The organism is Synechococcus sp. J7-Johnson (genome assembly GCF_024345795.1).
Classification (GTDB): domain Bacteria; phylum Cyanobacteriota; class Cyanobacteriia; order PCC-6307; family Cyanobiaceae; genus Regnicoccus_A.
In genome coordinates this window covers 1-49,133 of sequence record NZ_JAGQBU010000021.1, presented here as the reverse complement: position 1 = coordinate 49,133, position 49,133 = coordinate 1, and the positions used below count along the sequence as shown (strand labels likewise).

37 protein-coding genes and 1 pseudogene are annotated in these 49,133 nt (G+C 62.3%); 16 read left to right on the top strand and 22 right to left on the bottom strand.

The features are described 5' to 3' along the window. Positions 1 to 41: 41 nt before the first annotated feature. From KBY93_RS11185 to KBY93_RS11175, 3 genes are all read left to right on the top strand, one after another. Positions 42 to 1,574, top strand: coding sequence for a UvrB domain 3-containing protein (locus tag KBY93_RS11185; RefSeq protein WP_255094482.1), 1,533 nt, complete (start codon positions 42 to 44; stop codon positions 1,572 to 1,574). A gap of 477 nt (positions 1,575 to 2,051) precedes the next feature. Continuing rightward, positions 2,052 to 2,336, top strand: coding sequence for a hypothetical protein (locus KBY93_RS11180; protein ID WP_255094481.1), 285 nt, complete (start codon positions 2,052 to 2,054; stop codon positions 2,334 to 2,336). 276 nt (positions 2,337 to 2,612) lie between these two features. Then, positions 2,613 to 2,858, top strand: coding sequence for a GlsB/YeaQ/YmgE family stress response membrane protein (locus tag KBY93_RS11175; RefSeq protein WP_255094480.1), 246 nt, complete (start codon positions 2,613 to 2,615; stop codon positions 2,856 to 2,858). A 103-nt stretch (positions 2,859 to 2,961) separates the two neighbouring features. On the opposite strand, the gene KBY93_RS11170 is transcribed toward KBY93_RS11175, so the two are convergent. After that, complete coding sequence (locus KBY93_RS11170) at positions 2,962 to 3,669, bottom strand: hypothetical protein (RefSeq protein WP_255094479.1); 708 nt, start codon at positions 3,667 to 3,669, stop codon at positions 2,962 to 2,964. Positions 3,670 to 3,699: 30 nt separating this feature from the next. After that, positions 3,700 to 5,772: a DNA primase gene (dnaG, locus tag KBY93_RS11165; RefSeq protein ID WP_255094478.1), complete on the bottom strand. Its 2,073-nt coding sequence runs from the start codon at positions 5,770 to 5,772 to the stop codon at positions 3,700 to 3,702. A gap of 109 nt (positions 5,773 to 5,881) precedes the next feature. On the opposite strand from dnaG, the gene KBY93_RS11160 reads away from it, so the two are divergent. Then, on the top strand, positions 5,882 to 6,751 hold the full coding sequence (locus tag KBY93_RS11160) for a DMT family transporter (protein ID WP_255094477.1): 870 nt from the start codon (positions 5,882 to 5,884) through the stop codon (positions 6,749 to 6,751). 3 nt (positions 6,752 to 6,754) lie between these two features. Here the strand turns inward: KBY93_RS11160 and KBY93_RS11155 are convergent, their stop codons facing one another. Beyond that, positions 6,755 to 7,255 carry a hypothetical protein gene (locus KBY93_RS11155; RefSeq protein WP_255094475.1) on the bottom strand — a complete coding sequence of 167 codons (501 nt, stop codon included), beginning with the start codon at positions 7,253 to 7,255 and terminating at the stop codon, positions 6,755 to 6,757. Between the two features lie 23 nt (positions 7,256 to 7,278). Here KBY93_RS11155 and ruvA point away from each other — a divergent pair, with 23 nt between their 5' ends. The 3 genes from ruvA (at position 7,279) to KBY93_RS11140 (ending at position 8,742) form a co-directional block, all read left to right on the top strand. Further along, positions 7,279 to 7,944, top strand: coding sequence for a Holliday junction branch migration protein RuvA (gene ruvA, locus KBY93_RS11150; protein WP_255094473.1), 666 nt, complete (start codon positions 7,279 to 7,281; stop codon positions 7,942 to 7,944). Positions 7,945 to 8,008: 64 nt separating this feature from the next. Further along, on the top strand, positions 8,009 to 8,278 hold the full coding sequence (gene rpsO / locus KBY93_RS11145) for a 30S ribosomal protein S15 (protein WP_094555672.1): 270 nt from the start codon (positions 8,009 to 8,011) through the stop codon (positions 8,276 to 8,278). Positions 8,279 to 8,286: 8 nt separating this feature from the next. Continuing rightward, a complete protein-coding gene (locus KBY93_RS11140; protein WP_255094472.1) occupies positions 8,287 to 8,742 on the top strand; it encodes a PAM68 family protein in 456 nt (151 codons plus the stop codon). Positions 8,743 to 8,833: 91 nt separating this feature from the next. On the opposite strand, the gene KBY93_RS11135 is transcribed toward KBY93_RS11140, so the two are convergent. The 14 genes from KBY93_RS11135 to KBY93_RS11070 all read right to left on the bottom strand — a co-directional run bounded on the left by KBY93_RS11135 (position 8,834) and on the right by KBY93_RS11070 (position 35,260). Then, positions 8,834 to 10,963: a hypothetical protein gene (locus KBY93_RS11135; protein WP_255094471.1), complete on the bottom strand. Its 2,130-nt coding sequence runs from the start codon at positions 10,961 to 10,963 to the stop codon at positions 8,834 to 8,836. A 23-nt stretch (positions 10,964 to 10,986) separates the two neighbouring features. Next, positions 10,987 to 15,636 (bottom strand): DUF6603 domain-containing protein, encoded by a 4,650-nt coding sequence (locus KBY93_RS11130; protein ID WP_255094470.1) that lies wholly within the window; start codon positions 15,634 to 15,636, stop codon positions 10,987 to 10,989. A gap of 59 nt (positions 15,637 to 15,695) precedes the next feature. Beyond that, complete coding sequence (locus tag KBY93_RS11125; RefSeq protein ID WP_255094469.1) at positions 15,696 to 17,243, bottom strand: lipase family protein; 1,548 nt, start codon at positions 17,241 to 17,243, stop codon at positions 15,696 to 15,698. A 237-nt stretch (positions 17,244 to 17,480) separates the two neighbouring features. Continuing rightward, positions 17,481 to 20,249 (bottom strand): LamG-like jellyroll fold domain-containing protein, encoded by a 2,769-nt coding sequence (locus KBY93_RS11120; RefSeq protein ID WP_255094468.1) that lies wholly within the window; start codon positions 20,247 to 20,249, stop codon positions 17,481 to 17,483. Beyond that, positions 20,246 to 23,686 (bottom strand): hypothetical protein, encoded by a 3,441-nt coding sequence (locus KBY93_RS11115; protein WP_255094467.1) that lies wholly within the window; start codon positions 23,684 to 23,686, stop codon positions 20,246 to 20,248. The genes KBY93_RS11120 and KBY93_RS11115 overlap by 4 nt, the downstream gene beginning before the upstream one ends. 600 nt (positions 23,687 to 24,286) lie before the next feature. Next, positions 24,287 to 27,811 carry a DNA polymerase III subunit alpha gene (locus KBY93_RS11110; protein ID WP_255094466.1) on the bottom strand — a complete coding sequence of 1,175 codons (3,525 nt, stop codon included), beginning with the start codon at positions 27,809 to 27,811 and terminating at the stop codon, positions 24,287 to 24,289. Positions 27,812 to 27,888: 77 nt separating this feature from the next. Beyond that, entirely contained in the window at positions 27,889 to 29,349 is a 1,461-nt protein-coding gene (gene gatA, locus KBY93_RS11105; protein WP_255094465.1) for an Asp-tRNA(Asn)/Glu-tRNA(Gln) amidotransferase subunit GatA, read from the bottom strand. 29 nt (positions 29,350 to 29,378) lie between these two features. After that, positions 29,379 to 29,627: a DUF1816 domain-containing protein gene (locus KBY93_RS11100; protein WP_094555668.1), complete on the bottom strand. Its 249-nt coding sequence runs from the start codon at positions 29,625 to 29,627 to the stop codon at positions 29,379 to 29,381. Positions 29,628 to 29,709: 82 nt separating this feature from the next. Next, positions 29,710 to 31,593, bottom strand: a complete 1,884-nt coding sequence (rlmB, locus tag KBY93_RS11095; protein WP_255094464.1) for a 23S rRNA (guanosine(2251)-2'-O)-methyltransferase RlmB — start codon at positions 31,591 to 31,593, stop codon at positions 29,710 to 29,712. Next, the gene (locus KBY93_RS11090; protein WP_255094486.1) at positions 31,590 to 32,012 is read right to left on the bottom strand and encodes a ribonuclease III domain-containing protein; all 423 of its coding nucleotides are present in this window, start codon (positions 32,010 to 32,012) and stop codon (positions 31,590 to 31,592) included. The genes rlmB and KBY93_RS11090 overlap by 4 nt, the downstream gene beginning before the upstream one ends. A 19-nt stretch (positions 32,013 to 32,031) precedes the next feature. Then, positions 32,032 to 32,382 (bottom strand): STAS domain-containing protein, encoded by a 351-nt coding sequence (locus tag KBY93_RS11085; protein ID WP_255094463.1) that lies wholly within the window; start codon positions 32,380 to 32,382, stop codon positions 32,032 to 32,034. Between the two features lie 92 nt (positions 32,383 to 32,474). Then, positions 32,475 to 33,689 (bottom strand): glutamine-hydrolyzing carbamoyl-phosphate synthase small subunit, encoded by a 1,215-nt coding sequence (gene carA / locus KBY93_RS11080; RefSeq protein ID WP_255094462.1) that lies wholly within the window; start codon positions 33,687 to 33,689, stop codon positions 32,475 to 32,477. Between the two features lie 14 nt (positions 33,690 to 33,703). Continuing rightward, complete coding sequence (gene trpD, locus KBY93_RS11075) at positions 33,704 to 34,750, bottom strand: anthranilate phosphoribosyltransferase (RefSeq protein ID WP_255094484.1); 1,047 nt, start codon at positions 34,748 to 34,750, stop codon at positions 33,704 to 33,706. A gap of 180 nt (positions 34,751 to 34,930) precedes the next feature. Next, on the bottom strand, positions 34,931 to 35,260 hold the full coding sequence (locus tag KBY93_RS11070) for a DUF3288 family protein (protein ID WP_255094461.1): 330 nt from the start codon (positions 35,258 to 35,260) through the stop codon (positions 34,931 to 34,933). A 38-nt stretch (positions 35,261 to 35,298) separates the two neighbouring features. On the opposite strand from KBY93_RS11070, the gene KBY93_RS11065 reads away from it, so the two are divergent. The 3 genes from KBY93_RS11065 to msrA all read left to right on the top strand — a co-directional run bounded on the left by KBY93_RS11065 (position 35,299) and on the right by msrA (position 38,170). Continuing rightward, on the top strand, positions 35,299 to 37,050 hold the full coding sequence (locus KBY93_RS11065; protein WP_255094460.1) for an ABC transporter ATP-binding protein: 1,752 nt from the start codon (positions 35,299 to 35,301) through the stop codon (positions 37,048 to 37,050). A gap of 73 nt (positions 37,051 to 37,123) precedes the next feature. Continuing rightward, complete coding sequence (locus KBY93_RS11060) at positions 37,124 to 37,387, top strand: hypothetical protein (RefSeq protein WP_255094459.1); 264 nt, start codon at positions 37,124 to 37,126, stop codon at positions 37,385 to 37,387. 24 nt (positions 37,388 to 37,411) lie between these two features. Next, complete coding sequence (gene msrA, locus KBY93_RS11055; protein WP_255094457.1) at positions 37,412 to 38,170, top strand: peptide-methionine (S)-S-oxide reductase MsrA; 759 nt, start codon at positions 37,412 to 37,414, stop codon at positions 38,168 to 38,170. A 48-nt stretch (positions 38,171 to 38,218) separates the two neighbouring features. On the opposite strand, the gene KBY93_RS11050 is transcribed toward msrA, so the two are convergent. Both KBY93_RS11050 and KBY93_RS11045 read right to left on the bottom strand, forming a co-directional pair. Then, entirely contained in the window at positions 38,219 to 38,809 is a 591-nt protein-coding gene (locus KBY93_RS11050) for a hypothetical protein (protein ID WP_255094456.1), read from the bottom strand. 158 nt (positions 38,810 to 38,967) lie between these two features. Then, on the bottom strand, positions 38,968 to 40,320 hold the full coding sequence (locus tag KBY93_RS11045; protein WP_255094455.1) for a hypothetical protein: 1,353 nt from the start codon (positions 40,318 to 40,320) through the stop codon (positions 38,968 to 38,970). A gap of 39 nt (positions 40,321 to 40,359) precedes the next feature. Between KBY93_RS11045 and KBY93_RS11040 the strand changes: the two genes are divergently transcribed. Both KBY93_RS11040 and KBY93_RS11035 read left to right on the top strand, forming a co-directional pair. After that, positions 40,360 to 42,726, top strand: a complete 2,367-nt coding sequence (locus tag KBY93_RS11040) for an HAD-IC family P-type ATPase (protein WP_255094454.1) — start codon at positions 40,360 to 40,362, stop codon at positions 42,724 to 42,726. A 7-nt stretch (positions 42,727 to 42,733) separates the two neighbouring features. Then, complete coding sequence (locus KBY93_RS11035) at positions 42,734 to 43,279, top strand: cytochrome b/b6 domain-containing protein (protein WP_255094453.1); 546 nt, start codon at positions 42,734 to 42,736, stop codon at positions 43,277 to 43,279. Here the strand turns inward: KBY93_RS11035 and KBY93_RS11030 are convergent. Then, positions 43,197 to 44,252, bottom strand: a complete 1,056-nt coding sequence (locus KBY93_RS11030) for an SDR family NAD(P)-dependent oxidoreductase (protein WP_255094452.1) — start codon at positions 44,250 to 44,252, stop codon at positions 43,197 to 43,199. The two genes, KBY93_RS11035 and KBY93_RS11030, sit on opposite strands and share 83 nt — an antisense overlap. Before the next feature lie 121 nt (positions 44,253 to 44,373). On the opposite strand from KBY93_RS11030, the gene KBY93_RS11025 reads away from it, so the two are divergent. Then, a complete protein-coding gene (locus KBY93_RS11025) occupies positions 44,374 to 44,769 on the top strand; it encodes a thiol-disulfide oxidoreductase DCC family protein (RefSeq protein ID WP_255094451.1) in 396 nt (131 codons plus the stop codon). Beyond that, on the top strand, positions 44,763 to 46,328 hold the full coding sequence (locus KBY93_RS11020) for a deoxyribodipyrimidine photo-lyase (protein WP_255094450.1): 1,566 nt from the start codon (positions 44,763 to 44,765) through the stop codon (positions 46,326 to 46,328). The genes KBY93_RS11025 and KBY93_RS11020 overlap by 7 nt, the downstream gene beginning before the upstream one ends. A gap of 36 nt (positions 46,329 to 46,364) precedes the next feature. On the opposite strand, the pseudogene KBY93_RS11015 reads toward KBY93_RS11020, so the two are convergent. Then, positions 46,365 to 46,574: pseudogene (locus KBY93_RS11015) on the bottom strand (hypothetical protein); the annotation flags it as partial. A 760-nt stretch (positions 46,575 to 47,334) separates the two neighbouring features. Here KBY93_RS11015 and KBY93_RS11010 point away from each other — a divergent pair. Further along, positions 47,335 to 47,475 carry a hypothetical protein gene (locus KBY93_RS11010; RefSeq protein ID WP_255094449.1) on the top strand — a complete coding sequence of 47 codons (141 nt, stop codon included), beginning with the start codon at positions 47,335 to 47,337 and terminating at the stop codon, positions 47,473 to 47,475. A gap of 140 nt (positions 47,476 to 47,615) precedes the next feature. Beyond that, positions 47,616 to 48,464, top strand: a complete 849-nt coding sequence (locus tag KBY93_RS11005) for a DDE-type integrase/transposase/recombinase (protein ID WP_255094483.1) — start codon at positions 47,616 to 47,618, stop codon at positions 48,462 to 48,464. A 164-nt stretch (positions 48,465 to 48,628) separates the two neighbouring features. On the opposite strand, the gene KBY93_RS11000 is transcribed toward KBY93_RS11005, so the two are convergent. After that, positions 48,629 to 48,823, bottom strand: coding sequence for a helix-turn-helix domain-containing protein (locus KBY93_RS11000; RefSeq protein ID WP_255094448.1), 195 nt, complete (start codon positions 48,821 to 48,823; stop codon positions 48,629 to 48,631). Positions 48,824 to 49,133 lie beyond the last annotated feature (310 nt).

Genomic DNA, 49,133 nt, shown 5'->3' with positions numbered 1-49,133 from the left:
GGCGACGCGTTCGTTTCTTGGCGTAGATCTGTTCGTAGTCCGTGAAGCCCAGCTGGAGAGGGGCGGCCATCCGTTCCAGTCTCAGACTTGGATCTGGATTGATTTTAGCGGGTTTTTCAGGGGTTCCTCAAGAGGGCTTCATCCTCGATGTGCTGCGCCAGTACACACCGGTGGAGAGCTACTACAAGCTCATCAAGAAGGTGGAGAGTGATCCCGAGTTCGACAGCAAACGCGCGAAGAAGAAACTCCGCCGCTACGTGGAAAGCCATGAGCATGCGATCGGGCTCAAGGCGGAGATCATGGTGGACCACTTCCACGAGCAGGTACTGGCCCTGAACAAGATTGGAGGGGAAGCCCGATCCATGGTGGTCACCAATGGTATCGAACGGGCCATCCAGTATTTCCACGCCTTTCGCAGCTATCTCAGCGAACGCAAGAGCCGCTATCTGCCCATCGTCGCCTTCTCCGGTGAGCACGAATACGGCGGAACCAAGGTGACAGAAGCCTCCCTCAATGGGTTTCCATCGAGCCAGATCCCCGACAAGATCCAGGGCGATCCCTATCGCTTTCTGATCTGTGCCGACAAGTTCCAGACCGGCTACGACGAGCCGCTGCTGCACACGATGTATGTCGACAAGGTGCTCTCCGGCATCAAAGCTGTGCAAACGCTTTCACGGCTGAACCGCGCTCACCCCAAAAAACACGACGTCTTCGTGCTCGACTTCATGAACGACGTCAACACTATCCAGCAGTCCTTCGCGGATTACTACCGCACCACCATCCTCGCCGAGGAAACCGATCCCAACAAGCTCCACGATCTGAAGGCAGCCCTCGATGCCTATCAGGTCTACGACCAGCAGCAGGTTGACGAACTGGTGGACCTGTATCTCGGTGGTGCCGATCGCGATCAACTCGACCCCATCCTCGATGCCTGCGTGGCGGTGTATAAGGAGCAGCTCGATGAAGACGGCCAGGTTGACTTCAAGAGCAAGGCCAAGGCCTTCATCCGTACCTATGGGTTTCTTTCCTCGATTCTTCCCTACACCAACGCCGATTGGGAGAAGCTCTCGATCCTTCTGAACTTCCTGATCTCCAAGCTGCCAGCTCCCATTGAAGAAGACCTCTCAGCCGGCATCCTCGAAGCGATCGACATGGACAGTTACCGCGTCGAGAAGCAGGCAGCCATCAGGATTCAGCTCCCCGATGAGGACGCGGAAATCGGACCAGTTCCAACCGCCGGTGGAGGGCGCAAACCAGAGCCTGAGCTCGATCGGCTTTCTAACATCCTGAAGGTTTTCAACGACCAGTTCGGCAACATCGAGTGGACCGACGAGGATCGCGTCAACCGCTTGATCACCGAAGACATCCCCAGGCGCGTTTCAGCCGACCCTGCCTACCAGAATGCCCGCCAGAACTCCGACAAGCAGAATGCGCGAATCGAACATGACAAGGCACTGACCCGTGTGATGACGGATGTGCTCAAGGACGATATGGAACTCTTCAAGCAATTCATGGACAACGACTCGTTCCGCCACTGGATGGCGGATACGGTCTTTGGGCTCACCTATGAATAGAATTTGCAATCTTAAAGCGCCCCATCCGCTGCTCCTATCAGGATGCCAGTGTTGTGCCAGCACCTTCTGTAAATCTGACCTGCAGTGAAGGCCGGTCGGCGAACAACCAGCTACAGCGGTAGGGATTTACAGGCCCCTTTCGCAGTGAAAGATTCTCCTCCGCCGCTGATCTGGAGCGTTGGACGTCAGAAGGTGCTGTAGAGGCCTTCGCCAGGCATCGCTTGAATCAGGCAGTCATCCCTGGTCGTATGGAAAGGTACGTTCCAGAGTGCTGGTTGCACAACGACGAGAGCTTTGGGTAATGTGCGGCCATGCAACCAACCATTCCCTGTAGGCGTCGGCTCTGGCGGACCGCCACTTTGCTTCACCCTTGTGCATTGACCTGACGCTCTGACAACCACGAAAAGGAGAAGAGTAATGACTACGTTTCGTTTGTATCTTGTTGTCGTCCTTGCTTGCCTTGCTGGATAAACGCTGGTGGTCGGCATCAATCATGGGTTGAATTTTTTTCCGATCGCCATTTCCAACATTACGGAAATGACTTGGTCGGGCCAGTTCAACCTTGACTTCATGACCTTTCTCGGGCTATCGGGCATCTGGGTGGCATGGCGCCATCAGTTCACCGGAGCTGCAATCGCACTTGGTGTCGTCGCGTCCTTAGGCGGCATGATCTTCCTTGCACCCTATCTGCTCTGGGCCAGCGCCCAGGCTGGAGGTGATGTCAAGATCCTCCTGCTCGGCAAAGAGCGAGCTATGTGTTGACATGCTTCTGCGACGTTATGCACCGCCGTCCAACCAATTAGTGCAGCGGCCGGCTATCGCCGTCGCCTCTGTTGAGGAGTGTTCAATGATCGCAGTGCACTACCAGGGGCAATCGTGCTGCTGCCAGGGCAGCGGTCTTGCGTCCAGCTGAGATCAATGTGTGTGATGAAGGGTCAGGAATAACAACGAGTTTCTAAGCAGATCATGCCCTCTGAGCGCTGACACCAGCCTCACGTCTACGTTGCTTCTGATCCTCAGAACTGATGGTGAGTGCTCATGAACGTTCTCTGGTTTCTTCTGGTGGGTGTGATCGCCGGCTGGCTGGCGGGTGTCCTGGTCAAAGGGGGTGGATTCGGCCTGATCGGTGATCTGGTCGTCGGCATCATCGGGGCCCTGATCGGTGGCCAGTTCTTCGGCGGCCTGGGTGGAGCCGTCGGAGGCGGTGTGCTGGGCAGCATCCTGGTGGCCACCCTTGGCGCCGTGATCCTCCTTGTCATCCTGCGCCTGATCAAGCGCGCCTGAACTCTGGTGGTCAGCACGCCAGGTCACTCACTAGCTGTGTGGTCCCACCAGGGCTTGCAGATCCGAGACCGGTGCCCTCCCCGGCCGGCTCAGTGATGCCAGTTCATTCGCAGGGCAGGGGATGGCTGGGGCTGGCGTCGTTGTCGGTGTCGAGCATGGCCACGCCCGACACGACCCGGCGCAGGGGCTCGGCCGGGGGCGTTGAAGGGTTGCTCGGGTAGGCGCTGCCGTTGAAGGGCAGCCGGGCGTAATAGCCGTGGCCCGCATCGATCCGCACCCTGCTGATCAGGTCTCTCCAGCCGTTGTGGCGCTGGTCGCTCACCACCAGGGGCGGCTTGAACAGCGACATCCGGGACACCAGGCGCAGACCCCTGTCCTTGGGGCCGCTCTGGAAGACATAGGCGTTGCAGCCGCCGGTGCCGCAGGTGTACGGGCCGATCACGGTGGCCACCAGCTCGTCCTGCCGGTCTCCGTTCAGGTCGATGCGGTTGTAGGCGTAGTGCAAGGGGCCAGCCGCCCGGCAGGCATTGCGGCGCTGATGCATCTCAGCCTGTCGCCATTCCGCCGTGCCCGGATCAGGACCATGGCCCTGGCCGTCCACCACCGCTACGGGGAACAGGTCCTGTCGCAGTGCTGCCTCCAGGACGGGGTTCGGCGTGGCGATCGGAGCCACGGTCTGCCGGATCCGGGGAGCCGGACCGCTCGGCTGCGCGGATGCGGTCCCCAGGGAGCCCGCCAGGGTCAGCAGCCCGGCGGCGCTGCCCAAAGCCGCCGCCGTGCAGATGCGAAAGCGGAGTTTGCCTGGGGCCATGGGGTTGCGGGGCGAAGACGGGGGTGCGGCTCAGCTGGCCAGCCGCGCCGCTGCCAGGGGATCGGCGCAGCGCTGCTGATCGAGGTGGCTGATGTGGCGACGTTCGTTGTAGTACAGCTCCTGGAAGCGCAGGGCATCGCCGTTCAGTTCGGCAAACATCAGGTCGATCCGGCTTTCCATGCTCAGGGCGGCGGCAGCGCTGGCTTCCGCCTCGCTTTCCTCCAGCAACCGGGCGATGCAGCGTTCCAGCGTTTCCAGCCGCTGGGAGCCCCAGGCATCGAGCAGGTGGCGGCAGCGCTTGAGGCTGCGCTGGCGTTCCAGCACGGCCGTGGTGCCGCGCAGCTGCAGCAGGGGTTCAGCCAGGGCCATCCGCTGCAGTTCGCTTGGCTCCAGCAGCGGGGTGAGCCGATTGAGCAGGTCGCTTTCCTCCACCAGAAGGCGGTCGCTCAACAGTCGCGGCAGATCCAGATCGGCCAGGTCGTCGCCCGGATCACTGCCCCGGTTGATCGCTTCCAGCCGGCCCACGCCCAGGTTGTCCTCCTCCAGGTCGCTGATGCTCGCCCAGAGCAGGCGGTGGTGGGCGATGGCGAAATCCTCCAGCTCCCGCTGGCGCAGTTCCCGCCGGATCGCTCCCCGGTGGCGGCCTGCATGCAGGTAAAGCCGCAGCAGCTCCGCTTCGGCGCGCTCACGCAGGCCGATCTCGCCGGGTTGCTCCCAGCGGCTGGCCCTGCCATGCCAGCGCTCGCCCTTCACCTGCTGGCGCAGGTCTTCCTCCAGCTTCTGCGCCAGCCGCGCCTGCCCCCCACTGAGCCGCTCGGCCACCTGCTGCAGGTAGTGGCTGCGCACGGCGCTCTGGGGCAGTTTGCCCAGCAGTTCCACCAGCGAGGCCACCGCCTGCTGGAACTGGTCGGAGCGGGCCAGATCCTTGCCGTCCAGGGCCTGCTCGATCTGCCAGTCGAGCCAGAGGGGCGCCTGATCCAGCAGGGCTCGGTACTCGCCGGCGCCGTGCTGCCGCAGGAACTCATCAGGGTCCTTGCCGGCGGGCAGGTGCAGCACCCTCAGCTCCAGCTGGCCCTGCAGCGCCAGCTGCTCCACCTCGCCGATCGCCCGCTGGGCGGCGCGCACGCCGGCACCGTCGGTGTCGAAATTGAGCACGAGGCGGCGGCTGTCGCAGCAGCGGCACAGCTGGGTGATCTGCTGGCTGCTCAGGGCCGTTCCCAGCGACGCCACCGCATTGGTGATGCCGGCGGCATGGAGGGCGATCACATCGAAGTAGCCCTCCACCACCACAGCCCGGTCGTCCTTGCGGATGGCATTGCTGGCCCGATCCAGGCCGAACAGGTGCTTGCCCTTCTCGAACACCTCCGTTTCCGGGGAGTTGAGGTATTTCGGTTCGCCGCCATCGAGGCTGCGGCCGCCGAAGCCGATCACCCGGCCCTGGCGGTCGCGGATCGGCACCATCACCCGGTGACGAAAGCGGTCGTAGAAGCCATCTCCGCCCTTGCGCGGCACCACCAGCCCGGCCGCCTCAAGCAGTTCCGGCGCCAGGTTCTCCACCTGGCCGAGGTGGTTGAGCAGTTCATCCCAGCGCTCGGGCGCATAGCCCAGGTCGAAGGCGTCGATCGTGCCTTCGCTCAAGCCCCGCTCAGCAGTGAGGTAGGCCAGGGCGCCGGCGCCTTCGGGGCTGCGCAGCTGGCTGCGGAACCAACCCGCCGCCAGGCCCAGGGCGCGCAGCAGCGCCTCGCGGCGGGAGAGCTGCTTGCGCAGCCGCTCCTGCTGGGGCCCATCCACCGTTTCCACCGGCAGCTGGTACTTCCGCGCCAGATCCAGCACCACCTCGCTGAAGCTGGTGCGCTGCAGCTCCATCAGGAACTTGATGGCGTTGCCGCCGGCTCCGCAGGAGAAGCAGTAGTAGAACTGCTTGGCGGGTGACACCGTCATCGACGGCGATTTGTCGTCGTGGAAGGGGCAGATCCCCACGAACTCCCGCCCCTTCTTCTTGAGCACCACGTGCTCGCCCACCACATCAACGATGTCAGCGCGCTCCTTCACCGCTTCGATCGTGCGGGGATGGAGGCGGGCGTGGGGCTGGGACTGGCTCAAGGGCTGGCGCTACCACTGGGGTCGCTATGGCCACCATTCTGCCGCACCACACCAGAAGTGGTGCAACTCCGATCAGGCGCAGCCCCCGGCCTGGCGGGCGGGCCTGTGGATGGTCGCCAGCGCCCTGGCCTTCAGCCTGATGGGTGTGTGCGTCAAGGCCCTGGGCGGCCGCCTGCCTGTGGCGGAGGTCGTGCTGGCCCGGTCGGTGGTGAGCCTGCTGATCAGCTGGTGGATGCTGCGGCGTGCTGGTCTCAACCCCTGGGGTCAACGGCGGGGATTGCTGGTGGGGCGCGGCATCCTCGGCACCGCCGGTCTCTACTGCGTCTATCTGGCCCTGATCGGACTGCCGCTGGCGGTGGCCACGGTCCTGCAGTACCTCCACCCCACCTTCACGGCCCTGCTGGCCTGGCCGCTGCTGGCCGAGAGGCCGGGCTGGCGGGTCTGGGGCGCTGTGCTGCTGGGCTTTCTGGGAGTGGCGGTGCTGGCCGCTCCGGGCGGGCTCGGCGCGGCGGCTGGCGTTGGCGCCGGTCTGCCGGTCCTGCCGCTGCTGTTCGCCCTGGCCGGTGCCCTGCTCTCGGCCCTGGCCTACGTGAGTGTGCGCGCCCTGCGCAACAGCGAGCATCCCCTGGTGGTGGTGTTCTATTTCCCGCTGATGGCCCTGCCGCTCAGCCTGCCGCTGGTGCTGCTGCAGCCGGTTGTCCCCACGGCCGCTGAGTTCGGCTGGTTGCTGGGGGTGGGGGTCTTCACCCAGCTGGGGCAGATCGCCCTCACCTACGGATTGATGGGAATGGCGGCCGCCCGGGCCACGGCGATCAGCTATGTGCAGGTGCCACTGGCGGCGCTGTGGGGTGTGTGGTGGTTCGGGGAGGCCGTGCCGGCCCGGGCCGGGCTGGCGGCGCTGCTGGTGCTGCTGGCCACGCTCCTGAGCCTCCGGGCCGGCGTTGCCCCGGCCGTTGCAGGCCCCAGACCCACTCAATAACAATCAGCCGCCCTTCAGCGGCAGGGGATCCACCAGCCACTCCTGGCTGATGCTGTCGTCGGCGGTACCGATCGGGCGGGCCAGCCGCCAGCTCTCGCCCCTCTCGCCCCGCAGCAGGTACAGCTCGAAGGGGCTGTCCACCCGGTAGGGGTCCTCCGCCAGCCGCCAGTCGAACTGGCCGGTGAGGTGCAGTCCCTTTCCCAGGCCGATCGGAATCGCTTCCTGCCGATCGACACGCACCCGGCTCACCTGGGGCCGTCCGGCGCTGCTCTCCAGATCGAGGGCCTCGGCGATCGCCTGCTGGGTGAGCTCGATCTGCAGGCCCAGAGCCTGCAACAGCACGGCCCGGGGCGGTTGGCCCGCCGCCTGGCAGCCGCCCAGGCCCAGCAGGCCCAGCCCGATCGACACCACCAGCAGCATGGAGAGCAGGGGTCGCTGCCAGGAAGGTTGCGGCTGGCTGATGGCCGCAGACCGGCTGGCGGGGGTTGGCGGACCGGGCAGCATGGGTTCGATCAGTAGTGAGCTCCATGATCGGCTGGCTGCAAGGCCATGTGGCAGAGCCGTGGCAGCAGGGCACCCGTTGCGGGCTGCTGCTGGCCTGCGCCGGTGTGGGCTACGAAGTGCAGCTCACCCGTCGCCACTGGGAGCTGCTGCCCCCGGCGGGCAGCCCGCTGTGCATCTACACACACCAGTCGATCCGTGAGGACGGCTGGACCCTGTTCGGCTTCGGCGCCCGCCACGAGCGGGACCTGTTCCGCCTGCTGGTGGCTGTGAGCGGTGTGGGGCCGCAGATGGCCCTGGCCCTGCTCGGGACCATGCCCTGCGAGGAGCTGGTGCGGGCGATCGTGCAGGCCGACCTGCGCCTCCTCTGCCGCGCGCCTGGGGTGGGCAAGCGCACGGCAGAGCGGCTGGCCGTGGAGCTGCGCGGCAAGTTGGCGGAAAGTTTCGGTGCGGCCGCCAGCGGCTTCGACGACGACAGCCTCGATGGCCCGGCTGACGGCTCCAGCGGCGATCCAGGCCCGGCCGCCTCCACCCGTGAGGAGGTGCAGCTCACCCTCACCGCCCTGGGCTACGAGCCCCTGGAGATCAGCCGGGCCCTGCGTGCCCTTGGCAGTGAGGGCCTTGAGCCGAGCCTCGACGCCGAGACCTGGCTGAGTGCCTGCCTGCGCTGGCTCTCCCGTGAAGTCGCCTGAGCTTGGAGGCCAGCACCCCGAGGCGTTAGGTTGTCTGTTTGCACCGTCAGGGCCCGACGCCGGCATGCCGCTCGATACCACCAAGAAGCAGGAACTGATCAATTCCCACCAGACCCACGGCACCGACACTGGTTCGGTCGAGGTTCAGGTGGCGATGCTGAGCGAGCGGGTGACCCAGCTCACCGGCCACCTGCAGAAGAACAAGCACGATTTCTCCTCCCGCCAGGGGCTGCTGAAGATGATCGGTCGCCGCAAGCGGTTGCTCGGTTACCTGCGCGCCGAGAGCGAGGAGCGCTACGGCCAGCTGATCGCCAAGCTCGGCATCCGGGGCTGATCACAGCCATGGCGGCCAAGCGCAAGCCCCTGGCATTCGAGCCTGAGCATTCGCCCAAGGCTGGCGCCAAAGCGAAAGCAAAAGACAAGCCAAAGCCCAGCGCCAAGCCAAAGCCCGGCTCCAAGCCCAGGGGATCTCAGGTCATTCCAAGGGAGGTGGCCAACCGCATGGCCCGCCGTATCGGTGTGGCCACCGGCGTCCCTTCCGTGCTGGGCATGGGTGTGTTCATCGGCAGCTATCTGCTGGTGAGCCGCGGCATCCTCGATGTTCCCCCCGTGGTCACCCTGGCCAGTTCCGCTGGCCTGTTTCTGCTGGGCGTGCTCGGTCTGACCTACGGCGTGCTCTCCGCCAGCTGGGAGACGGCGCCAGGAAGCCTGCTGGGCACCGAGCAGATCGGCGTCAACATGGCCCGCATGAAGGCCTCGATCAGGGCGATCCGTCAGGGGGGGAAGGCCTCGGGTTGAGCTGCTAAGGCAAGCCCAGTCCTGGAGCTGTCTCAAACCGCATCCATGCTTGGCAGGCCACACCATTCATCTGGTCTTGGCAGCTGACTTTCTATTCCATTGTGACGTTTCGTTCAAAGCTCACCTTCGGGACGCCCTCAATCATCCGGAGGGCAAACTCTGCTGGGTCCAATGAAGGTGATCTCTTCAAGGTGAGTCGTCTATTGAGCAAGCCGATGCCGTGCTTCCTCAGCAGTTCGTTGTCCCGAGTTGATTCGAACGAGCCTTTGGAATTGATGTCAGCACCGAAGTGAATCGACTCTTGTGGCAGATGAAGCTCGAATCGCGATGGACTTCCCTTGAACAGGCAGAGCAGGATATCTGGGGCAAGCCGATCGAATCGAATTCGCTCGGCTCTAACTTCGGTCGACTGATTCACAGCTTCCACTGTCATGAGTGGCCACCCAGAAACCACCGCTGATCGAAGCAAAAGACCGGTCACTCGATGTTGAGATTCACCCGTGGGGGCAAGCTCTGCTGATTGCTCATGCGGCAGTTGTTGAAGCAACTCCATGTCGTGAGTGTGATCGCTCTCGAGGACCCGCCCGATGCTGAAGGCGCCATCAATCAAGCAATCGAGCCAGTGCGTGTCGATCTCGAAGAAACGTATCGACTCGACCGGCAGCATGCGCTCGTCGGGAATCAGGTATTGAAAAGGGACCGGCTCCAGCTTCCTCATGGATTCCACCCAGTCAGCCACGACCTGAGGCAACGTCCTGTTGGATTCGTTCTTGGGAGGAGGTGGTTCGTCAACTGGAAGATTGGCAAGTTTCTCCAACATCTCCTGGGTAAGATGCCGGCGCGCCCTGCGATCCTCTCGCTTCCATTGATAGAGTGCCTGTGATATACGGCTATTTGCGAGACAAAGCAACCTACCCAGTTCCCAGGCGGAAGCATAGTTGGCGTCAAACAGTCCGGACCTCTTGTCGTAAGCCAGAAGAGCGTCGGAGCTCTTGACAGGCAAAGGCAGTGATTCGATTTTAGTTGGGCCTGGAGCAAGCGGGCCGCGGTACCAGGAATAGGATTGGCTCCCGTTACGAAACTGATGGGGCAACAAGCTGAATCCCGCAGCCAACCATGTTTCAATGTCGTCCTCTGCATTGGTTGTGCCCTCTGCATGGGTACTGTTGGGAACGCGTGGAGGTGAGGGATTTTGCTTTAGCTTCGTCAGTAGACCCTTGAAGGTGTGTTCATGACTCTCGCAGGAGAAGCGCCATTGGTGGAGCGAAATGAAGCGCGTGTAGGGTTTGTCGGAAGTGATATGGTCTTCTTTGGCATCAAAGCGCTGCTCGAGCGAAATCAGATGGGCGGTGGTGGTCTTTCCTTGCTTCGGTAGGCGATTCCCGATCACAAACGCATATTCTGCATCGTCCTCATCGGTGACTTGCCATTTGATCTCCGTTTCATCCTTCCAGAGCAGAAATGATCGCTGGGCGTTCTTGTCATCGATGAACTGAAGCCTGTAGCAGCTGCTGGTCTGATCCAAAAGCGTGATCGTTGTACTCGATCCCTCCTTGAATGTGATGCCAGAGTTAGAGGACTTGCTCTTCAAGTCCGTGATCTGCTGTTCGTTTATCTGGTCGCCGTTCCTGTCGATGATGAAGAGAATGTTCCTGCGAACGTGACAGAGGAGCCTGCACTCCATCGCAGACGGCACGAAGCTGTTCAGAACATCGGTTCTGACATCAACGGACGCGACCCGGATCTCCTGGGAGACGCCATCGGGAAGGGGAAAACTCACATCGTCCGGAGCTTGCAACTCCTTCAGAGTCAGCGCGCTGCTGCCGGCAGTCGGAAGGCGGATGGCATTTGTTGCGAGGTCATCCTCATCAAAGACAAGAACCGCTAGCCACGGCATCGCCGCTTCCATCCAATTCGTGGCGTCTTCGCTTGGGCTCTTATCGCCCGCACGCTCCCAGGGAAGTGTGCTGCGGTGCAGTGCCACGTGGGGGAAGCAGGTGCTGTGATCACCCAGGCTTCCCGCCGGAGGGAACACGGAAGCAATCTCCTGAGGTGAGAGTGAAAACTGCGGCCCGGCGACGGTGAAAGTCCATGTCCCCTCGCCAAGGGCCTCAGACGGAGCCAGCGATAGATCCTGCTTAACCTTAATTGAATAATCACCAGCCTGCAGAGGAGGGCGATGAGAGTCGAGAAATTCTATGAACTTAGGAGAATCAGACATGGGGATTCAGTCGGATGTCTTGCTTAACCAGAATGCCTGGCGAAGGAACCAAGGCGTAGCTCAGCGTTGAAGATTGATCCAACAAGCCTCCCGATACGCACGTTGACAGGGTCTAGGTTCAAGGCCTTTAAATAGTGGTTGCGAGCCTTGACAACATCTTCTTGCAAGACAGTCTGCTCGATGAATTCGTGAATTCCCCCCTCCACAGGAGGGGCAGACAGATCTGGTGTGAACCGCGAGAAGATCTCTGCGGGCAGGGGTTGCGGGGAATCGTCTACGTCCCACATCACTCGTTCAGACTCCAGTGTTTTAGTTGTATGGGCTTTGGGCGGTGCCTTCGGGCTCAGACGCACACCGGTTACGCCGTCCACAAATTTCTCTTCCGCGTTGACTTCCGGCTTGGAGTTGCCATGGGCCTTTCCCCAGAGGGCTGCAGGAAGCTTCTTGATTACAGATTCTACTTGGAATTCAGTGCTGACATTCTTGATATCACGTCCATTTTTTCGATAGACGTTGACGGTGTGTGTAGATGTGACGTCCTCAACACCCACTGGAGCCATATTCACTTGTTTGCCATCAATTGATTTCAGCTCTTCAGGCAGGCCAAACTGAAGCTTACTTGATGGAACTGGAGAGTTTGTCACCAGGCGAAGTTGCTTCGGATTTATGATCCCCAAATGATTGGTTCTGGGATCTCCTGCTGCCACCATGCCATCTTCCAGCGCCAGACCTACCATATCCTTCTGTTCCGGAAGGAATCCCTTCTGAAACTCCGACCACTCGATAGGGGCCTTCTCTTTTGGGGTTTGATCTCCAAAGTGCGCGTGAACCGTTGCCACGTACAGGTCCAGCTCGGCTGTACCGGCGAATTCCGGCCCCCAGAGGTGAAGGTGGGCACCGAGGTCCACATGGATCGTTCCGAGAGCTGTGTCGTATGACCCACCGATGTTGATGTAGGCCTCGGCGTCGTAGTGATAGGGCTGCCAGGAAATCAGGAAGTCTGCACCTACTTTGAAATACGCCCGGAGCGAATCGGATTGGTAACTGGCTTCCAGATGACCACCGGCCATCAAGGCATGAGACGTGAGCGCAAAATAGGCATCGCCTTTGACGACAAGTTCCGGCGCCACCTGCCAGGTGAAGGCCAGCCGGGGCACAACTGGGTAATGGGGCGGGGCTGCGTAGGCCGGATGATAACCGCCGAGTGAGACGACGAAGTCGCCCGAGTGCTTCCCCTTGAACCAGGTGTAGAAGGAGAAACCCCCAGAGAGATGACATTTCTCGGAGAGGATGAAGGAATCGGGTGTGATCCGGGCATCGATGGCAAGCAGGCCTTCATCGGGAATGAAACGCGCCAGTAGCACGATCGTGACTTTCGCCACCGGATCGACCTTGGCTGAACCGGGGAGTGGCGCTGGGACGATGAGGGTCGATTGACCGAGTACATCGATTTCGAAGCGTTTGCCGAAGCTGACTGCCAGCAGAGCAAAGGAATTAATCTGCTTGAAGGAGTTGAACTTCACCCCAACCGCCAGGAAGTATTGACCTGGATCTGGAGGAACGTACTGCCCGAGTTTGTTCAGCTCAGCCATCACATCCTTCGGCAGCCCGGCACCTGCCGTGGCCTCGGCCACCAGAGGAAAGGTCTCAAGATCATCGATCGCCGGCATCAGAAGCGAACGGTTGTAGCCAAAGCCAGCGGCCAGTCCGGTGACAAAGAAAAACGAAGGCCCGCCCAGGGGATAGTCCAGTACCGCGTAGATGAAGAGCGAGGTGGCGCCATCAACAATGGCGTATTCACCGATGGCCGAAATCGTGAGTTGCTCTGTCTTGATCAGCGCCGTTCCGGCGAAATCATTGTCACCCAGGTGGAGGAAACTTCCGCCGATCTGCACAGGGCCGCCGTCGTAGTCGATCCCGATTCCACGGAGCTGGAAGGTTGGTTCAAACTTGTCCAGCGGTGAGGACACACCGAGACCGTCGAGGGACAGGCTCAACCCCCCGACATTGAGGGAGGCATCCATCGCGAAGGTGATGTTGCCGGCGCTAAGGCCGGCTCCGATCCGCTCGAAATGCGCCGGCCCGAAGGTCTTGTGAATCGGGAACCACTTGAGATCGCCCTGCGGCAGGGTCACCGGAGCCGAGGCCGCGCTGGGTTTCACGATCATCGAATCGGTGGCCACAACCGGCTCTGCGCCGGTGTTCTCTGGAGAGGCTCCAATCCCGTCGGTCTTGTCGATCCTGAGCGGCAGATTCAGATGAATAACCTCGCTGCCGAGATGGAGGGTCGTGGCCAGGCCGATGCCTGGAGCGATCAGCGGATCTCCTTCACTCCTTGCAGGCAGCGGGGTTGCTCCGGCGGGGAGCAACGCATTCACCCGCTCAACATCATCCTTGACAAGCTTGCTGGATGGTGATGACTGGGCAAGATAGAGCACTTGAGTCTCCAGACTCAGCGTCTGATTGGGCGGCATGATCTTGCCGATCAACGGCAGGTTCGAAAGGTTCAATCCGCCATCGATGTTGATGCCAAGAAGTGCCCAACTGGCAGCCTTGGGGTCTGCAGGCTTCCCCAACGCGAGAAGAGCTGAATTCAGCTGAATCGAGAGGTCTGGCACGTCCGAGACATCCGCTCCCAACTCAGCGAGCAGATCTTTCAGCAAGATCTTTTGACCATCACGATTCTGATAGGCTGCCACCATGGTTGTGGCAGTCGCCCCTACCGCGTCAGCAGATCTGGCAAAGAACAAATCAAACGTGTGGCCACCGAACTGAAACTCACCGGCGAACTTGCTTTCATAGGCAGTGCCATGGTGCAGGAGATCCAGGGTAAGCGTGAGCTTTATTCCTCCGCCAGCGACCTTCCCGGCAGTCCCGTTCGCGGCAAGCTCTTGCAAGGGCAGGGTGGCTTCGATGGAAAAGTGAAAGTCCTTACTGCCAGTATCGATGGATATGGACACATTTCTGACTGAGGCACCTTTCACCGACTCGGGAACGAGGAGAGGATTGTTTAGTGAAGTAGCCAGGCTGTCGATCCATTTCCCAAGCATTATTGGCTGGTCTAAGCCAGTTTGGGCAGAGAGTTTCCAGCCCATGCCATCATGTTGGCCCGCTAGCAGAAAATCAATTCCCCCCAAGCTAACGAGCGATGTGAGGTTAAAGAACGTGACAGAGTCAGCAGAATCGACCTCTACCCGTATGTCTTTAAACTCCAGATCAGGAGATTTCAATAGAGCAACAGAAGGTTGGCTTGATATCTCAAGTGCAACGTGAAAAAACTTCTCGGTGATGCTCCCAGTGATCTCTAATGCAACCACCCTAAGATTTGACTCAAGGATGACCTTGCCACCAAAGAGTTTAGATATGCTGTCAATGGCGATAGATTCCTGAGGCGCCAGGGCAACTCGAAATGTAAGCTGAGGAAAAGTTAGGGAAGCAATTATGGCGGTGCTATCTACTAGCCATTCGCCGGTCAGCGAACCTTCAACCCAGCGCCCCTCCTCAAAAGGCTGAATGATTAAGAGATCAAGAGTTGAGTTCTTGAGTTCAAGGACTCCTGGAATCAACTCAATCGCTGACTCTTCAGAAACTTTCAATGATATCTCAGATACTTCTGCACCTCTTATGTCGTACGTGATTCTTACCTCGCTCAGCCGAATATCTAGAAGGGAGCTAATCGAATTGGGGAAGTGTGAGGTAACTGCATCAAGGCGAGCATGCCCAAGGAATTCGCTTAGGGTTGGAAATCGCAGGAAATCAACGACTAGAAATTTATGATAGAGATCATACTCGACTATAACCGATAGAGAGTTGCCTCCACAGAGTACACTTCCTTCAACAAATGTTCCTGGCCATAGGGCGTTCTCATTCAGGCGCACCTTTAGCCCAAATCGTTCGCAAGACAAGCGAAATGATCCAAAGACTAATCCATCTCCCTCGTAGGAATTGCTTACACTAAAACACTGAGTGTATTCTGTTGAAGTTGGAACTGTGACTTTGATGGGCTGTAATGTGGCGTTGTCTTCGTTATCCGAAAGAGCAACGCTTGTAGTAATATCAATCAGGCCGCATAGTTGATTATCCGCTAAAAATTTACCACCAAATATTTCGCTTAACAATCCTCCATACATCTCGGAGAGGTTGCTGGAACTTTGGTAAGCCAATGGAAGGTTTACTCCAGCACAGATGAGTTCTGCTGGAAGGACATCACGAATTAAGCTTGAGAAAAATGCTTGCGGTAAGGATTCTGAGAAGGATATAGAGGATAGAATTAATGCTGGCCTTGCCAGCATTAACGTTGGGAAATAAGAATCAAGCAAATCGTCAGAAGCATTCCGGTCAGTTGGGCCTTGGAACTGTTGCACTACTTGTCTAGCAGTTAGACCAGGGTAAATATTGATCAAGAGTATTCCGTATCTGTTCGCCAGAATATCAATGAGTGTTGCTTGAATACTGAGATTGCGTAGAGAGCCGAAGCTCTTTAATGTCGCCGAGAAACTCAATATGTTTGAACTCATCTCTAGATCACGAATATCAGTTAGATCAAAAACAGAGCCTGCAAATATATTATAATGGATACGCTGGAAATCTAACCCAGCTGCGTTGATATCAAGAAGGACAGGTGGATTCCCTGCCAACTGTCTCGCAACTTCGTCTAGTTGTGGTATTGACATGGAGACGTTTAGTCCTTTGAAATGAAAGTAGCGAGGAAATCTGTAAGCCCTAAATGACCTCAACCTGGTCCAAGAAACACTTTCTGTTTTTTGGCAAGATCATCCAGTGCTTGTCGTTTCGGCCCAGCCTGCTGATTTTGGGAATACCTTAACAAAAGATAGCACGTTAACATGAATCTCTCAAAGTCAAGATCATCCCAGAATCCTCTGCTGCTTGCCTTAATTTTATCCCATTGAACTTCTTCATTGTTAAAATCGTTGATTAGGTCCTCCAAGTGTTGCTCTGCGACCCTATTTGGTTTGTGTTTGTTAGTAGACACTCCTAATGCATACAGGTAGAGTTTTAGATACTTAAGAAAGTCAGGTAACTTTTTTCTGTTGCCGTTGACTTCTAGGAAGGTGTGCCAATCGTTAGAAGCAAGTAAATCAGAAAATGATCGATACTTAATCCAAGGAGCTTCGGGTATAGGTCTGTTTAGTGCTTGTAGCCCTAGCACCTTTACTAGCTCTTCTCGTATTAGGTATGGCTCATGTCGAACAAAATCAAAAATCTTAAACGGGAGGTTTCCCGCTAACTTTAGTTCAGTTCCAATATGCTTCGCGCGTAAAACTGTGGCTATTGGATCACCGTGGATATAAACACGGTCGGCTTTCAGCTTGAATTTAGCTCCATCTACTAAATCCTCAGTTCCGATAGTCGGACTGCCATAGGTTATAAGTTCAACACTAGTATTCCAGGGCCAGTTGTTAACTTTGTATTTATTTCTCAGTGCTATTTCCCCTTCACCATGTCGCATTGAGACTGCACATAGTGCAGCTAATGCACCGCCTAGGCTGTGACCAGTGAAGTAAATCGTTTTGGGTGGATTATCCACGTGATCCCTAGCTATGGCTTCCAAGCATTTCCAAATCATGGGCAATGTAGAGATCAAACTATTTTTGAATCCAAAGGGCACCTTGCCTGTTGGGCTAATTTCAGGACATTTTGTCATGCTAATGGCTGAATCACAATCTGTAACCCAATCGGCGTTTCCGTTCTCCATCCAACCCCCTTTGGCTGCACGTGTCCCATTGCCACTACGACTTCCTCTGAAGGTGATATGGACATCGTAATCATTTATATCTTGTGGACTGTTATACTTTAATAGCACAAAGCCCATCAGGCTCCACGCTGGCAGAGTCATGCTGCTATTTCCTATTGGGCGCTCCTTTTCAACAATGCCAGTTGCACCTTCAAAGCAATAGAGGACATCCCTTGGATTATCGCCATCATTATGGGGCTTGGTGGCGATCACTTCAAGCTGATTCAGATTTAGTCGAGAACACATTCTAATTTCTTTGACATGTTTTACGATTTCAAGGGAAGGTTTTAAATAGTTCCAATCACCAGGCTCTGGCGCAACTACTGAGTGGTTCCATGGGTAGAGCCGTTGGTACTCTGTAATAATAGGATCCAGCTTTGGATTAGAAGTTGCTAAACCACCTAATTCTTCCGGGCCTCTTTGTGCATCATTAAAGAAGTTCTTTAAATTTGCACGCAAAGTACTCATAAAGAACTCTCTCATATCTTGCTGAGACCTATGTAATTGCTCGTAGTACGGGTCCATTGGCCAGATCAGTGTTTGGTGATATAGGTGATAGGCGAGGATGCTCAAATCAAGATGATAGACAAATCTATCGTACGGAGTTGACATTCTATTAGGAGCGGCTGGATTAGATAAAGCTATGATCAAGGCGTACCCCTTAAGGGAATCCCTTGCTTAGGGACCAGTAGATTCCTAAGCTCAATAGAGATACATATCCCGTGCTGGTAGGCGTGGATTCTTCACGGTCACTGGCCATAACTAGGATACCTTGATGATATAGAAAAGGACATAGAACGGAGGCATGTTTGTGTGATCTCCACTACCACCAACATAATTAGTTGTAAAAGTATGAATGTGCTTGCTCTCTGTTGTACTGGTTGAAGGCGTCTTGCCTGGTACTGTGTCCTTTATTTCCGGAAGGTTGTATAACTGCCAGCCATTCCCCGGAGAACGCTCGGGCCATTTCACTTTGCCATCTGTATGGAGAGGGATGTGATGATAATGACTGCCTTCTCCCTCAATCGTTCGTCCACGGTGATGGTGGCTAGGTAATTCTGCCAATGACAGAGTGACTGATTGTGTGCCTCCTATTCGCCCGCTGTCAGGAATTGGAGTCTTGCCATCGGGAGGTGGAAAGTTGAATTTTTCTCCGGTATATAGGTATGTACCCTCTCCTGCACCAACAATGAAACGTCCTCTTAAATCAGGTCTGCCGTCATTTCCATCGCATAGAGCCCACCCGCCAGGGATGCCGGAGCCTTGATAGTTTCCCCACATCACGATAGTGCCGATCGGCACCACCGGGCCGTTCTTGTCTTCAATGGATCCACGTACTTTTACATTGCCATTGGGATCGATCACCATTCGTGTGACCAACTCATTGGATGGCTCTCCAGGAATCTTTGTTTGAAATTCAATCGCGCTGCTATAGTTATCATCAACGGCTTGAATCCGTGCTGTAGCCGATGCATTCCACCCCGAGGGATCGTAGGTTGAAAGCTCCAATGCCACAGTGGTTCCGGGGCCTCCTGGGCCAGTGATCCGTATACCACCTCCGTCAGCCACGAAAAGCTCAAGGCTTCGCTGAGGATTGTTCGTTCCGATTCCTACCTTCCCCTCAACCGAAAGGCTGTTCTGCTGTGGATAACTTGGCGGATGAGGGTCGTGATCTGTAGATTCCACTGCGTATCCACTGCCGACGACTACGCTATCAGTGAAAACATGAACTGACCTTCGGTCTTTGTGGCTTTGGGCCATGTCCTTGGCTTTAGGTACGGTTTGTTGGCGATAGAGCCGGGGTGCCTTTTCAATCGGCACGATAATCTCGCCATCGCGGAACCCGCCAATGTTCTGGTAGCGAAGATAGAGATTAGTGAAGCCAGATAGCGACCTGGTAACGATGGGGTAGAGCGAGAAGTTGATCCAGGTGTTGGGCTGGAGTTCATCATCTGGTGGCAGGATCACCCACTCGGGCGTTTCGCTGTCTGTTCGTTCGTGTATAACCCAGCCTAATTCTCTGGGAGTGATCTCGATCTCGGCGACTTCATCGGCGTGGCCCAGCCCCCACGGTTCATCGGCTTCATTCAGCTGACCGGAATCAAAGGAAAGCAGCAGCCGCGGCCGGACCCCCAATTCACCGGCGGCGAGGCTCAGCGTATGGAGCGTGGAATTACCCAGGTAAAGTGTGAGCGCATTGCGCGTGAGGCCGTCATTGAGGACAGTGTTCGAGCCGATGAACCCTGCTGTGAAGGGTGCCTCGCTCCTGCCCCGCTGATTCACAACATCCAGGTGCGCGAGGCGGTGGCCGCTGAGCTTCCGCTTCTTCGGGTGACTTATCTGTTCATCTGTGAAGTCACGGATGTAATTCAGGTGTCGGTAGCGCAGTTCCACCTGGGTTGGGCGTGAACCTCCGAGGGCCACGGCCTTGAAATGGGCCAACGAAATCGTCAGGACACCGCCAGGCGGGATGACGAGGCCGTTCGATCGGCTTAGATAAATGGACAGGGTCCCGTCCTGATTGGGGATCCCGCGTAGATGCCAGTCGGTGTCGACGGCTGAAAAGTGAGCCACGTCTTTGAGCTCGAGCGTGCCTGGCCGAAAGACAATTTCCAGATGATGATCATCCTGAGTTGGTCGATTCATGCCAACGAGGACCACCTCTTCATCCATGGGTGCTTTTGATGCGGGCAGCTCGATGGCGATCGGGCTACTGTTTTGCAGGATCAGGTGGAGGGTTCGCCCACGTGAGGATTCATCGACGATGTAAACAGCCGGATGCCCGTGATCATCTGCTACCCGAAAGGCCAGGGGATGGTGATGGTCGAATGGATGAGAGCGCGCGTGCTTTTCCCTGTGCACAAGGGCTGCCAACTCTGTTGCCGCTAACGCCCGCTCGTAAAGGCGCACCTCACCCATGCGGCCGGTAAAGGGTTCTAAGCCGGCGGTGTTGGTACCGAGAAGCAGAGGTAGGTTGGGATCTGGATAGTTCAGAACCCCGATGCCGGTGTTTGCGAATTCGGCTTCCTGGCCATTCACGGAGACGGGCACCCGTTTCCCATCGATGTAGTAGATGGCCGCTTGGGTGCTTGAATCCCAGGTGACAGCCACGTGGTGCCAATGATCCGGCGTGACGCCCTTTTCCGTCAGTCCGGCGTGCTGCTGGCCAACGCGGGCGTGTAGCTTGCCTTTCAATAGAAAGAGCCCGAAGACACAATACGGTGCTATGTGTGTATCGGCGGCAAGGGGATACTGAAGAATCGAAACGGAGTCTCTCGCAGCTGTTGCTGCATCGGCTCGGATCCACACCGCCACGGTCAGACCCCACTCCGGTAGTTTGGCCAGCGCTACTTCGACCCTGCCTGCTCCCGGCTCGAAGGCAAGGGCACGGCCCAGATCACTGTCGGGTCTGATCTCGACCCCGCCAGGCAGGGGCACGTGAGTTTGTGCTGGAGACGTGTCGGCCAGCCAATCTCCCTCAGCCTTATTGCAGGGAAGATGCAGAAGTAGGGCTTCTTCGTGCTCGATCATGGGATGTTGGTTGGCTGGGCGGTCTGCGAGGTTGGACGATCAACGCGAACCTCATCCTTCGGCTCCAGTCGTAGCCAACCTTCGCGCAGGGTCAATCCAGCCCGAAAGGCGGCGTTCAGTTCCGGCGGACTAATCTCCTCTGCGGGTGTTGTTCGCCAGCCCTGGGGTGTCCGATCGAGAAACGACCAGGCGTAACCGGGCTCTCCGGGCAGCGTGATCTCCGTGCGATCCTCCAGCATCAGGAGTGGAGTGGCGAGAAACGTGACCGACAGCTTCTTCAACGCAGCGGCGAAATGATTCTCGGCAAGGCGAATCTCCTTCACCGGCAGAACTCCGCACGTCAGATGTGCTGAACCTCGCGGGTCCATCAACAGGGTGAATGTGAGCTCTGGAGCCGAAGCTGCCTGTTTCAAGACGAGCCCAGCTGCTTCCGGGCTGTCTTCGTTCACGATCGCTGTCTGGGGTGTATGAAACTGGCCATCCTTGAAACCGCCAGAGCTGTCTTCAACCCAGTAGCCCACAACGCCGTCATTCAGCATCTGATGCTCTCCGATCCGGAAGGGGATCTCCACGTCTTCGAATCGCCGAGATCGTTGGATTGTCTTGCCTTCCACCTGTGCGTGGAGCAACTCCCACGAATGATCTTCTGCGGGCTGGCCCAGTAACTCGAACTGAACCGAGGCGCGTACCACCGCGATGGGCCGCCCGATCAAGAGTGAGATGGCCGGATGGGCGGCGAAGGAATCCGGATCAATCTCCTCCAGCGCATCGTTGATCGTCTCGAGGAACTCGTCGGTTTCACCCCGCTCCAGAATGTGCAGGATCACCCGCTGCAGAAACGGATTTTCAATGTCCCGGGGCACGATGGGATGCTCTTCACCCGGTGCAGGCCGCCACAGGCCATCCACGTCAACCGTGCCAATGCCTTTCCCATCTGCGTCGTAAACAGCGATCGATTCATCCAGCCTGTTGGGCAGCAACCATCCGCAAATGGGTGTCGTATTCGGATGGCTGTTCGATTCCACCGCCTCGTGCCCGCCGGACAGCCAGCGGAACACCGCACGCAGTGGCTGCAGGAAACGCGGTGGGAAAACGACGTGCCCGGCATCCCCGCGCAGGGGCTCGGCCGCGATCACATTCTTTTTGGCCAGCGTGATGTCGAAGGCACGCCCGAAGGAATCGATGATCCGGAGACGGTCGAGCTGCAGTTCGCCCACCCGAATGGGATGGAAACGCGCCAGGGGAACGGGTGTGTGGGTCGGCAACTCGCCGACGATCGCCCGCAGGTCTCTGGCAAAGCGCTGGTACTCCTTGAAGCCGATCGGTTCGGCAATCGGCAGTTGCACGGTCTGCCGCCGCATCAGCAGAGCGTCATTGAAACCGCCCAGGGGCAGGCAGAGGATCTTCGTTCGCTCGAGGAATCCCCAGGCCCAAAGGGCGGTCCTGGTCAGGCTTTGGTCCTCTGTTTCGGCTTGGCTCAGACGTTCGATCACCTCCTGCTCATTGTTTTCGTCCAGAAGTGGGGTATCGCTGCTGACTTGTTGCTTCAGAAACTGTTGCTTCAGAAACGTCCAGAGCCGCTCATGGAGCAGCTGCGCCGCGTTGACTGTGATCAAGCTCCGCCCCGCATAGGCAGACTCTTCGTCGGGGCCCTCATCGATTGTGTCGGTGGAGTCGCTGGCAGCCAGTGGCGTCAGGTCTGGGCTTCCCGCAGCGGGCGCGAATCGAGAGGATAGGTAATGGGTGTCGAAGTGGTCCTCGTAATGGCTGAAGTCTGCTTCTGGAGATCGAAGCTGGGCGGACCATTCCACATAAATTGGTCGGGCGGGATGATCGTGGTGCTCACGTTGAAAAGTTTCCGTGTTGTCATTATCAAACTTTTGAACAATCTCATTTTCAAACATCTCAAAGAATACTGGATCAGGGACGAGCAGCAGCTCAATTTTAGGCCGGCTGGTTGAATCGTCATGGTTAACGCGCGAAGCGGCAGAGGGCAGATAACCTTCAATTTCAGAAGGCGCAGCCAAAACGACAACAGGATTGCTTGGTGACCAGAATCGACTGCCTGGAATCGACTTCAGGCGAAGAATATTAACGTCGGTCTTTCGGTCCACTTGTAGCGAAAGAAAATCTTGAATCCTGTCAACTATCTCATCCCGCTTCTCCTGGACTTGCTCAATCTTCTCGTCGATCTTTTTGATCTCTTTCATTGTTGTTGACTTGATCAGATGCACGACTTTGTCGGCTTCTGGAAAGATGTCACGGCTGTTTGGTGGTGGATATGCACAAAGCATGTATTTGTGCCAGTCTGAGGAAAGCCGATCGACGAGTGTGCGCCGAGTGTGTTCGTGCTTTTCAAGTTTCTTCTGAAAGGCGTTCAGGTTGTCAAGCAGCCCCAAGCACTCAGCGGGTATGGTTGGCGTTGCCTCTCCTGGCTCAACAGTCTTGCTGTTCACAACCGGAGGCTTCGTTTCGCGGGCTTCGGGCTTGATCAGCCAGCGCATGCCTCCGTGAAAGGCTGTGAATCCTTTGGCGTGTCGGCCTTCAAGAAATTTGGGGTAATGGTCCTGCAGGCGATGCTCGAGATCGGCCGCCATGAGGATCGCTTCCAGTTGCTCTTCGATCGTGCTCTTGTCCGGTAGAGGATTATCCTTGTTTTCGGCTAGAAATGAATCTGCTAAAAATGCACACAGCGCCTCAGTTGCCGTATGACCAATCGCAATGTGAGTAGCCAGGTTTGCATCAGATTCGGGCTTCTCGACCAGCTGGCTTAAAACCTGTCCACGTCGCGCATCCAACCGACGCTTCCTGGTTGTCTCTTCTTGGGATAAGGCTGACGAAGGATCAGAATTGGCTAATGACTCAGGGCTAAACTCTGTCTTGCCAATGTAAAGAATGCCAGGTCGAGAATCTGGAAAAGGATCTTCGTCAGATGGTATTGTATTGGTCGCAAAGGATGGAGGATTTACTGAATCATTGTAAAAGCCAACGACGGAGTACTTGGCAGCCCGTGAGTCATTGGCCTCATTGTCGTGAAATGTAAAAATCCCTCGGCAATCCGAAGCAAAGGCCGCAAAGGCGGGGTTGCCATATCCCATCACCGTTAACCCATCAGCGAGATATTCCCCCTTGTTTCCAACTTCTAGCCAATTCTCTAGTGAAAGTGTTCGCCCCAAATAGCGGAATGCCTGCACACTCTCTTCTTTCCCTCCTTTGTCTATATTTGGATAGGCGGTTGCACCAGGCGGAATTGGTCCGCTGAGCGGATGGAGAAAATCACTTTCCACGATCCATCGGGACCGAGTCCAATTCGGCCATTGGCCCTGATCGGGAATGGTTCGGGTGATCAGCCAGCGATTGGGCAGCTGTGGATGGATGCCCTCCATGCGCTGGCCGGTTGGATCCCCCTTGCTGCGTGTTAACTTGCTGCGTGTCAACTCCCGCGGCACCTGCCAGTGCAAATGGATGCCTGGGAGTAGCACCAGATTCCGATTCTGGAATGGTGGTGAAGACACTTCATCGCCCAGAAAGGCGGTGTCCGAACTAAAATCTTGGCCTGAGGCACTCCAGGGCAGCAGCGACGGATTAAACGCAGCCTCTACGGCCCTCGTCGGCTTACTGAGATACAGCAGTTCGAGACTCAGTGGTGCTAGCGAAAACCATGGCACTTTAGTTTCCGGCGTGTTGAATCGTGGTTGTAGGGTCTGTGGCTCAACTGAAGGAGTTGGTTGTTTAACTTTAATAATTTTTTAAACGATACTCATTGGCCATGGAGAAGCGGAAGACTGTGATCTATCTTCATGAGGACGCTCTTGGCTTTCAGGAAGGGGGTGGGAGTGCGCATGGGGTTTTGCTTCTGAGCCCCAATCACATGGTTTTTAGAGCCCTTCACTTCAGTGCCAGAATTAAAAACCTATTGGATAAAATGCCAATAATCTGGATCTTCAGAGATACCTTGAACCTATTGAAATACAATATCGGACCTGCAATTGACTATCCATTTATAGGTCTATTCGTCGCTACGTCTTCTGATCCCCTCAGGTCAGTTGCAGAGGTGAACCCAGTCGGGCCGTGAATGAGGCAGCGCTGAGGCTGGCCATGGCCGCTTCGCCATCGCGCACGCAGAACTGGTGTCCGAGGCGCACGTAGCGGGTTTGGTCGTGGAGCTTCACTTTCGCCACCACCGGCACGCGCACCCCGGCTTCCTCCTGCTCCGGCCGATGCCGCACCAGGCATTCGCGCAGGCGGTGCTGCACCGTGATGTCGCTGGCCTGATCCGCCATCAGCTCCACCAGCAGCACATCGAGATCGTCGATGGCGCGGCAATCATCCAGGATCAGCTGCACCCGGTCGTCGCGCCGGTCCACCGATCCCCAGATCATCAATCGCGCATCCACCATCAGGTGGTCACTGAGGCGGGCGAAGGCCTTGGGGAACACCACGCACTCGGCGCTGCCGCTGAGGTCTTCGAGCTGCAGCACAGCCATCCGATCGCCCTTGCGCGTCGTCACCTGGCGCACCTCCGGCAGCATGGCCACCACACTCACCCTCGCCTTGTCGGCCTGCTCCTCCAGCCGCCCCAGGCTGATCGGCGAGAGCATCTGGATTGGGCGGGCCAGTTGCCGCAGGGGGTGATCCGAGAGGTAGAAGCCCACCAGTTCCTTCTCCAGGCGCAGCTTTTCCTTGGGGGGATAGTCGGCCACCGGAGCCGCCTTTGGGGCGGTGCTCTGAACGGCAGTGGCTGATACGGCAGTTTCGGCGGGGGCGGCGAAGAGATCGAACAGGTTGCCCTGGCCGTTCAGCCGGTCCCTGGCACGGGAGCTGGCCCAGTCGAGCACCAGATCGAGGTCGGCCATCAGCTGGGCGCGGTTGGCATTGGGCTCCAGCCCATCAAGGGCACCGCAGTGGATCAGCGACTCCAGGGCCCGCCGGTTCATCAGCGTGGTGGGGATCCGGTCGCAGAGATCGGCCAGGGAGGCGAAGGCACCGTCCTGGACGCGGGCCTCCAGCAGCTGGCGGATGGCGCCGTCGCCGAGGTTGCGCACTGCTGATAGTCCGAAGAGAATCTTCTCTCCTTTCGGGGTGAAATCAATGCCGGAGGCATTGAGATCGGGGGGCATCACCTCGATGCCCATCGCCTGACAATTGGCGATATAGCGCTGCACCTTCTCCGTACTGCTGGCATTCACCGTCAGCAGGGCGGCCATGTACGCCACCGGGTAATGGGCCTTGAGGTAGGCCGTCTGATACGTCACCGCGCCGTAGGCGGTGGAGTGGCTCTTGTTGAAGCAGTATTCGGCGAACAGCACCATCTGCTCAAACAGTGCTTCGGCCACCGTGGCATTCACGCCCCGCGCCGTGGCACCTTCCACGAACTGGTGGCGATGCTTCTGCATCTCCGACACCTTCTTCTTACCCATCGCCCGCCGCAGCAGATCCGCTTCTCCGAGCGAATAGCCGGCCAGATCCTGCGCGATGCGCATGATCTGCTCCTGATACACCATGATCCCGTAGGTTTCCTTCAGGATCGGCTCCAGGGCCGGGCAGGCGAAGTCGATCGCTTCGCGGCCATGCTTGCGGTTGATGAATTTCGGGATCAGTCCGGCATCGAGCGGACCTGGCCGGTAGAGCGCCAGAATTGACGAGATGTCCTCCAGCGACGAGGGTTTGAGGTCGCGCACGATCTGGCGCATGCCGCTGGATTCCAGCTGAAAAATGCCCTCTAGATCGCCGCGGGCCAGCAGCTCGTAGGTGCCTGGATCGTTGGGCGGCAATGTATCGGGGTCGATGCGTTCACCGCTTCCCTGCTCCACCAGATCCACGGTCTTGTCGATCATCGTCAGGTTCTTGAGGCCGAGGAAGTCCATCTTCAGCAGCCCCATCGCCTCCACGTCCTCCATGAAGTACTGGGTGATCACCTGGCCGTCGTTGTTGCGCTGCAGCGGCACCAGTGAATCCAGCGGTTCAGCCGCAATCACCACACCGGCGGCATGCACGCCGAAGGTCTTGTTGGTGCCCTCGATGCGGCGGGCCATGTCGACCCAGCGGCGCACCTGATCATCATTCTCGTATTTCTCGCGGAATTCAGCTGCCGGCGAATCGGGGCCGATCATCTCCGCCAGCTTGGCGGGCTTGCCCCGCACAACTGGAATCAGCTTGGCCAGGCGGTCGGCATCGCCGTAGGGGATGTCCAGCACGCGGGCCACATCCTTGAGCACCGCCTTGGAGGTCATCCGGTTGAAGGTGATGATCTGCGCCACCTTGTCCTCGCCGTAGCGCTGGGTGACGTACTCGATCACCTCGCCGCGGCGTTCGATGCAGAAATCGGTGTCGATGTCAGGCATCGACTTGCGTTCCGGGTTGAGGAAGCGCTCGAACAGCAGCCCATGCTCCACCGGATCGAGGGCGGTGATGCCGAGCGCGTAGGCCACCAGGGAGCCGGCAGCCGAGCCCCGCCCAGGCCCCACCGGAATGCCCTGCTCACGGGCGAAGCGGATGTAGTCCCACACCACCAGGAAGTAGGTGGGGAAGCCCATCTGCTCCATCACCTGCAGCTCGAAGGCCAGCCGCTCGCCATAGAGCGGATCGATCGGATCACTGCCGCCAAGGTGCAGCCGCTGGCGCAGCCCCGCCTCCGACACCTCCGCCAGATAGCTCACGGCCGTGTGCCCGTCCGGGATGGGGAAGCGGGGCATCTGCTGGCGGCCGAGGATGTCGTAGGCCTCCACCTTCTCGGCCACCGACGCGGTGTTGGCGATCGCTGCGACCACCACCTCCGGCTCGAGGTGATCGGCGAACAGGCGGCCCATCTCCGCCTCGCTCTTGATGTACTCGGTGCCGGTGTACCGCAGCCGTTTCTCGTCGGTCACGAGCTTGCCGGTGAGCACGCAGAGCAGGGCGTCATGGGCCTCCACATCGGCGCTGCTGAGGTAGTGGGCATCGTTGGTGGCGATCAGCTCGATGCCCAGCTCTTGGGCGATCCGCACCAGCTCCACGTTCACGATCCGGTCTTCCGGCGAGCCGTGGTCCTGGATCTCCAGGTAGAAGTCGGCGCCGAAACGCTCCTGATACCAGCGGGCCACGTCGCGAGCCACATCGGGGCGGCCCCGCAGGATCGCCTGGGGAATCTCACCGCCCAGGCAGGCGGTGGCCAGGATCAGTCCCTCGCTGTACTGCTCCAGCAGCTGCTTGTCGATGCAGGCCCGCGAGAAGATGCCGCGCCCGCGCATACCGCGCAGGTGGCTGAGGCTGGTGAGCTTCACCAGATTGCGGTAGCCGGTGTCGTTCTTGGCGAGCACCACCAGGTGATATCGGCGTTCGCCCTTGACCCACGGATCGTCGATCGTGCCGTTGATCACGTACATCTCGTTGCCGATGATCGGCTTGATGCCGGCTGCGGTGCAGAGCTTCAGCAGCTCGATCGCGCCATACATCACGCCGTGATCGGTGAGGGCCAGGGCCGGCATGCCCAGCGCCACGGCCCGCTTCACCATCTGCGGCAGCTGGCTGGCGCCGTCGAGAAGGCTGTAATCGCTGTGGTTGTGGAGGGGGACGAAGGCCAAAGGCTCAGGCGTCAGACGCCACCACGGGGTGATGCCACGTTACCGGCCACCAGATGTGGTGTCAGCTGGCCGCTGGCTCAGGGCACCAGGGCCGCGGCGGGCCGCTTCTCCATCACCCTGGCTGCCTGCTCGTAGTTGTGGGCCACCTGCAGCAGGAGCGGCTCCTCGAGCACGCCGGTGATCAGCTGCAGGCCGATCGGCAGGCCGCTGTCGTCGAAGCCGCAGGGCACATTGATGGCCGGCAGGCCGGCCATGTTCGCCGGGATCGTCAGCAGATCGGCCAGGTACATCGCCAGAGGATCCTCGGCGTGGGCGCCGAAGCGGAAGGCGGTGGTGGGGGAGGTAGGCGTGAGCAGCACGTCCACCTTGGTGAAGGCGGCGTCGAAGTCGCGCCGGATCAGGGTGCGCACCTGCTGGGCTTTCTTGTAGTAGGCATCCACATAGCCGGCCGAGAGGGCATAGGTGCCGATCAGGATGCGGCGCTGCACCTCATCACCGAAGCCCTCGGCGCGGCTGCGGGCCGTCATCTCCGCCAGGCTGCCGGCCTGCTCGGAGCGGTAGCCGTATTTCACGCCGTCGTAGCGGGCCAGGTTGGCCGACGCCTCCGAGGGGGCGATCACGTAGTAAGTGGCGATGCCGTCGTTGAAGCGGGGGCAGCTCACCTCCACCAGCTCGCAGCCCATGGCCTCCAGCTGGGCGGCGGCCGCCAGTACCGAGGCCTTCACCTGGGGATCGAGACCGTCGGCCTCGAAGCATTCCTTCACCAGCCCCACCCGCAGGCCCTTCACAGGCTTCTGCAGCGCAGCGCGGTAGTCGGGAACCGGTGCCTTGAGGCAGGTGCCATCACGGCGGTCCTCACCGGCGATCACCTGCAGCAGCTCGGCGGCATCGGCCACGCTGGTGCTGAATGGCCCCACCTGATCCAGGGAGCTGGCGAAGGCCACCAGACCCCAGCGGCTCACCCTGCCGTAGGTGGGTTTGAGGCCCACCACACCGCAGAAGGCGGCCGGCTGACGGATCGAGCCGCCGGTGTCGGAGCCCAGCGATGCGACGCATTCGCCGGCGGCCACGGCAGCGGCGCTGCCACCGGAACTGCCGCCCGGCACCCGCTCGGGGTTCCAGGGGTTGCGGCTGGGACCGAAGGCGGAGGTTTCCGTCGAGCTGCCCATGGCGAACTCGTCGAGGTTGGTCTTGCCGATCAGGATTCCGCCGGCCTGCCAGAGCCGCTCGGTGACGGTGGACTCATAGGGGGGCACGAAGTGCTCCAGCATCCGGCTGGAGCAGGTGGTGCGGATGCCCTTGGTGCAGAGGTTGTCCTTGATCGCCAGGGGGACGCCGGCCAGGGGCGGCAGGGTGTCGCCAGCCGACCGGGCGGCATCGATGCGGTCAGCATCGGCGCGGGCCCGCTCCGCGGTGACCTCCAGGAAGGAATGCAGCTCTGCGTCGACGGCCTCGATCCGGGCCAGATGCTGGTCGGTGAGCTCCCGGGCCGACATCTCGCCGCGCTCCAGTTGCCCACGCCACTCGGCGATCCCCATCAGCCCTTGCCTTGCATCGAGCGACGCTATCAGCCAGGGTCCAGGTCTTCGGTGAGGGGTTCACCGCGGCGGACCTGCAGCAGTTCGTGCTCCATCGAACCCGGTTGCTCATTGCTCACATCGCCGAGAAAAACAGGAAGCTTCGCCTCCAGATCCTCCCGGCGCACGAACGGCCCGAACCAGTAGACGACGTGCGGCGCCTGGGTTTCCACCCGCGCCCACCAGGCCACCCCAAGACCGTTGGCCATGCCTCTGAGCAGCCGAATCAAGGGGTTCATCGAACCGTGGCGAACCGCACCATTGTGCCGATCGAAGGGCCCCGCCCCCGTATCGAATCCGGCGCAGGCAGGGGCCGATGCATCACAGGCGGATGTCCCCCTGGAACGGCGAGCCGGTGGCGGGTGTGAAACCCAGCTCGATCTCTTCCGGGAGGGACACCCGCAGGTCCAGCCCAGGGGCGGGTTCCTCTGCAGCAACCTCCGGACTCTCGTCCTGGATCACGTCCTCGGTTGGCTCCTGGATGACTTGTTGTGGGTCCGCCTGAATCTCCTGATCGATCACTTCCTCAATCACTTCCTCAATCTCGCCCACGCTGCTCGCATCCGGAGCTGGATTGAACGAGTCGTCGGCCTCCGGGGCTGGCTCAAACGGAGTGTCGGCCTCCCCGGTTGGAACGATCTGAGCTGTTGCTTCCGGATCTGGGGTTGTTGTCTCCGGTGCAGGTTCGATCGAGGCATCGGTTGTCGTGCCTGATTCGCTGTCGCTCAGGGAAGCCTCAAGCTCCTGAGTGGTTTCCAGGGCTGGGCTGCTGCTGGCGGCTGCGGTGGTGGGCACCTGGGGCCGCACCAGTCGCGGAGCCGGGGCGTTGCCGCTGATGGTCTTCATCCAGCCCCGTCGGGCGATTTCGTAGAGCAGCAGGGCGGTGGCCACCGAGGCGTTCAGGCTGGGGGTGGCGCCGCGCAGGGGGATGCGGATCAGCTGGTCGCAGTGTTTGCGGGTGAGCATCGAGAGACCATCGGCCTCAGAGCCGGTGACCACCACCAGGGGACCATCGAGATCAGCTTCGATCAGGCTCACATTGCCTTCCTCGGCCAGGCCCACCACGCGGTAGCCCGCGTCCTTGAGCTGCTCGATCGAGCGGTTGAGATTCACCACCCGGGCCACGGGCAGGTGCTCGAGGGCGCCGGCCGCCACCTTCGCAACCGAGCCGGTGAGGCCCGCGTTGCGCCGCTGGGGCAGCACCAGGCCATGGGCGCCAAGGGCCTCGGCGCTGCGCACGATCGCCCCCAGGTTGTGGGGATCGGTGAGGCCGTCCACCGCCATCAGCAGCGGCGCTTCGCCGATGCCGCGGCAGCCGTCGATCAGGCTGGCCAGATCCAGGGTTTCTGCCGCCGCGGCCTGCAGCACGATGCCCTGGTGGACAGCGCCGCCGCTGATCTGTCCAAGGCGAGCCCAGGTGACTTCCTCCACCAGCACGCCACTGGCCTTGGCATCGCGCAGCAGTTGCAGGAAGCGTGGAGCGAAGCGCAGCTCCGGGGTACACCAGATGCGGTGGATCGGACGATCACCCTCCAGGGCGGCCTGGGTGGAGTGGCGGCCCCAGATCAGGTCGTCGGCGGGCTCGGCGCCGAACCGCTCGGAGCTGCCGCTGCTCTCGGGTCCTGGCGCCTCCGGTTCGCTGAAACGGGGCGTGCGGCCGGGGGGACGTCCCGGCTGAAAGCGGGGCCTGTCCCCATCGGGTCGGCTGAAGCGCGGTGCTCCGAAGCTGGGGCGACGGCCTTCAGGACGGCCCTCAGGGCGGCCTTCTGGACGACCCTCCGGTCGCCCTTCGGAGCGGCCCGAGGGTGCTGGGCGGCGCTCAGGTTTGCCTTCGTAGCGACCCTCAGGCCGCCGTCCCGCTCCCGGGCGCTGGTCGTCGAAGCGCCGTGCCGCGGGGCGGGTGCCGATCACGCGAGTGGGACGGCCCGCTGGGCGGGCCTCCCCCTGGGGGCGCTGGAAACTCTCACGCCGGGGGGCGTCCGGCCGGTAGCCGCCACGGCTGTCCTGGGGCCGCCCCGCACGCCCGTCACGGCTGTCGCGCTCTGAGCTGCCACCGGACCCTCCACCGGAGCCGCTGCCACCGGAGCCGCGCCATTCGGGACGGGGGCTGCCGAAGCGGGAGGGTTTGCCTCCCCTTGCTCCGCCGGAAGGGCGATCACCGGAGCCGGCACCCTTGGGCCTGCGGCCCTCAAAACGTTGGCTCATGGGTCGCTCGGCAAAGGGTCAGAAAGGTCGGTCTCGTCCAGATGATCCAGAAGCTGGGCAAGCCGCTCGGGATTCCGCAAAAAGAGCCAGCCCACCATTGTCTCAAATCCCGTGGCCCGGCCGTAGCTGGCCGGATCACCGCCGCGAGGGCCGCGGCCGGCCCGGTTGCGGCCGCGGCGCACCAGTTCGCGCTCCCGTTCATTCAGCAGCGGCTCCAGACGCTCCAGTGCGCGGGCCTGGGCCCGGGCCCGCACCTGGGCCACCACCGCCTGGTGCAGCTCATCCGGGCGCCCTGCCTGGTGGCAGTGGCGCAGGCGCTGGTGCAGCTCCCACACCGCATCCCCCAGCCAGGCGAGCTGGAGGGCACCGAGGCGCTCGGGCTGAAGCAGATGCCGGGGATCGCTTTGGATCTGGCGCAGCCAGGCCTGGCCGTCGGGGTCAGGGTTTGGCAAGGGCGGCCAGGGCCGTCTCCAGATCGGGTTGGAGGTGCAGGAACTGCTCCAACCTCACCAGTTTCACCGTCTGGATCACCCGGGCATTGCCCACCATCACAAAGGCCACCTTGGCATCGGCGCACTGCTTGGCCAGTTGGACCAGCACCCCCAGTCCGGAGGAATCGATGAAGTCGATGTGGGTGAGATCCAGCAGCACCGCCCGCTGATCGCTGCCGCGGTGTTCGGTGATGAACTCGCGGAACTGCTTGTCGGAGTAGGCGTCGAGTTGGCCGGTGAAGCTGAACAGCAGACAATTCTCCCGTCGCTCGAAGCCGCCCCGCAGGGATACGGTCAACCGTTGCAGTTCAGGAATCGTTCCAGCCCTCGCGGGAATCAAGACGCTGAAGTGTAAGCAGGGATGGGAGCTGCAACACCTGGGCCCTGAGTTCAGGGGCGCCGCTCGGCCATCAGGCGCACGAACCGGCCGAAGTGGTGATCCGCGTCGTGGGGGCCGGGGCTGGCCTCTGGGTGGTACTGCACACCGAATACCGGCTGATGGCGATGGCGCAGGGCTGCCACGGTGCGGTCGTTGAGGTTGTGGTGGGTGATCTCCACCAGGTCCTGGGGCAGTGAGCTGGCCTCGAGCGCGAAGCCGTGGTTCTGGCTGGTGATCTCCACCAGGCCATCGCCGCCACAGGGATGGTTCAGGCCGCGGTGACCGTAGGCGAGCTTGAAGGTGCGCCCGCCCAGGGCCAGGCCCAGAATCTGGTGGCCCAGGCAGATGCCGAACACCGGCAGATCGGCGTGCCCGAGCAGATCCCTGGCCAGGGCGATGCCTTCCGCCACCGCCGCCGGATCGCCAGGGCCATTGGAGAGGAACACCCCCTCCGGCTCCAGCGCCAGCACTTCGGTGAGAGTGGCGCCGGCTGGAAGCACCGTGACCGCGCAGCCATGGGACGTGAGCCGCTCGAGGATGGCCCGTTTGATGCCGAAATCGATGGCCACCACCTGATACGGCTTCTCCGGCGAGGGTTGCAGGCGCTGATCGAAACCGGTGGCGCAGAGTTGCTGCCAGGCGTAGGCGCTGGGGGTGCTCACCTGCGCAGCCAGGTTGAGTCCCTCCATCGAGGGGCTGCGCCGCACCAGCTCCAGCAGCTCGCGGGGGGAGGTGCCATCGCTGCAGATCACGCCGTTCATGGCACCCCGCTCGCGCAGGTGGCGCACCAGGGCGCGGGTGTCCACGCCGGCGATGCCCACCACCCCGTGGGAAGCCAGCCAGCTGGGCAGGTCGCCCCGGCTGCGCCAGCTGCTGGGGGTGGGCGCCAGCTGGCGGGCGATCACGCCGCGCACGTGGGGGGCATCGGCCTCCTGATCCTCCGGGTTGACGCCGGTGTTGCCCAGTTCCGGGTAGGTGAAAGTCACCAGCTGACCGGAGTAGCTGGGATCGGTCATCACCTCCTGATACCCCGTCATGCCGGTGTTGAACACCACTTCACCGACTGCGGTCCCACGCGCTCCGAAGGCCGTGCCCCGCAGCAGGGTGCCATCGGCCAGCACCAGCACGGCCTCGTTGGCAGTCTGGCTGGCGCTGGCAGGGTCGGTGGTGCTGGCCGATGCCGGGGCTGCAGCGCTCAAGGGGGAATGCTCAGGTGAATGGATCATCTCCCAGGCGGCGCTCAGCTGTCTGAAGACGGCCCCTGCAGGGCCGCTCTGAGCTGCTCGAGCCGTTGCCAGGGGCCCTCGCCGCTGAGGGCCACGAGGGCCTGCTCCAGCCCCTCTGGCACTGAGTCGGCCAGCCCGGCGGCCCAGAGCACCAGGGCCGTGTTCAGGGCCACCACCTCGCGTTGGGGGGCGCTGCCCTGCCCGCGCAGCACGGCTTCGAGGATGCGGCGGTTGGTCTCGAGATCTCCGCCGGCCAGTGCCGAGAGCGGGGCCAGCTCCAGGCCCAGCTCCTGGGGGTCGACCTCCAGGGCACGCACCGTGCCCCCCTCCACCAGCCGCAGCTGATTGACACCCGCCAGGGAGGCCTCATCCAGGCCGCCGTGGCCATGCACCACCACCGCTCGCTCCAGCCCCAACAGCGCGAGGGCATCGGCCATCGGCTCCAGCAACTCCGCTTTGGCCACCCCCAGCACCTGCGCTTCCGGCCGCATGGGATTCACCAGCGGGCCGAGCAGGTTGAAGACGGTGCGCACCCCCAGGCGCCGACGCACGGGGGCCAGCTCCACCAGCGCCGGATGCCAGCCCGGGGCGAACAGGAAGGTGACCCCGCTGCTGGGCAGGGCGGCCACCACCGTATGGGGATCGGCCCTGAGGTTGAGGCCGATCGCTTCGAGCACATCGGCGGAGCCCACCTTGCCGCTGGCGCTGCGGTTGCCGTGCTTGGCCACCGTCGCGCCACAGGCAGCCGCCACGAACGCCACGGCGGTGGAGATGTTGAAGGTGTCGGCCCCGTCGCCGCCGGTGCCGCAGGTGTCGACCAGCTTCAGGGGCGGGCGCTCACCAGGCAGGCAGGAGGCCTCCCGCAATACCCGTGCCATCGCCGCCAGTTCCTCGCCGCTCAGCCCCTTGCAGCGCAGGGCCGCCAGCAGGGCACCGGTGAGTTCGGGTTCCAGGCTCCCCGACAACCAGCCCTGCATCAAGGCCGTGGCCTGCGGCTCCGAGAGCGCCTGGCCCTGCAGCAGCTGCTCTAGCAGGGTGGGCCAGGGGGAGGGAGCAGCCATCGGTGTGAGAGGGAGGTAGTTGAGGCGCGGTGTGGGAGGCGCGGTCAGAAAAAAGCCCGGGTGCGAGGCACGCCGGGCCGGGTGATGGGGAATCTCCACTATCTCCCCCTGCGACGCTCCGCTGCGGCCAGCCAAGGCACCGGCCGTGCCCTTGCTCACCGTTCGTTACCCCTCGGTTCGTTACCCCTCGGTCGAGGCGGTGTCGAAGCCACTGCCCACCGCCTCGGCACCCACCACAGCTCCGGGGCGGTAGCCCTGTGCCCAGATGGCGCGGGTGCGCTGATGCAGCTCCTCCAGGCTCAGGCCCCAGAGGCGCAGGGTCTTGCTGAGATCCTCCTGCAGGTCATCGGCGCCGGGAAAGCCGTCGTATCGGTTGAGCAGCCTGGCCAGATCAGTCAGCTGGCCGTCGCTGGGCTGCTGGGCCGCCAGCAGGCCGTCCACCAGCTCACGGTCGGTGGCATAGAGGGGATGGGCCTGGGAGCGGGCGGCGGAACCGTCGGACGGGGCCATGAGGCAAATCCTTAGGTTGGGTCCATCTGCTCCGCATCATGGCCGCCATTCGTCTGGGCCTGATCTGGCGCTACCTCCGCCCCCACCGGCGCGAGGTCTACTTAGGTGTCGCCGCCCTGTTGGTGGTGAACCTGCTGAGCGTCAGTATTCCGCTGCTTGTCAGAGGCGTCATCGACGACCTCCAGGACGGTTTCGCCGCCTCGATGGTGCTGCGTCAGGCGGGGCTGATCGTGCTGCTCGCCAGCGTGATGGCAGCCGCCCGCCAGACCTCGCGCATGCTCGTCTTCGGCGTCGGCCGGCAGGTGGAGGCCAACCTGCGCCAGCGCCTGTTCGATCACATGCTGCGCCAGGAGCCGGGCTGGGTGCAGGCCACCGGCAGCGGTGAAGTGATCAGCCGCGCCACCAGCGATGTGGAGAACGTGCGCCGGCTGCTGGGCTTCGCCGTGCTCAGCCTCTCCAACACGGCTCTTGCCTATGCCCTCACCCTGCCGGCGATGCTGGCGATCGACCCTTTGCTCACCCTGGCGGCGGTTGGGCTCTATCCGGTGATGCTGATGGTGGTTCGCCTGTTCGGCGGCCGGATGATGCGTCAGCAGAGGCGCCAGCAGGAGGCACTCGGCAGCCTCAGCGACCTGATCCAGGAAGACCTCTCCGGCATCAGCGCCATCAAGATCTATGGGCAGGAGGACCACGAGCAGGGGGCCTTCTCCCGCCGCAACGACCTCTACCGCGATGCGGCGCTGTCCCTGGCCCGGACTCGCAGCACGCTCTTCCCGCTGCTGGAGGGCATTTCCTCGATCAGCCTGCTGCTGTTGCTGGCCCTCGGCAGCGGCCAGCTCGAGAGCGGCCGGCTCAGCATCGGCAATCTGGTGGCCCTGATCCTGTTCGTGGAGCGGCTGGTGTTCCCCACCGCCCTGCTGGGCTTCACTCTCAACACCTTCCAGACCGGCCAGGTGAGCCTGGAGCGGGTGGAGGAGCTGCTGGCGCGGCAGCCGCGGGTGGTCTCGCCGCCCGTGCCCCAGGCGCCGGCCAGGGTCGGGCGCGGAGCGGTGGAGGCCCGGGGGTTGAGCGTGCGCTACGACGGCGCCCAGCGCGATGCCCTCAAGGAGGTGAGTTTCCAGTTGCGGCCAGGAGAACTGGTGGCGCTGGTGGGCCCGGTGGGCTGCGGTAAGACCACCCTGGCCCGGGCCCTGGGGCGGATGGTGGAGGTGCCCGAGGGGCAGCTGTTCCTCGATGGGGTCGATGTCACCGCCCTCAGCCTCGATGACCTCCGCCGCCAGGTGGCCCTGGTGCCCCAGGAGGGCTACCTGTTCACCGCCACCCTGGCCGACAACCTGCGCTACGGCGACCCGGAGGCCGACGACGCGCGGGTGGAGGCGGCTGCCCAGCAGGCCCGCCTCGCCGGCGACATCCGCGGCTTCCCCGATGGCTACCAGACCCTGGTGGGGGAGCGGGGCATCACCCTCAGTGGCGGTCAACGCCAGCGGGCGGCTCTTGGCCGGGCCCTGCTGGTCTCAGCTCCCCTGCTGGTGCTTGACGACGCCCTGGCCAGCGTCGATAACAACACGGCCGCAGCGATTCTTGATTCGATCCGTGCCGAAAAGGGGCGCACCATTCTGATGATCAGCCATCAGCTCTCCGCCGCCGCCGCCTGTGACCGGGTGCTGGTGATGGAGGACGGCCGTCTGGTGCAGCAGGGCCATCACCAGGAGCTGGTGGCTATCCCCGGCACTTACCGCCGCCTGTGGGAGCGGGAGCAGGCGGAGGAGAGGCTGCAGCAGGTGGTCTGATTCGCACGAGTTGTTGAACAGCACAGACAAGCTCGCGGGGAGGGGCTTAGCTGAGGCAGATCCCGCGAGGACGATGGAGAACCCCAAGGGCTACAACCTGCGCTGCACGCTCACCTTCGGCGACATCTACGGCCAGGTGCTGGTCTGGATGCTGGTGATTTTCGTGAGTCTGGCGGCGGGGCTGGCTCTGATGGGCTCCAGCAAACCGATCTTCGCCCTTGTGGGGGTGGGGGTGATCCTGGTGCTCTCGCTGCCCTTCCTGCTGTTCGCTTTCACCACCACCCTGCTCAACCACATCGCCCTCGATCCTTCTCCGGCCGCGGATCGCGCTGCTTAGGCTCTGAGCCTTGATTAAGCGGCAATGTTCGGACTCTTCAACCAGGTCACCGGCGGGGCCAAGGGCCGAATCGTTTCGGCTGAAGAGGCCCTGCCGGGGCGCGACACCCCGATCCCCACGACCCGCACGCATGTGGTCCTGGGCACTCCCCTGCAGGCGCCGCTGCAGCCCGGCCAGGAGGAGGCCTTGTTCGGCTGCGGTTGCTTCTGGGGGGCGGAAAAGGGCTTCTGGCGACTGCCCGGCGTTATCACCACCGCCGTGGGTTACTGCGGCGGCCACACCCCCAATCCCACCTACGAGGAGGTCTGCTCTGGCCGCACCGGCCATACCGAAGCGGTTCGGGTAGTGTGGAATACCGATCAGGTGGGCTTCGCCGATCTGCTCAAGCTGTTCTGGGAATGCCACGACCCAACCCAGGGCATGGCCCAGGGTAACGACAGCGGCAGCCAGTACCGCTCGGCGATCGTGACCAGCACCGAGGCCCAGGCCGAGCTGGCCCGCGCCAGCCGCGGTCACTACCAGCAGCAGCTCAGCGCCGCCGGCTTTCCGGCGATCACCACCGAACTGCTGGCCGGCAAACCCTTCTACTTCGCCGAAACCCACCACCAGCAGTACCTGGCCCGCCCCGGCTGCCGCCCTTACTGCTCCGCCCGCCCCAGCGGTGTGCGCCTCACTCCCTTTCCCGGTGCCAGCTTCCTGTTGCCCGAAACGGTCTGGGCGCAGTACGACTGGAGCATTCAGCACTGTGTGCTGCGCAGCTCAAACGAACCGATCCTGGTCTGAGGGGCCACGGATTGCGCGGGGCACTTGCCGATCTCCCCTTCTCGTCCATCAGGGGGCGTTGCAGAGAGGATCACGCTCCATTCCGGGTTTGGCGCAGGCCTCCATCAGAAGGATTTGGCGCTGCAGCTCGGCATCGTCTTTCAACAGAACGGTGAAGTGGGAGATCGTCCTGGTTCGCCCAGGCTCACTGTGGACAAAGGTGGTGTAGTTGAAGCGGCGACCCGCATAAAAAGCTGTGACCTGGCCGGCGCCATCCCCTGGATCTTTGAAGGTCCTTACAGGAACTGATTTCACAAAATCATCTAGAACTTCAGATCCAAAGATATCTGCAATGAGGAGATGTCCAAGCTCGTTCCCACTCTTCTCAAAGATGACTTGGCCCGAGCAGTAAGGGTTGTTTTCACAGGCATCCGGCCTGTAGTCGATCGTTTCGCTCTCCGAAATCCGGTTGCTGTTGAGGAAGGCAGTGAAGATCAGTCGCCCCCCAGCTGCGGAACCTTGGGAGCTCAGATCAGGATAGTCAGGGGCGGTCTTCTGCTCGAATTGTGGACGGGGAAGAATGGTGGTGGCAGCGCGCCAGTTTCGCTGCAGTTCGCTGCTGTCTTCTCCTGGTAGAGCCAGCACAGGTGCAGGCGCCATTGATCCACAGGCCAGCACGATTCCAGATGCTGCCCACAGAAATCCCCCATGGACGGTGCTAGGGAGAGGCATCTTCCCGGAGACATGTTTGTACAAGTTAGCGAGCATTCCGCGGCAACAGCAGCAGAAAGCCCTGGCGGCGGTCAGCTGCTGGAGTCTCACTCTGGGCTGGATGTGTCGCGCAGATCTTCGATCGACTGCTCCAGCAGATCGACGCCGCTGTCGTAGACGATCGTGGCCGCTCCCATGCCAGCGTCTCCATTCAGTGGGGCAAAGCTGCGGGCGAAAGTGCGCAGCTGCTGTCGCTGCGCAGAAGGTTCGCCCGCCGCCCATGCCCACGACTGCCGCCTGGCATTGCGGACGGCGATCGACCGGTTGCGCCACCGCAGCAGCGGCAGCCGCATGAGCGGCACGAGCAGCAGCAGCACGGAGTAGCCGATGGCGAAGCGCGCCAGCCAGGCCAGTGGCGGCAGCCAGCTGGGAGTTGGCCCGAGCAGCACCGGCGATAGGACCAGCAGCGCGGTGACGACGATGCCGTAGGCAATGCGCTGCTCCTGTCCCGCCCTACTGAAGCGGAAGCGGCGCTCGCGCAGGGGCGGGGCAGGGGCAACGGGGACTGAACCCTCAGTTGGCATCGTCGGGAGTTCCGGGAAGCGATGGATCAGCTCGCCGTCCTCGCTGACCTCGGGACGGCCGTCGAAGCGCAGCAGTACAGGCAGCATTGCGGCATCCGCCAGGTCCCGCGCCCGCTCGCGATCGTCAGGACATGGCGGCAGCTCCAGCAGCGGGGCCAGGTCCTCGGCGATCACGGCGCCGCCGTGCAGGCGCAGGAAACCGACGATGCGGCGCCAGCGGATCTCCTCGAGGCGTGCGTTTGGATGACCGTCACCGAAGAGAATCGAGAACACGGCGCTGAGGAATCCCATCGATCCCGCAGCTGTTCCCTCTCCCGGCAGATCCCAGAGCAGGTGCCAGAGCTCTGCCGGTGTCGGCGTCGTGCCGCTGCCCGCAGAACCGGTAGACAGTCCGGACACCAGCAGCTGGAGAATGCTTCCCGGCACCTGGGCCAAGGCCTGCAGGAGAGACAGGGCGATATTTCCTCCCTTTTCGCTGTTCAGGAGGCGGACGATCAGCACCACCATCACCGCCATGACCACCAGGCTGGTCACCACCACCAGCACCACCCCGAAGCTCAGCCGGATCAATCTCGTCATGAGCAGGACGCCACGCCGTGCTGCAGCCAGCAGCCGTCGCCGCCAGGAGCGGGCCAGCAGACGACCGCGCAGCTGTGGTGGGTAGCTGTAAAAAATGGTGCCGTTCTCTCCGACCTGCAGTCGACCTCCGGCTTCCACAGCCAGAGCGAGCAAATGTGTCTCGACAGCTGCTAGGGGGAGCCCCGTCTGCGCTGCGGCTTCGCCGGCCGTGCAGCGTTTCCCCCTGTTCCCGATCCAGGCCAGCAGTTGGTCGTTAGGCATCTGAAGCGAGGGGCGCTGGTAGCGGGTGATGCTCACGCAACATGCTTTCAGAAAGAAGTCAGATCCGGAGCACGTATGAGCTGGCTGGAGCCAAGCAACCTGCTTCTGCTGGCCTGCGCCCTGATCTACGGCCTGATCGGGGAATGGGTCGACGCCGGCATCCTGCTGTTGTTCGTGCTGGGCATCAGCCTGCTCGATGCAGTTCAGCAGCAACGCAGCAACCGCGCCCTGGCTGAACTGGCACGGCTTTCGGCGCCCCGCGCCCGGGTGCTCCGTGCTGGCAAGACTCTCGAGCTGCCGGTCGAGCAGGTGCGTCTGGGCGATCTGCTCCGCCTTGAGGAAGGCGATCGGGTGGTGGCCGATGCCGAGCTCACCGAGGGGGTGGGGTTGTGGCTGGATGAGTCCCTGCTGACGGGTGAATCCCTGCCGGTCGCCCGCTCCAGGAGCGGGGAGCGGATTCTGGCGGGTTCGCTGGTGGCGGGCGGCCGCGGCTGGGCGGAGGTGACGGCCGTGGCCGATGCCACCGAACTGGGCCGGCTCGGCAGCAGCCTGGCCACGGTGCAACCGCCGCCCACCCGTCTGCAGCGTCAGACCCGTCGCCTCACCGGGCGCCTGACGGTTCTGGCCCTGGGGCTCTGTGCGGCCCTGGCCCTGCTCCAGGGGGGGCTGGGCGGCAACTGGCCCCAGGCCCTGCTCGCCGCCCTGGCCCTGGCCCTGGCGGTGCTGCCCAACGAAATTCCCGTGGTGCTGGCTCTGTTCCTGGCCCTGGGCGCCCTGCGCCTGGCCCGGATCGGGGTGCTGGCCCGCTGGCCCGCGGCGGTGGAGAGCCTCGGGGGCGCCACGGTGCTCGCCGTCGACAAGACCGGCACCCTCACGGAGAACCGTATGGGGGTCCAGCAACTTCTTACTTGGCCAGCGCTGGAGGGCTGGAGTGCCGGGGAGACCCTGGAGGAACCCTTTCACGCTCTGGTGGAACTGGCGGTGCTCTCCAGCCGCGGCGATCCGGTGGATGCGATGGAACTGGCGATCCAGCGCCTGGCTGCCGACCATCTCGGTGGCACCGAACACCTCCACCCCGACTGGCCCCTGGAGCGCGAATACCCGCTGCAGAGTGATCTGCTGGTGTTCTCCCGCCTCTGGCGGGACGGCGAGGGCGGCCTGCAGCTGGCGGCCAAGGGGGCACCCGAGGCGATAGCCGATCTGTGCCACCTCGATGGTGGGCAGAGCTCCACACTGCTGGCCGCTGCCGATGCACTCGCCGCCAGGGGGCTGCGGGTGCTGGCGGTGGCACGCGGGCTAGATGGCGCGCCGGTTCACGACGGGCAGCCGTTCGCAAGCAGCGGTGCTCTGCCAGACGATGCGCATGGCTACCTGTTTGAGCCGGTGGGTTTCCTGGCCCTGGCGGATCCGCTGCGCTCGGATGTGCCGGCGGCGATCGCCACGGCGCGGAGTGCCGGCGTTCGCGTGGTGATGATCACGGGAGACAGCCCTGTGACGGCCCGCTCGATCGCCGATCAGGCTGGCCTGACGCCCGGTCCGGTGCTGAGTGGTCAGGAACTGGAAGCCCTCTCACCGCAGGCGCTGGCTACCTCCATCCGCGAGGTGTCGGTGTTCGCCCGGGTGATGCCCCAGCAGAAGCTGCAGCTGGTGCGCGCACTGCAGGCTGCCGGTGAGGTGGTGGGGATGACCGGTGATGGCGTCAATGACGCCCCGGCCCTCAAGGCCGCCGACATCGGCGTGGCGATGGGCAAACGCGGCACCGCCGTGGCGCGCGAATCCGCCGATCTGGTGCTGCTGGGCGACGCCTTCAGCGATCTTGTTGGGGCCCTGGAACTGGGCCGCCGCGTCGACGCCAACCTGCACCGGGCCCTCGGCTACACCCTCGCCATTCACCTGCCGATCGCAGCCCTGGGACTGGTGCCGCTGCTCAGTGGCCAGCCGCTGATCCTGCTGCCGGTGCACATCGCCCTGCTGCACCTGGTGATCGATCCGGCCTGCACGGTGGTGTTCGAGGCGCTGCCGCCCGCTCCGGGCCTGATGCGGCAACCGCCCCGCCCGCCGGAGGCGCCCCTGTTCGGTCCAAAGATCTGGCGCCAGGCCCTCAGCCAGGGAACGGTGCTGGTGGTGGCCGCCCTGGTGCTGGCCTTCTGGCCCGACACCGACGCTGTATCACGCCGCAGCCTGGTGTTCTCCCTGCTGCTGCTCGCCGGTGGGGGTCTGGTGTGGCTCAACGGTGATCCCAGGGAAGCGATCACCGCCGTCGGTCCAGGCATCGGCATCGGCCTGTGGCTGTTGGTGCTGGCCCTGCCGGGCCTTCAGCAGCTGCTGAACCTGGCGCCCCTGCTGCCGGCCCAGATCCTCATACTGTTGGCCATCACGGTGATCGCCCTGCTGCTGGCCTGGCAGCTGGCTCCCCATCCAGCCGCTGAGCGTTCGCCCTGAATCCGCCATGGCCCGTCCCTACCAACCCTCCCTGCTGCGGCTGCTGCATGGAACCACCGCCGCCGGCGTTGTGCTGGCCTGGCTGAGCGGTCTGTTCGTCTACAGCCAGTACGACGGGCGCTGGGGACGGCTGCCGATCCGCCTGCCCGGTGAGTGGATCGATATCCACGGCACGGTGGGGGTGGCGTTGCTGCCGCTGGCCGTTCTGTTCGCTGCCTATGCCTTCACCCTGGGGCGGCGGCAGCTCGCCAGGGCCAGCAATGCGCTGGCGCTGACCGCCCTGGCCCTGGCGATCGGCAGCGGCAAGCTGATGCAGGAGGACTGGTTGCGGCAGGGAAACCTGAGCCAGCTCGTCTACAGCCTCCATCTGATCGCCTGGGGCGTGATGGCGATGGCGGTTCTGGCCCATCTGGCCGGTGTGCTGGCCCGAGGTGGTTGGCCGCTGGCCGGCTCGATGGCCAGCCTGAGGCTCAAGGCCGGTGATCGGCCAGCTGACTGGCCCCGCCAGCTGGCGAAGGCAGTTCGGCGCTCTGACCCACCAGCTCGGCGCTGATCGCCCAGAGCGCCTCGGCCAGGCTGTCATCGAGAGCTTCAGCGCTTGGTTCGCTCAGCTCGAAGCGCAGGCGGCCCAGACCCACCACCCGGTTGCTGCGGTAGCTGAAGCCTGGGCTGCTGTGGACATCAGCGCTGGCGAGCTCTGCCAGCAGCCCTCCGGCGAGCTCAACCGTTGCGGTGATGCGCAGCAGGTCACGGGCCACCAGGGCAAACAGGCGTTGGCCCCATTCGTTGTGGCGGCGGCTGTAGCGGAAAAAGCCGCCGCTCCCTGGCGGGATCACCAGGCCCGGGCTCCAGGCAAGCACCGGCATCGGTGTGCCGCGCACCTGAAGGCGCCGCTCCAGCTCGCGCGCGAACAGGAGGTTGCAGAGCTTGCTGTCCTTGTAGGCCTTGTCGGCATCAAACGGCAGGCCGCCAGCCACCATCTCGAAGCCCGACCCAGCCCTGAGGCCGGCCAGATCGCCCAGGCCAGCTGGCTGGCCGACCCGGCCACCGGCTGCGGCGGGGTCATGCACCTCCGAGGCGGTGACCACCAGCCGAGGGGCCTGGCTGCCATCGAGCAGGGGAAGCAGCCGCTGGGCCAGGGCCTGGTGGGCGAGGTGGTTCACCGCGATGGTGAGTTCATGGCCCTGGGCTGATCGCCTCGGCTCGGTGCCGCCGCTGTACTGGAGCCCGGCGTTGAGCACGAGGCTGTCGATCGGTTCACCGAGCCCGAGCAGTTCGGCGGCGCAGCGCTCGACGCTGGCCAGATCGGCCAGGTCACAGACCGGTGAGCGCAGGGATGGCCCCGCAGGCTCGTCTTGTTCGAGACGCGCCAGGGTGGCCTCAGCAGTGGCCGGATCCCGGCACGGCAACGTGAGCTGGTGGCCGGCGCGGCGCAGCTGCAGGGCCGCCTGATAGCCGATGCCGGAGCTGGCGCCGGTGAGCAGGATGCGCCTGGAGGTGTGGGCCGGAGTTGAGCTGGGCGTCATGCCTTTCACCCTATGCAGATCCTGCCGCGGGCTCCGCTGCGCAGTGATCGGTGCCATCCCGATAGCGTTGATAAAGGGGTTGCTTTCACCCTGCTCGGTGCCATCTCCCGTTGGCTGATCCATGGCTGAACCTGCCCTCACCCTCCTTTTTGACGGGGCCTGCCCCATCTGCCGGCGCGAGGTGGAGAGCCTGCGGGCCCGTGATCAGGGGCGCGGCCTGATCCGCTTCGTCGATATCGATGCGGCCGATTACGACCCGGTGGCCCATGCAGGGATCAGCTACCGGGAGGCCATGGGCCGCATCCGCGCCATCGGCCCAGGCGGCCGGGTGATCAAGGATGTGGCCGTCTTCCGTGAGGCCTACCGAGTGGTGGGTTGGGGCTGGCTCTACGCCCCCACCGCCTGGCCGTTGATCGGGCCGCTGGTGGATGCGCTCTATGGGCTCTGGGCCCGTTGGCGGCTGCGGCTGACCGGCCGGGGCGACCTGAACACGCTCTGCGATCTGCGGGGGTGCTGAAGCGCATCAACCCCGTGCTCGAGCGGGTTCAGATCGTCTGGTTCAAACGGGATCTGCGGGTGGCCGATCACCAGCCGCTGCTCCAGGCCAGCCGCCTTGGCCCGGTGCTGCCTCTGCTGGTGGTGGAACCCGAGCTGTGGCAGCAGAGTGATGCCTCGGCGCGCCAGTGGGCCTTCTGCGCCGAGAGCCTGGCGGAGCTCAGGCAGGCCCTGGCGGAGCTGGGTCAGCCGCTGGTGGTGCGGATCGGCCCGGCGCTGGAAGTGTTGGAGCGAGCCCGCCGCCAGTTCGCAATTGCCGGGCTCTGGAGCCATCAGGAAACCGGCAACGGCTGGACCTACGACCGCGACCGGCAGGTGGCCCAGTGGGCCCTGAGCCATGGCATCCCCTGGACCCAGATTCCCTCCTTCGGTGTGATCCGTCGCCTGCGCAGCCGCAACGGCTGGGCACGCCGCTGGGAGGAGCGCATGGCCGAGCCGCTGGCGCCGCCGCCACCGGGTCTGCCGTGCCTGGGGAGCCTTGATCCCGGTCCCGTTCCCGCCGCCGCCGAACTGGGTCTGGCGCCTGACCCCTGCCCGGGCCGTCAGCTCGGGGGGCGGCAGCAGGGACTGGCCGTTCTGGAGAGTTTTCTGAGCGAGCGCGGCTCTCGCTACCACCGTGAGCTCTCCAGCCCGCTCACGGCCTTCGAGAGCTGCTCGCGCCTGTCGCCCCACCTCAGCTGGGGCACTCTCTCGATGCGGGAAGTGGTGCAGCGCAGCCGCCGCCTCCGCAAGGCGCCGCTGGGCTTTGAGGCGCGGCTGCACTGGCACTGCCATTTCATCCAGAAGCTCGAATGCCAGCCGGATCTGGAGTTTCGCGAGCTCCATCCGCTCACTGCCGGCCTGCGCAGCAGCGACCCCGAGCGCCTGGCGGCCTGGGCAGAAGGGCGTACCGGGCTGCCGTTCGTGGATGCCTGCATGCGGGCCCTGATCGCCAGCGGCTGGATCAATTTCCGCATGCGAGCGATGCTGATGTCGGTGGCCAGCTACCAGCTGTGGTTGCCGTGGCGCCAGAGCGGGCTGCACCTGGCCCGCCTGTTCGTCGATTACGAACCGGGCATCCACTGGAGCCAGTGCCAGATGCAGTCGGGCACCACGGGCATCAACACGATCCGGATCTACAACCCGATCAAGCAGGGCCATGAGCACGATCCCAACGGCGATTTCATCCGCCGCTGGCTGCCGGAACTGCGCAACGTGCCGGCCGTTCACATCCATGAGCCGTGGACGATGGCGGTGGTCACCCAGCAGCTGGTCGGCTGCGTGCTCGGGGTGCACTACCCACTGCCGATCGTGGAGCCCGCCGCCGCCGCCCGCCAGGCCAAGGAGAAGATCTGGGCGCGGCGTCAGGAGCAGGGCTTCAAGGAGCTGGCCGATACGATCCAGCGCAGGCACGGCTCCCGCCGCTCCGGCCTGGCGGCGAGTGGCGGCAGGCGGCAGCGGCGGCAGCGGCCAGTGGCGGCGAATGCCGCCGGTGATCAACAGCTGCAGCTCAGCCTGCAGCTCGACCCTGATTCGGCCTGACCCTGCGCAGCTGAGGCGGCCGTCGCTTCGCCGGGATCAGCCCAGAAAGGGATCCAGGAAGCTGAGCGGCCTGGCCATGGTTTCCGAGAATCCGAGAATGCCGCGGTCCTGGTAGCTGTACAGAAGCGTGTCGTCTGCCTCGAGCAGGAAGGTGCCGCCCCGCTGGGTGAGGAAGTCGTCGCGGGGCACATAGGTGCGCCAGTGGCCCAGCACTTCGCTCATGTTGCGCAGCCGCACCGTGGCGAGGTTGCCCATGTTTGGGGTACAAGTCGGCAGAGGCTTCTGTCTTGATCAGCTGCTACGTGGAACAGCTCATTACCATCTTGGTGCTGCCTGTCATTCGGCATCTGACTTTCGGCAATGGCCCGACCATCCCCACAGTCCATCCACGCCCAGCTTGTAGTCGCAAGCCTTTGCGCGAGCTTGATCAACGTATTGGCCAGCAATCCTGGATTTGCCCAGGAGAAGGGGTATGGCCAGACCTTCGGGACTACCCCCAGGGAGGGTGAGGTCTATGACAACTATGTCAAGCCCGGGGTCGGAGGGGGGCAGCCTCTCGGTTCCACCAACATCCTGGGGGTGCTGGACAGGCTGAGTGGCGGTCCTGCCAAGTTCAATCCCACGCCTCCTGGCTCAGCGATCGACCGTGCTATCAGGTCTTTCGACGCACAGGCGGAACCTGCAGGCCCGACATCTTCCCCGCGGTTGATGCCGGGTTCCTAAGACATTGCCCGGGCTTCACCCGATGTCCTTGCCGCACGCCCTGTAAGCCGTGCAGAGCCCTGATCGTTGTTCAGCAAGTAAGGGGTAATTCATTATCAGCCGAACCCGGAAGGCATCTGCAAGAGCGACCGATTCTCCTGAGGAGAAGGAGTGAGAGGAGAGGACCATGACGAGGCCAGGCGGCGGATACTGCGCGACCCCGGCGCCAGCTGAACGGGCGCCGGTAGCAGCAACGCGACGGCCTTGATCAGTGCTAGTACATGCGTATGCATCCCATACTCTGTTGGCTTCCCGCCTGCCGCCCCGCTCTCGTTCCTCCGGCGATCAGCAGGAGTCCATCGAGGACTGGTCCTACCTCGACGAGGGCGTTCTGCTCAAGACACGCAGCCGCAAGGTCTGCATGACCTGTCACTGGTTGCAGTGACCCGAACGAATAGACACATGTTGGCATCCCCTGACTGAGCCTCAGCTGGTGTGCCGTCGTCGGATGGTGTCAGCTTCCGGATCTTCCCGGGAGACCCCCATTCGTCTACCGCCCTCTCGGCAGCCTTCTTCTTGAGCGGAATGTCAGAGCGCAGCTTCTACCGGGTGCTGCATGCCCTTGGTCAGGCCCATCGCCGGGGGTGGGCTCGCCCACCACAGGAGTCCCGTCCCGTGCCACGCCTGCGGGCAGATGGTCCGAATCAGCTCTGGAACTGGGACATCACCTACCTGCCCACCAGCGTGCGGGGAGTGTGGCTCTACCTCTATCTGGTCGTCGACGTTTGGAGCCGAAAAGTGGTGGCGTGGGACGTTGCCGAACGGGAAGACGCCCAGATCGCCGCTGACCTGGTCGGTCGTGCCTGCCTGCGGGAGCGGATCAGCCGCAGCCGCCCCCAGCCGCTGATGCTCCATGCCGACAACGGCAATGCGATGCGGGCCGCGACTCTGGAGAACCGGCTGGAGGAGCTGGGTGTGCTCAGGTCCTTCTCCAGACCACGGGTCAGCAACGACAACCCCTACTCGGAGTCCCTGTTCCGCACCGTGAAATACCGGCCGGACTACCCCCGGCGCCCCCACCCGCAGCAAAGACGCTGCCTGCCTGTGGGTGGCGGGATTCGTGGACTGGTACATCCACCGGCATTGCCACAGCGCCATCCAGTTCGTGACCCCCCACCAGCGCCACAGCGGCGAGCCCGAAGAACTCTGCCGTCATCGCGCCCGCGTTTACGAGCAGTCACGTCAGCGGCACCCCCGTCGCTGGAGTCGAAGCACCCGCTGTTGGCGACACCCGGAGTTGGTCTGGATCAATCCACCGCCTCCAGAAAACGCCATCGGTCCAGCTACGTTCGTGATGGCCACCAGATCGGCGGCAGGGGCGTCATCTTTACTGGCAGTTACCGCTGTGGCAGATCAGGCGGCGGCGCGATGTAATGGCCGTGGGCGCGGCTGCCGGCACGCTGGGCTGCCCGCGACGCCGGGGGTATGGGAGGCGGCTACCACAGCCATGACGGCGGCGGCCCCGGCGGGTGCCCTGCAGGGGCGCTGAGTTTGGATTTCATGATTTGTGTGCGGTCAATAAAACGCAGATGGCGCAATCAGTAACGGAACTGATATTGCTTCATGCACTCGCAGTATTTCGCCAGTGATATAGCGCCCGGTGGCTCCATCTCCAGGCGCCCATCACTGCGCAGATGCGGTGCGGCCAACAGACCGTTGGCTCGCCAGCGGTACAACGTGGCCCTGGAGATGCCCACCCGGCGGGCTGCTTCGGAGAATGTGACTGCTTCCATGGGCTCATTCTGCCGAGATGCAACCTTGCCGAGGGGTTACCGGCACTTACCGGCCTTGTTTAACTGGGATGCTCGACAGACCAGCAGCCAGTCGTAGCAGGCGCTTTAGCGGTTTGTCTCTCCCGAGTTTAACACCGGGCCTGTTTAACTGGGAATTGAACTGTCTCACCTTAAAATCGCTGGCGCTAGTGTGCCGTCCCGGAAATAACCTCTAGAATGCGGAGTATCTCCCGAGGTGCTCCGTGGCGCTTGGTCGTCCGATGCCACCGCTGGTCCTCAGCGATGGCGAGGTTCAGCAACTGCAGGCCAT

Excerpts from the sequence above, each read along its gene's own strand:
- KBY93_RS11175 (WP_255094480.1), top strand. The coding sequence starts at position 2,613 with ATGAACGTTCTCTGGTTTCTTCTGGTGGGTGTGATCGCCGGCTGGCTG.
- KBY93_RS11170 (WP_255094479.1), bottom strand. The coding sequence starts at position 3,669 with ATGGCCCCAGGCAAACTCCGCTTTCGCATCTGCACGGCGGCGGCTTTG.
- KBY93_RS11160 (WP_255094477.1), top strand. The coding sequence starts at position 5,882 with ATGGTCGCCAGCGCCCTGGCCTTCAGCCTGATGGGTGTGTGCGTCAAG.
- KBY93_RS11155 (WP_255094475.1), bottom strand. The coding sequence starts at position 7,255 with ATGCTGCCCGGTCCGCCAACCCCCGCCAGCCGGTCTGCGGCCATCAGC.
- ruvA (WP_255094473.1), top strand. The coding sequence starts at position 7,279 with ATGATCGGCTGGCTGCAAGGCCATGTGGCAGAGCCGTGGCAGCAGGGC.
- rpsO (WP_094555672.1), top strand. The coding sequence starts at position 8,009 with ATGCCGCTCGATACCACCAAGAAGCAGGAACTGATCAATTCCCACCAG.
- KBY93_RS11140 (WP_255094472.1), top strand. The coding sequence starts at position 8,287 with ATGGCGGCCAAGCGCAAGCCCCTGGCATTCGAGCCTGAGCATTCGCCC.
- KBY93_RS11135 (WP_255094471.1), bottom strand. The coding sequence starts at position 10,963 with ATGTCTGATTCTCCTAAGTTCATAGAATTTCTCGACTCTCATCGCCCT.
- KBY93_RS11130 (WP_255094470.1), bottom strand. The coding sequence starts at position 15,636 with ATGTCAATACCACAACTAGACGAAGTTGCGAGACAGTTGGCAGGGAAT.
- KBY93_RS11125 (WP_255094469.1), bottom strand. The coding sequence starts at position 17,243 with ATGGACCCGTACTACGAGCAATTACATAGGTCTCAGCAAGATATGAGA.
- KBY93_RS11120 (WP_255094468.1), bottom strand. The coding sequence starts at position 20,249 with ATGATCGAGCACGAAGAAGCCCTACTTCTGCATCTTCCCTGCAATAAG.
- gatA (WP_255094465.1), bottom strand. The coding sequence starts at position 29,349 with ATGGGGATCGCCGAGTGGCGTGGGCAACTGGAGCGCGGCGAGATGTCG.
- KBY93_RS11100 (WP_094555668.1), bottom strand. The coding sequence starts at position 29,627 with ATGAACCCCTTGATTCGGCTGCTCAGAGGCATGGCCAACGGTCTTGGG.
- rlmB (WP_255094464.1), bottom strand. The coding sequence starts at position 31,593 with ATGAGCCAACGTTTTGAGGGCCGCAGGCCCAAGGGTGCCGGCTCCGGT.
- carA (WP_255094462.1), bottom strand. The coding sequence starts at position 33,689 with ATGATCCATTCACCTGAGCATTCCCCCTTGAGCGCTGCAGCCCCGGCA.
- trpD (WP_255094484.1), bottom strand. The coding sequence starts at position 34,750 with ATGGCTGCTCCCTCCCCCTGGCCCACCCTGCTAGAGCAGCTGCTGCAG.
- KBY93_RS11070 (WP_255094461.1), bottom strand. The coding sequence starts at position 35,260 with ATGGCCCCGTCCGACGGTTCCGCCGCCCGCTCCCAGGCCCATCCCCTC.
- KBY93_RS11065 (WP_255094460.1), top strand. The coding sequence starts at position 35,299 with ATGGCCGCCATTCGTCTGGGCCTGATCTGGCGCTACCTCCGCCCCCAC.
- KBY93_RS11060 (WP_255094459.1), top strand. The coding sequence starts at position 37,124 with ATGGAGAACCCCAAGGGCTACAACCTGCGCTGCACGCTCACCTTCGGC.
- msrA (WP_255094457.1), top strand. The coding sequence starts at position 37,412 with ATGTTCGGACTCTTCAACCAGGTCACCGGCGGGGCCAAGGGCCGAATC.
- KBY93_RS11050 (WP_255094456.1), bottom strand. The coding sequence starts at position 38,809 with ATGGCGCCTGCACCTGTGCTGGCTCTACCAGGAGAAGACAGCAGCGAA.
- KBY93_RS11040 (WP_255094454.1), top strand. The coding sequence starts at position 40,360 with ATGAGCTGGCTGGAGCCAAGCAACCTGCTTCTGCTGGCCTGCGCCCTG.
- KBY93_RS11035 (WP_255094453.1), top strand. The coding sequence starts at position 42,734 with ATGGCCCGTCCCTACCAACCCTCCCTGCTGCGGCTGCTGCATGGAACC.
- KBY93_RS11030 (WP_255094452.1), bottom strand. The coding sequence starts at position 44,252 with ATGACGCCCAGCTCAACTCCGGCCCACACCTCCAGGCGCATCCTGCTC.
- KBY93_RS11025 (WP_255094451.1), top strand. The coding sequence starts at position 44,374 with ATGGCTGAACCTGCCCTCACCCTCCTTTTTGACGGGGCCTGCCCCATC.
- KBY93_RS11005 (WP_255094483.1), top strand. The coding sequence starts at position 47,616 with ATGTCAGAGCGCAGCTTCTACCGGGTGCTGCATGCCCTTGGTCAGGCC.
- KBY93_RS11000 (WP_255094448.1), bottom strand. The coding sequence starts at position 48,823 with ATGGAAGCAGTCACATTCTCCGAAGCAGCCCGCCGGGTGGGCATCTCC.